This window comes from Massilia sp. Root335 (assembly GCF_001425685.1).
GTDB lineage: Bacteria > Pseudomonadota > Gammaproteobacteria > Burkholderiales > Burkholderiaceae_D > Telluria > Telluria luteola.
Genome location: NZ_LMCY01000008.1, coordinates 235271 through 292156, shown reverse-complemented (window position 1 = coordinate 292156; position 56886 = coordinate 235271). Strand labels below are relative to the sequence as shown.

Sequence of the window (56886 nt, the reverse complement as noted above, 5' to 3'; positions counted from 1 at the left end):
CACTGCCCACCGTCCTTTCGTCGCGATGGCTCCTGTCGGTTCGATTTTGGTAAAAGCCAATTGCAAGCTCCTATGTTCGATGTCGCCATTAAACCGTCAGGGCGTCTCATCGAAGGCTCATTCGTGAGACAGTTGCAGCGCATGGCTGATGATTCGGTAGGCCTGAGGACGTGAGATCCCGTACAGGGCAATCAACCTATCTCGCACCTCAGGCCGGCTGACGCGCATGCGCAGCAGTCCTCTTGCGAAGTCGATCCGACTAGCCCGCTCGATCCAGTCGTAGCCGTGCGTATTGGCCACGGCGCCCACCAGTTGGCGGAACTTGTCCTTCGCGCCTTCGTCGACGTCGATGGCCTCAACGCCTTCCAGGATCTCAACGAGCGCAGCACGAGTCGTACTCATGTCAGGCTCTCGCGAAGGGATGCGTTAAAGCGCGCATCGGTCCTGTCATAGGTGCTCCGCCAGGCCGCGGCGCGCCCGACGCTCTACGGGCTTTGCTGGTATCCATCCATGTTCCAGGCTCTCGAACCGTACCTGCTCGCCGATGTAAGCCAGCGCCGTGCGCCCTGGCCGCCCCTGACGGCACAGCGCTACATCGACCTCGCACATACCCGCATCCGGACTATCCGGGTTGTAGACCTCGTCGCGATACAGGAAGACCACGGCATCCGCATCCTGCTCGATCGCTCCGGAGTCTCGCAGGTCGGCCGGTATCGGCCGTTTGTTCGGCCGCTCCTCCAACTTGCGATTCAGCTGCGACAGCAGAATGATCCCAATGCCAAGCTCCTTGGCTAACGTCTTGAGGCCGCGGGTGATGCTCTCGATCTGCGCGTTGCGGTTATCGCCGTCGCCGTCCATCAGCTGCAGGTAGTCGATGACAAGCAGGTCGAGCCCGCTCTTGCGCTTCACGGCCTTTGCCTTGAGGCGGACGTCGAGCAGGCGCAGGCCCGCTTGGTCGTCCTGATGCAGCTTCATGTCGCGGATCTTGATCGTTGCATGGGTAAGCCGGTCCCAGTCGCCGGGCGTCATCATCAGAGGCTTGAGCAGGTGCTCGAGCGGGATCTGTCCCTGGCTCGCCAGATTCCGGTCGTGCAGTTGGGACTTCGGCATCTCCATCGACAGCACCAACACAGAATGATCGAGGGCGGCGTTACAGGCCACGTTCAGCGCGAACGCAGTCTTGCCCATCTTGGGACGTGCCGCCAGTACGATCAGTTCGCCGCGGCGGATGCCACCGTTCAGCGTGTTGTCGACGTCCGGATAGCCCGTCGAGATCACCTTCACGACACCATCCATTCGGCGCTGCAGCTCCTCGACGTGCGCGGCTAACTCGTCGGCCGCGAGTACAGGCTCGACGTGCGTACGTGCCACCGCCAGTTTTTCCAGCATGCTCGAGGCTTGATCGACCAGCGCGGTAGACTCCTCTGGCGAGCCGGCGGCAGCCTCCGCCACCTCGCGTCCGAACTTGATCAGTCCGCGCTTTATCGCCTTGTCTCGCACGATCGCGGCATGGCGACCGATGTGGGCCGACGACGGAGACGACTGCGCAAGCTGGTTCAGGTACTGCGCGCAGTCAGGCACCTTGCCTTGCAGTGCGTCACCTAGCGAGATCACGTCGCAGCTGCGGCCGGCCGTCAGATGCCGCAACAGCTCGCGAAAAATCGTCACGTGGTCGCTCAGGTAGAAATGCTCGGTGCGAAGGTCTCCGATGCGGTCGATCGCATCGTTGTCTCGCAGCAGAGCGCCAATGACGCCTTGCTCTGCTTCCGCGCTGTACGGCGGCGGTTTGATCTCGTTGCTCATGCTGCCTCCCTCGAATCGTAGAATTTTTGGGCCTGTTTGCCCTGCGTGGTCAGGTAGTACCGGCTTTCGCCATCAAGCGCCCAGAGCTTCAGGTAGTTGCCCTCGACGTACTTGCGGAACGCTTTGCGCCAATCGGTGTACCGCTTCGCCTCACCGGTACCGCCAGGCAGAAACCGTCGACAGAACTCGTACCAAGCGAGAGCAATGAAGTCCTTGGGTAGTCCAACACCCTCGGTGTATCGCCACAGTGGTTCGTAGTCGCGGACCGGACGCTCTCCGCGTTCCTGGCATCCATCTATGAACGTTCGCAGCGTTATGGTTTTTTCCTTGGCAGGCGTGATGGCCCTCTCTGGGGGTTTGGGGGTACTTTTTCTTTTGAGGTTTTCTTTTGGAAGGTTTTCTTTTGTGTGTCCCGATTTAGGACTATCGACCTGTCCCGATTCGGGACTAGCACTAGTCCTGTTTTGGGACGTGTCCTGTTTTGGGACTAGTCCTGTTTTGGGACTATCTGCAAGTCCAGAATCGAGGCCAGCCTGCGACTTCAACTGGTTGGCCGAGATCCACCGTCGATGATCCTTTTGGACGCCGACGATCATGCCGTACGTGCCCTGGCGTTTCGTGATGACATTGCGTGCCGCCAGCGCATTGAGTGTCGACGTCACGTGCTGGCGAGCGAGCCCACACATCGCGCCGATCTGCGCGGCTGACATGTCGTCTTCTTTCTTGCCGTAGCCGTAGGTCTTCCGGATGATCGTGAAGATGACCGACTGCTCGCGATGGGAGAAGCTTCCGCCCAGAACGGCCTCCAAGAGTTCATTCGCGATCATGGTGAAGCCGTCTTCGAGCTGGGGAGTACTCATGCGCTCGTGGCTCCCTTCCTGGCCGCCTTCGCGCACGCGTTCCGCAGCCGGCGGCGCGCGGCATACACCTTGCGCTTAGCCGCCGTAAGCGCCAGCCTCGCGTCCATGGTGTACGAGACGATGGCGACGTGTTCGTGATTGCGCGGGTTGATCCGGCCACCGATGTCTCCGTAGCGCTCCTCGTACTCCTGGATCTTGCGGATGTAGATGCGGTGCAGCTCGGTGACAGCCAGCTCCGTGCGCCACAGTTCCAGCGCCAGGCCGCCGACATCTACCAGCGCCACCAGTTGCGGAATTTGGGCGTGCAAAGTCCCTGCGCCTACCGGGCTAGGGGAGGCGTTGCTGAGAGGCTTCATTTCTTTACTCCGGCTGCGGCGTTGTCGTGATTTGCGACATGAACAGATCGGGCCTGATGGCCTGGATGTACATCAGTCGTGGCTGAGGTATGCCCGCTCGCCGCCACTGCGACACAGCGGCGTCACTTACCCTGCAGAGTTTCGCTACTTCAGACGTCCCGCCCAAGGCGTCAATGATTTCGTCGGGCGTATTGTTCTGGCTCATGAGCCAATTTTAGCGCACTTAAAAATTAAGCGCATTAAAATTGTTGCACCGAAACGTCGCCGGTGTTAAGCTGGCTTAATGGACTGGCACAAGCGCTTAACACAGGCTCGCACTGTGAAGAACCTACGGAAGACCGAACTGGCTAAGCTAGTCGGCGTTTCGCCTGCTACGGTAACGATGTGGGAAAGCGGGAAGACAAAGAAAATCGAAGGCACCAATCTTGTTAGGGTTTGCGACCTCTTGGGCATAAGTCCGGCCTGGCTGCTCGGTGAGGACGACGACTCCAGCGATGCCTGGTTTTGGCAGAGCTACGCCCAGGAGGGCGTGGATGGGAAAGAGCTATGGCCAATCGAAGTTGTTCGTTATATCCCGGATGATACGCCTGAGGGTTATCGAGTTGAGCCCGAGCGCGAACTTGAGGCCCGAAGCCTTTTTGCTCTTCGGATGCAGTGGTTTCAGGTTAATGACCTATCTCCAGACGTTGTGTCTGTGATGAGAGTGCGGACGCTGGATATGGAGCCAGCTATCTCATTTGGCGACTTCCTTGTCCTAGATAGATGGCACCGCGACATTACAGATGGGGCCGTTTATCTCTTGATCTACGAGGGGACAATTTTACTGCGCCGACTCCAGCGAGACAGCGGGGAGTGGTGGCTTACGTCAGATCATCCGGATCAGCGTCGGCATGCGCGCAAGCTTTACCGGCCGGAGGACGTCAAGCTGATAGGCAAAGTAATTCTAAGACAAACCGAAAAAATCTGACACGCTTTTCTCTAACCCGCCTTGTGCGGGTATTTTTTCGCCCCGCTCAAAGAAATTTTTAAGCATACTGAAAATATCGCTTGCGGAACTTTTTAAGTGCACTTAATATTCTCTCATTGGTAACGCCTTACGCCCTAAGGAATCATGAGCGCACTACAGCAAGCAGCACCTACCCTATTCCTGTTTGAGACGCACCCGTTGCGTGTCATCACCAGCGAAAACGGCGAGCCACTGCTCGTCGGTAACGATGTCTGCAAGGCGATTGGCTACGCCGATCCGACGACGGCAATGCGCCACTGCACAGGTGAGATGCGATGCGTTCCTCTGCTGACTGCTGGCGGCGTGCAACAGACGCGCGTGCTGAGCGAGGCGGATGTGATGCGGCTCATCGTCAAAACAAAGTTACCGGCCGCGCAGGCGTTTGAGCGCTTCGTGTTCGACGAGATCCTGCCAGTGATGCGTAAAAACGCGCATTACGTGGTAACACAATCTGTGGACACCCCGGCGGCGGGCAACTCTGTTCCACCAACGGTGGAGCATCGTCCCGAGCCGCCAATGGTGGATGGACTGCCGAACTTTGCCGATCGCGTCGCCGCAGCGCGTGCCTGGGCAGACGCCGAGGAGGGCCGTCTTCAACTGGCGGTGAAGGTCCAGCAGCTCGAGCGCCAGGTCAGCGAACAAGCGCCAGCTGTAGAGGCTTTGAATATCATTTCGAACACGGACGGCTCGATGTGCCTACGAGATGCCGCAAAGGTTCTGCACGTGCACTACAACGAACTCGCCGACCTCCTCTTCAAGCAAGGATGGGTGTATCGGCGCCCTGGTCGAGCGGGCTACCTCGCCCGTCACGACAAGCTGCAGGCCGGCTACCTCGCTCACAAGATCGGCAGCTATGACGATCCGCGCAGCGGCGAGAAGCGCACCAAGGAACAGGTGCACATCACGCAGCGCGGGCTGACAAAGCTGGCCTGCATGGTGTCGATGAAGTCAGCGGCCCCGCCGCATTGACGATACCGATCTGATTTAACCAACCCTAGAAACAACAAAGCCACCTGGTGTTCCAGCACCGGATGGCCCCTTACGCCCTAAAACTTTGGAGAAAGACTATGGCGAATCATGAGAGTAGCACAAATGCAACGTCCAGCGCAACGTCCTCGGCCGCGCCCCTGCCGCTTTACCTGCAGCAGTCGTGGCTCCATGGCGGCGCAGAGCACGACGCGAACGCCATCTTCGCGGCCGAGGTGATGGACATCGCCCGTGGCACGCGGACTATCGCAGGCATCGTGCAAGCCCATCTGGCTGACCTTGGTGCCATGGACTCTGGCTCCGGGGATGTCCGTCCGCTGCTGTCCGATAACGATATCGAGTCCCTCGCGCGCTTGGCGTTGGTTTCGCTCGACAAACTGGCTGAGGATGCATCCAGGGCGGTCGATCGCTTCAACTCGAATGCGCGCAAAGGAGCTCCAGCATGAGCACGGCAGAGCAGCGTAAGCGCGGCCGCGGCGACCTGCGCACGATCGACAGCGCCGGCTTCCAGCTCAGCGACGAAGAGCGTCAAATCATCGCCAACTTTCGGGCGATGGATCGTTGCGCCCAGCAGATGATCGTTGACCTAGCCGCGCAGTACAGCTACACGCTTCCGGCCGCTCGAGTGCAACTGACCATCGTGCCGCGCTGATTCCAATCGCCCCATCACAACAACCAACCTAAAGGATCGAACATGAATACGAAAAAAACCGTCAACGCGAATCGCAGCGCAGAACTGGATACACAGCGTGAGAGCAATGATGCGGTTGCGCGCTCGGGTTTTATGCGGTCGTCCACCACGCCCCCAAAGCTTCTCGGTACCGCTGACCATGAAGAGCTCATGCGCATGGTCGATTCGCTGCCGACCGCTACTCGGGCAGCCATAACACCGCCGCGTCCTGACTTCCCGTTCGACATGAGCTACCTGCAGACCGGTGAGCAGTACGTTGGCATCGTTCCAGACGCTGGGATTTACCGCCACCTGATCCTTTTGCCGGCTGAGGCCCAGTTCGTTACATGGAATCAGGCGCGCGTGTTCGCTGCGGCAGCCGGCGGCGTGCTCCCGGACTTTGACGACTTCGATCTCCTTGAGAAGAACTTCCCGGAGCGGCTGCATGATGAAGATTCATACTGGTCAAGCGAATTGCTCAATCAAAAGGAGGCCTTCTATGTGTGCTTTGGTGACTATGGTCACCGGGACGTTGATTCGGTCGACAGCCTGACTCGGGCTTGCGTCGTGCGCCACGAGTTTGCCGGCTTTGAACACTCGGTATCGATGACCTGGCACACTCACATCAAAGTCGCACGCGAAGCGGCTGGGATGTCGGTTGAAAGGTTGGCTGAGCTGGTCGGCGTGATGCCGAGTACCGTGGCGCGATGGGAGAGCGGTGAGACTCGCACGATCTCGGGCCCGCACTTGGCCAACGTGTGCACCGTGCTGAACGTTGACGGAGCGTGGCTGCTGGGGGCCGATGATGAGTAACCACAACATGAACGCACCAAAACGCTTCCTGCGCCTGCCAGCCGTAATCGATCTCGTCGGCATCAAGCGTACGGTCATCTACGATGGAATCAAGAAGGGGACCTTCCCTGCGCCAGTCCAGATCAGTGTGCGGGCGGTTGCTTGGGACGAGGAAGAGCTTGTAATCTGGCAGCGAAATCTGAGCCGCGGCGTCAAAAAACAGGCTGTTTAGCAATGTGGGTAGAAATGGGGGTAGGCGGAAACAAAAAAGCCCCTTCATAGGGGCTTTTTGGCATTTTTGGCGGAGAGAGGGGGATTCGAACCCCCGATAGGCTATGAACCTATACACGCTTTCCAGGCGTGCGACTTAAACCACTCATCCATCTCTCCTGATGGGTTCACGAGCCAGCTGCTCGCGAAGCCGCCTATTATAACAAGGATTCTCGGCAGTACAAGAGTGACATGCAACCGGCATCGCCCCGCCGCGCCGTCGTACAACCGGCCGGGCTCTCTTTGCGTCACCACAAAGGTTAAGTTTTCGTTGGCAAAAGTCACGGCGATAGTGCTATTGTTGCCACGATAAAACTTTTTCAACACTGCCGTGAAACGTAAAGCCCTCTATCTCGTCATCTTCGCCGTCGCTGCGGCCGGTGCCGCCAGTGGCACCTATCTGGCCAACCGCAAGCCGACGCCCCAGGCGCAACTGCCGCAACCGCCGCAAGGACAATCCAAGGAAGCGGCCGCCATCGCCGCCGACTTCAAGCAGGTGCTGGCCGCCTACCGCAAGATGGTCGTGCTGACGCAGGATGAAGCCGGCCTCTCGAAAGCCGGCCAGGAAGACGTCAACCGCGTCGGCCAGCAGCTGTTCCACGAAAACCAGGAGCGCATCGCGAAGGTCGACGATGCGCTGGCAAGCCTCGTCGGCTCGCAGAATCCGCGCCGTTTCGAGGCGGTCGGCGGCCTGCTCGATTACGTCGAGTCGAACGAAGGGCTGTACGATGCGGACCGTCTTGCCTTCCGCGAGCTGATGCAGTCGCTGCTCGACCATGTGGCACAGGACTCGTCGCTGCCGGCGATCAAGCTGCACAAGCGGATCTCGGAAGACCTCGACGCGCTGGCCGAGATCGAGCGCACCTACGAAAAGGAGATCAGCGCCGTGTTCGGGCGCTTCGAGTCGCGCTCCATCGTCCTGAAGCGCGAGAAGTGGGACAGCTACGTCGGCTACCTCAAGACGATCTACCAGCGCGACCGCATCCTCAAGGATTACGGCGTCGTGCTGCCCTACCCTGCCAAACCGGAGCCGCCGAACGCGGACAACGAACCGGCCGCGCACAAGGACGAGGACGAGATCTTCGGCAATGGCCTGCCGAAGAAGACGATCGTGCTGACCTTCGACGACGGTCCGCACCGCCGCTACAGCGAAGAAATCGCCGCGATCCTCAAGCAGTACGATGCGCCCGCCGTGTTCTTCAGCGTCGGACGCAACCTCGGCACGCTCGATGCGCACGGCGTCGCGCGCCTGAACGCGGGCGCGGAAGTCAGCCGCAAGCTCAAGGCCGCCGGCTATGTGCTGGCCAACCACAGCTTCTCGCACGCGCAGTTGTCGAAGGAGAGCGGGGACAGCCTCAAGGCCGAGATCTTCGATACGGACACGCTGCTGAAGGCCGTCGATCCGCAACGCTCCGCGCTGTTCCGCTTTCCCTACGGCGCGCGCAACAAGGAAGGCATGCACCTGCTGGCCGATGCGCACCTGAAGTCCGTCATGTGGAACATCGACTCGCTGGACTGGGCCGATCCGGTGCCCGCCTCCATCGCCGAGCGCGTGCTGCGCGCGGTCGACAAGGAAGGCCGCGGCATCATCCTGTTCCACGACATCCACGAGCGCACCGTGAAGGCGCTGCCGGCGATCCTCGACCGCCTCGTCGCCGAGGGCTACCAGTTCGCCGGCTGGGACGGCACGGCCTTCCGCGTGGCCGGGGGCGCCAATGCCGCGCCGGCGCCCGTCGCGCGCGCGGCCGCGACGGGGTATGCGAGTTCGTGGGCGATCGTCGTCGGCGTCGACGGCTATCCGAAATGGCCGCACCTGCAATACGCCGTGCGCGACGCGGAAGGCGTGGGCCAGACGCTCGTGCAGAAGTTCGGCTTCGCATCCGACCACGTGATCACGCTGAAGAACGAACAGGCCACGCGCCGCGGCATCCTCGCGGCATTCCACGACCTCGCCGGCCATGGCGGGACCGGCGGCCTGCAGCCCAACGACCGCGTGTTCGTGTTCTTCGCGGGCCACGGCGCGACGCGCAAGCTGAGTTCCGGCCGCGATCTCGGCTACATCGTGCCTTACGACGCCGATCCGGAGAACCTCGCCAGCGACGCCATCCCGATGACCGAAATCCAGAACATCGCCGAGAGCCTGCCCGCGAAGCACGTGCTGTTCGTGATGGACGCGTGCTACAGCGGCCTCGGTTTGACGCGCGGCGGCGCCAATGCCGCCTTCTTGCGCGATAACGCCAGGCGACTCGGGCGCCAGATGCTGACGGCGGGCGGCACCGACCAGATGGTGTCCGACGGCGGTCCGAACGGCCATTCCGTGTTCACGTGGACGCTGCTGCAGGGCCTCGGCGGCAAGGCCGATCTGAACGGCGACGGCCTGATCACCGCGACGGAACTGGCGGCGTACGTGGCGCCGGCGGTGGCCAGCGTGTCGCAGCAGACGCCTGCCTTCGGCAGCCTGCCGGGTTCCGAGGGCGGCGACTTCGTGTTCGAACTGCCCGAGGAAAGCGAGTTCCTGAATACGAACACGGCGCAGTTGTCGAACGATGCCATCGCCCTCAACACGAAGCTCGAAGCGAAGGCATCGGCGCCATCCGCCCCCGTCGTCGTGAAGGATTTGCAGGGCGGCGAGCAGACGATCAAGGCGCCGGCCGCGGTCCCGGTATCGAGCCGCCAGCAGGCGCAGCGCGCCAACGACCACGGCCTGCAGCTGTACAAGGAAAAGCAGTACGCGCAGGCCGAGACGCAGTTCACCGAAGCGCTGAAACTGCGGCCGAACTTCGCGCTCGCGGCCAACAACCTCGGCTTCGTGTTCTACAAGCAGGACAAGTTCGCGGAAGCGGCGCGCTGGTTCGAGAACGCGATCAGGATGGACCCGTCGCGCGCGATCGCGTACATGAACCTGGGCGACGCGTACGCGCGCGCGGGCAACGGCGACAAGGCGAAGGCGGCGTACAAGACCTACCTCGAGCTGGCGCCGAGCGGATCGGGCGCCGGGTACGCGAAGCAGCAGGTGGAAAAATTGTAGGGTGGGCACACCGTGCCCACGCGGCGATACGCACCGTCAAATACGTCGCGTTCGCGCCGGCGTCGGTTGAACGCGTGGGCACGTGCTGCCCATCCTACGGTCATTCATATGCGGCCAGCCGCCGCTGCTCGTCCACGCTGAACATGCGGCTGCGCAGCGCCGCCACCGCGGCCTCGCCTTGCAGCCCGCGGCGCGCGGCGAGATACGTGTCGATCCGGCGCTTCCACTCGGCCTCTTCGCGATCCACGGCGGCGAGACGTCCGGCCGCATCCGCACCGAAGGCATCGGCGCGCAGGCGGAAGACGTCGTCGTCGCCGGCACCGCTTGCGCGCAGCCGTTCGGCTTCTTCCTGCACGCGCACGATCTTCAACGGCGCCTCGCGCGCGGCGCGCACGGCGGCCGGCAGGCTCGCGTCCAGCGCCGCCAGGCGTTCGCGTTTCTGCTGCGCCGTCAGCGTGTGGTCGTCGCGGATTTCCATGCGCGCCAGCGCATCGGCATTGGCGGCGTCCTCGCGGCCGAAGATCGCGGCGATCTCGCGCTGGCTGAAATACTGCGCGCGCAGCCCGTGCAGCGCCGCCAGCCGGCGCTTCAGCGCGGCGGCGTCCGGGCCGGACAACTTCGCGTCGGTTTCCAGCGCCGCCAGCGCTTGCCGGTACGCGATGTAGCGCGCCAGCACGCGCTTGGCGGCTGCCGCCGCGGGCGGCCGCAGGGTGCGGTCCAGTTCACGCTCGATTTCCGCGCGCACGGCGGCGGGCGATTTCTCGCCCACGGTGCTCAGGTAGTAGTCGAACAGTTCGATCAGCTGGGCGTCGGCGACGACGCTGTCGTCCGGCGCCACGCGCACGGCGCCGTCCGGCCGCGTGCCTTGCAGCGACGGCGCGAACGGCTGCGCGGCCGGCGCCACGGTCACGACCTGCGCGGAAGGCGCCGGCGGCGCAGACCGCCCCGCCAGCGCGGCCAGCCACAACATGCCGGCCGCGCCCAGCGCGATGACGATGGTCGGATTCCGGTTCACAGACCCATCTCGCGCAGGCGGTTGGCGTGCTGGCGGTACAGCGTGACGGGATTGGTCTCGAACAGGTTGACGAGGCCCGCCACCTGGTTCACTTCGTCCAGGTGGTTCATGCGGTAGTCGTCACGGATCACGCGTCCGAGGTGGCTGGAGCAGCTGCCGACGAGGCCATCGTTTTTCTGGCCGAGGAAGGCCAGCGACACGAGGCTGAGCGGCGCGTCGAGCGGGTCGATGAGATTCGTGAACGGCTGCGCGCCGCTCCACGAAAAATAGTAGACGCCGCGGGCCTGGTACGCGCCCTCACCGCATGCGGTGGCCGGCACGCCCTCGGGATGCGCGGCGTTGAACCTGGCGGCGCCGGCCGTCGTCATCGAGTCGAGCGCCGCCGTCGACACCTGGGTGCTGCTGTCGCCGGACAGGAAGGCGATGGTGCCGGCGACGCCGTTCACGATCGATCCCAGCACGCTTTCCGAAAACGATCCCGGTGCGGCCACGCCGCGCAGGATGTCGGCCACCGGCGTGCCCTTGTTGACGCCGCCGACGCTCGTCACCGATGCGACCAGCCCGGGCGCTACCGACGCGACGTAGCGCACCGTCGGCCCGCCGTGGCTGTGGCCGATCAGGTTGACTTTCTGGGCGCCCGTCGCGGCCAGCACCTGCTTGACGTAGGTGAGCAGCTGTTCGCCGCGCACCTCGGTGCTGTTGGCGGCGCTCACCTGGGCGACGTAGACCTGGGCGCCGTCGCGGCGCAGGGCGTCGGCGATGCCGAACCAGTAATCGTACGGGCCGATGCTGTCCCAGCCGAGGAAGCCGTGCACGAGCACGATCGGATATCGGGTCTGGGTATAGCCGGCGGCGGATGCGGACAGCGGCAGGAACGACAGGGCAAACAAGAGCGCGGCCAGCATGTTGGCGAAGCGTTTCATCGGTTGGTCTCCTTTATGATGGGGTCGATACGGCTGAGCCAGAGTACGTACAAGCGGAGAACGCAACAAGGCATGCACGGCCGCGCAACGCCTCGTGGCTTGCCGAATCAGGCGAATGTCCCAATAATCCATGCATCGTTAGGGAGAAAAACCACACCATGGACATGAAACGCATCAACGCGGGCAAGCTGCGCGCCATCGGTTACGACGCGCGCGAGCGCATCCTGCGCGTGGAATTCGACGACGGCAGCGCGATCGATTACGCAGGCGTCGGCAGCGAGGTCTGGCGCCGGTTCTCGACGTCGGGCGCGGCCTGGAGTTTTTATCGCGACAATATCGAGGAAGAGTTCGCGGGCACGCGCGGGCGCGCGGCGGTGGCCAGCAAACGGGCGGAATTGGATGCGTTATTCAAGCGGCCCGACGAAACGTAGGATGGGCACCCCGTGCCCATCATGCGGACTGCCCAAGCAACCTGGCGCAGAATAAGACGCGAAACCTCGTAGGGTGGGCACCACGTGCCCACGCGTTCAACGGATGCCGGCACGGACACGGCAGATCGCAGATCGCGTATCACCGCGTGGGCACGGTGTGCCCACCCTACCGCCCATGTCAACGGTGACAAAAGAATACCGTTCGCACCGTAGCGCCCTTTTCAACGGTAACAAAAGAATACCGTTTCGCGCGGCTATAAAAAAACGCCGCCCCGGTTTCCCGGCGCGGCGTCAACTCTGCTTTGATCAGTGTAACCGATCAGGCGCCCGAACGGTCAGGCAGATTCCTTCAACTGCTCGAGAATCGCCGGATTTTCCAGCGTCGAGATATCCTGGGTGATGCTCTCGCCCTTGGCCAGCACGCGCAGCAGGCGGCGCATGATCTTGCCGGAGCGCGTCTTGGGCAGGTTGTCGCCGAAGCGGATCTCCTTCGGCTTGGCGATCGGACCGATCTCCTTGCCGACCCAGTTGCGCAGCTCGGCGGCCAGCTTCTTCGCCTCCTCGCCGGTCGGACGCGCCTGTTTCAGCACGACGAACGCGCAGATCGCCTCGCCGGTCGTGTCGTCCGGCTTGCCGACGACGGCCGCTTCCGCGACGATCGGGTGCGCCACGAGCGCGGACTCGATTTCCATCGTGCCCATGCGGTGGCCCGACACGTTCAGCACGTCGTCGATGCGGCCCGTGATGGTGAAGTAGCCCGTGTCCTTGTTGCGGATGGCGCCGTCGCCGGCCAGGTAGTACCTTCCTCCCAGCTCGTCCGGGTAATAGGCGCTGCGGAAGCGGTCCGGGTTGTTCCAGATGGTGCGGATCATCGACGGCCACGGACGCTTCACCACGAGGATGCCGCCCTGCCCGTTCGGCACGTCGTGGCCGGCTTCGTCGACGATGGCGGCCATGATGCCCGGCAGCGGCAAGGTGCAGGAACCCGGCACCATCGGCGTCGCGCCCGGCAGCGGCGTGATCATGTGGCCGCCCGTCTCCGTCTGCCAGAACGTATCGACGACCGGGCAGCGCTCGCCGCCGATCTGCGTGTAGTACCACATCCACGCTTCCGGATTGATCGGCTCGCCCACGGTGCCCAGCAGGCGCAGGCTGGACAGGTCGTAGTTCTTCGGATGCACCTTCTCGTCCGTGTTCGAGGCCTTGATCAGCGAACGGATCGCGGTCGGCGCCGTGTAGAAGATGCTGACCTTGTGCTTGGCGATCGTGTCCCAGAAGCGGCCCGCGTTCGGGAACGTCGGCACGCCCTCGAACACGATCTGCGTGGCGCCGACGGCCGTCGGGCCGTAGCAGATGTACGTGTGGCCCGTGACCCAGCCGATATCGGCCGTGCACCAGTAGACGTCGTCCGGCTTGATGTCGAAGGTCCACTTCATCGTCAGCGCGGCCCACAGCAGGTAGCCGCCGGTCGAGTGCTGCACGCCCTTCGGCGTGCCCGTCGAGCCGGACGTGTAGAGGATGAACAGCGGGTGCTCGGCATCGACCCACTCCGGCTCGCACTGGCCGCTCTGGCCGTCGACGAGGTCGTGCAGCCACAGGTCGCGGCCCTGCTGGAAGTTGATGTTGCCGCCGGTGCGCTTGTAGACGATGACGTCGCGGATCGTATCGCAGCCACCCAGCGCCAGCGCCTCGTCGACGATGGCTTTCAGCGGCAGCGGCTTACCGCCGCGCAGCTGCTCGTCGGCCGTGATGACGGCGACGGCGCCCGCGTCGATGATGCGCTCCTGCAGCGACTTCGCCGAGAAGCCGCCGAACACGACCGAGTGCGTCGCGCCGATGCGCGCGCAGGCCTGCATGGCGGCCACGCCTTCGATCGACATCGACATGTAGATGATGACGCGGTCGCCCTTCCTGATGCCGCGCGACTTCAGGCCGTTGGCGAATTTGCACACGCGCTCGTGGAGTTCGCGGTAGGTGGCGCGGGTGACCTGGCCGTCGTCGGCTTCGAAGATGATCGCGGTCTTGTCGCCGTTGCCGTTCTCGATGTTGCGGTCGAGGCAGTTGTACGATGCGTTCAGCTGGCCGTCCGCGAACCATTTATAAAACGGCGCATTCGATTCGTCGAGGGTCTGGGTGAAGGACTTGTGCCAGGCGATGTTCTCGCGCGCCAGGCGGGCCCAGAAGCCTTCGTAGTCGCTGGCGGCTTCGTCGCACAGCTTGTTGTACGCATCCATGCCGGAGATGGCGGCATCGGCTGCGAATTGTGCGGGCGGCTGGAACACACGATGTTCCTGCAGTCCCTGATGTTGGGTCTCGTTCTCGGCCATACTAGTCTCCATTAGTAGTAATTTTGCCTCATACCTTAGGCGCGCTCGCTTACTGAGCCCTTACAGGCCATCGGCCCGCGCGCCGACCAGCATCCCTCGTGGCATTCTACCAACCTTACGCCGGCGATGAAGCCAAGCCAGCAACGCGGGACGGGTGTAGAATGTTGAGCTGTCTTGACCGCCGCCGCTTTGGAAAGCCCGCCTCGATGCTCGATTCGCAACCCTCGTCCAGCGCAAAGAAACGCAGCGCCATCGCCAGTTTCATGTTCGCCAGCCGCTGGCTGCAACTGCCCCTTTACCTGGGCCTGATCCTCGCGCAGTGCGTGTACGTGTTCCATTTCTGGGTCGAACTAAAAGACCTCGTGCTCGCCGCGCTCGGCAACGAGGCCGCGCTGCAGCACATCTTCCAGGCCGTGGCCGTACCGGGCGCACCGCTGCCGGACAAGCTGAACGAGACGACGATCATGCTCGTCGTGCTCGGCCTGATCGACGTCGTCATGATCTCGAATCTGCTGATCATGGTGATCGTCGGCGGCTACGAGACGTTCGTCTCGCGCATGTATCTGGAAGACCATCCGGACCAGCCGGAATGGCTGTCGCACGTGAACGCGTCCGTGCTGAAGACCAAGCTGGCGATGGCCATCATCGGCATCTCGTCGATCCACCTGCTCAAGACGTTCATCAACGCCAAGTCCTACGATGCGCAGACGATCATCGCGCAGACCTGCATCCACGTCGTGTTCCTGCTGTCGGCGATGGCGATCGCCTACACCGACCGGATCATGATGAACACCCAGCACCAAGCACACAACTAGCACCACGTAATCCCAGACCCCCACAGCGAGAATCACATGACTGTCATTAAACAGGACGACCTGATCGAATCGGTCGCCGCCGCGCTCCAGTACATCAGCTACTACCACCCCGCCGACTACATCCAGCACCTCGCGCGCGCCTACGAGGCCGAGCAGAGCCCCGCCGCCAAGGATGCCATCGCGCAGATCCTGACCAACTCGCGCATGTGCGCGGAAGGCAAGCGCCCGATCTGCCAGGACACCGGCATCGTCAACGTGTTCCTCAAGATCGGCATGAACGTGCGCTTCGAAGGCTTCGGCAGCGGCTCGATCACGGACGCCGTCAACGAAGGCGTCCGCCGTGCCTACAACTTCGCCGACAACAAGCTGCGCGCCTCGATCGTCGCCGACCCGCACTTCGAGCGCAAGAACACGAAGGACAACACCCCGGCCGTCGTCCACATGGAACTGGTCCCGGGCGACACGGTCGACGTGATGGTCGCGGCAAAAGGCGGCGGCTCGGAAAACAAGACCAAGTTCGTCATGCTGAACCCGTCCGACTCGCTGGTCGACTGGGTGCTCAAGACCGTCCCGCTGATGGGCGCCGGCTGGTGCCCGCCGGGCATGCTGGGCATCGGCATCGGCGGCTCCGCCGAGAAGGCCATGCTGATGGCCAAGGAGTCGCTGATGGAAGACATCGACATGTATGAACTCAAGGCACGCGGCCCGCAGAACAAGCTGGAAGAGCTGCGCATCGAACTGTGCGACAAGATCAACGCACTGGGCATCGGCGCGCAAGGCCTGGGCGGCCTCACGACCGTGCTGGACGTGAAGATCAATATGTACCCGACCCACGCGGCGAGCAAGCCGGTCGCGATGATCCCGAACTGCGCCGCCACCCGCCACGCGCACTTCGTGCTGGACGGCTCGGGCCCCGCGTACATCGAACCGCCGGCGCTGTCGACCTGGCCGGACGTGAACTGGACGCCGGACACGCAGAAGAGCAAGAGCGTCAACCTCGACACGCTGACGAAGGAAGAAGTCGCATCGTGGCAGCCGGGCCAGACCCTGCTCCTGAACGGCAAGATGCTGACCGGCCGCGACGCCGCGCACAAGCGCATCCAGGACATGCTGGCGAAAGGCGAACCACTGCCGGTGGACTTCACGAACCGCGTGATCTACTACGTCGGACCGGTCGATCCGGTGCGCGACGAAGTCGTGGGCCCGGCCGGCCCGACGACGGCGACCCGCATGGACAAGTTCACCGACATGATGCTCGAGAAGACGGGCCTGATCGCGATGATCGGCAAGGCCGAACGCGGCCCGGTGGCGATCGAATCGATCAAGAACCACAAGTCGGCGTACCTGATGGCCGTCGGCGGTTCGGCCTACCTCGTGTCGAAGGCGATCAAGTCGGCGAAGGTCGTCGGCTTCGAAGACCTGGGCATGGAAGCGATCTACGAGTTCGAGGTCAAGGACATGCCGGTGACCGTGGCCGTCGACTCGACGGGTACGTCGGTGCACGAGACCGGTCCGAAGGAATGGGCCGCGAAGATCGAATCGCTGAAGGGCATTCCGGTCGCAACGGTTTAACGTCGTTTGAAATTGGGGCCCCTGCCTGCGCAGGGCGACGTGCGAACTTGGACTGCTCCGTTCACACGTCGTCCCCGCGCAGGCGGGGACCCAAGTTTTGTCCGCGTAACCACAACGCCTCCTGCCGGGTTACCATCTCCCCATGAACACCCAAGCACACCCCGAAGATGCCCCCGTCGGCATCTTCGATTCCGGCCTCGGCGGCCTCTCGATCCTGCGCCACATCCGTGCGCAACTCCCGCACGAACACCTGCTCTACGTGGCCGACACGGGCTTCGCCCCGTACGGCGACAAGTCCGAACACGTCGTCGCCGAACGCTCGCTGGCGGTGGCCCGCTTCCTCGTCGAACGCGGCGCCAAGGCCATCGTCGTCGCCTGCAACACGGCGACCATCTCCGCCGTGAAGCTGATGCGCGCGAGTTTTCCCGACCTGCCCATCGTCGGCGTGGAACCGGGCCTGAAACCGGCCGCCGCCGCCACGCGCACGGGCAAGGTCGGCGTGCTGGCGACCGAGCGCACGCTGGCCGGCGCCAAGTTCCTGCAACTGCGCGACCAGGTCACGGAAGCCACGGGCACGCAATTCCTGCTGCAGCCGTGCCGCGGCCTCGTCGACAAGATCGAACTGGGCGACACGGAAGGCACGCTGCAACTGCTGCACCGCTACGTGACGCCGCTGCTCGACGCCGGCGCCGACACGCTTGTCCTGGGCTGCACGCACTACCCGCTCGTGCAAGCGGCAATCGAAGACGTGATCGCATCCACGGGCGCACGCGAGATCGCGCTCGTCGACACGGGCGAAGCGGTGGCGCGCCAGCTGGTGCGGCTGCTGGATGCCGGCCATCTGGTGCGTCCCGCACAGTCGGACGCGCCCGCGCGGCTGGAGGCGTACACGAGCGCCAGCGCCACCGCGCTGTCGGCCGCGTTCAACGGGCTGATCGGCATCGACCCGCCCGTGCAGGAAGCGACGTTCGGGGCGGCGTAGGCGCGCCTTGCACTGCTGGGTCAATTCGATTTGCCAGATTGCGAATGACGCTATATAATCTCGTTCTGTCTCGGCAACAACGAGACAGCAAGTAAGACAGTGGTGGCTGTAGCTCAGTTGGTAGAGTCCAGGATTGTGATTCCTGTTGTCGTGGGTTCGAGTCCCATCAGCCACCCCAAGAATTCAAAAAGCCGCGAGTGCAAGCTTCGCGGCTTTTTTCGTTTACATTCCCTGTCCAGGCCGTGCCCGCCCTCGAACGCGGTCCGCGGGACTCAACTCAACCGTACGCCACCCCAGCCGCACATAGCCTAAAATACATGTCGAAAATGTACTTACGTCAATCATATTTGAGCAAATGAATTATTTGCCCTATACTTGATCCCGATACACACTCAAAAAACGAGCGGCAGGCATTGCGTTGACCTGGCCGCCATGCGGCCCCGCCGCAGCGCGGATGCGCCCCGCAGCATCCACTCTTTCAACGGGTCCAGACGCCGGCCGACCCCGCCGCACTGCGACCGCCCGCCTCCGCGCACCGGGACGGATCTGCTTTCCCCGCCGGCCGCGCCGAGGTCTCTCTCCGAGGGCCGATCACTTATGACCCCAGTAACACCGTCGCACCGCCACCGCTTCGACAAGGTCCGCCTGCTCGCGAGCGCATTCGCGCTGTGCGTGTTGCTTGCACCGCCGTCGCAGGCCGCCAGGCGCAAGCCTGCGCCGCCCACGACGCCCGCCATCGCCGACTTCACGCGGTTGAGCGGTTCTTATCCGAGCGACTGCGCAGCGCCGATCGACCCGGCCTTGTCGGGCATGGGCGAACCGACCGCGCGGCGCTGCGCCTGGAGCCAGCGCGTGCAGATGCTGTACTGGCGCGCCATCCCGACGCCGGCGGCCACCTGCCTGCCGCCGGCCGCCATCGCGTGGCATCGCCTCACGCAGGCCATCCATGCGGACGCGCCGCCATGGAGCAGCGTCTGGTCCGGCCGGACCGTGACGTCCGGCACGGCCGATACGCAGCAGTTGGCGGCCATCTGGCGCGGCGACGACGGACAATGGTCGGCGGCACTGTGGCGCTGGCAGCCGTCCGACAAACCCGATACGCGCGACTGGCAGGCCGGCCATTGGAGCGACGTGACCAAGGCGGCGCATGCCATCGATGCGGGCAATCCGCTGCCGGCCGCGTCGCCGCTGTTCGTCGCCTGGCGCGATGCGTCGAAGGGCAAGCCGCGCGTGCTCGACGGCGATACGTGGCGCTGGGTGTCCGAGAAGACCTGCCTGCGCCTGGAAACGGCGGGCATCACGCAGACGCGCATCCACCTGCCGTATTCGCGCGACGACGCGCGGCTGGAGCAGCGCAGCGGCATGCAGGTGCAGCTGGCGCGCCGCTTCCCCGACGCCGAATGGCTGCAGCCGTTTTCCCTGCTCGACCCGGCCCAACCCGGCGCGCGCACGGGCGCCAAATTCATCGCGGTCTGGAAGGAAGGCCGCAGCGTCAAGGGACAGCTGTGGATTCCGCTGCGCGACGATGCGGGCATCGTGCGCGCGCGCATTGTCAGCGACCTGGCGCCGGCGTCGCCCGAGCGCCAGAAGGAACTGGCGAAGCAACGGGCGGACGTGATCGAACGCGAGCTGACCGCGCTCGCCCATGCGTGGGAGGTGCGCCATGAGTGATGAACTGTCCACACCACTGTGGCTGCTGTCGCCGCTGGCCGTGCTGGGCGCGGGCTTGATGCTCGCGCTCGTGATCGGCCTGACGCTGCAACGTTTCAAGATCCCCAAATTGTATGGCGCCGTGATCGCGGGCCTGCTGCTCGGTGCGACCGGCGGCGGCTTCATCGACAGCGCGCTGCTGACCCAGTTCCAGGAACTGCTCAACGGCGCCGCCGCGCTGGTGCTGTTCGAAGTCGGCCGCAAGATGGACCTCGCGTGGCTGATGCGCAGCGGACGCCAGGGCGCGAGCCTGCTGCTGGCGACGCTGGTGCGCGGCGCGGCGGCCGCCGTGACGCTCGGGTTGCTCGGCCTGCCGTGGGGCGCCGCGATCTTCATCGGGTCGATCCTCATCGCCGTCAATCCCGTCATCCACAGTTCGATGGTGGCGGACGAAAACGCCAGCGGCACCAGCACCTTCGCCACGTCCAACATGGTCGGACTCTCCAACCTCGTCGCCCTGCTCGCGCTCGGGATCACCCTGGCCTGGACGCGCAGCCACGGCGTGGATGCGGGCGGCGATTTCGCCAAGGAGCTGATGCGCCAGGGCGGCAAGCTCGCGGTGGGCGCCGGGATCGCCGTCCTGTCCTACGGCGTGTACGCGCTCGCCACGCGGCTGTGCAAGGTGCCGGCGACGCTGCGTCCCGGCATGCTGCTGGCGGCGCTGCTGATCGACCTGGGCCTGTGCTCCGTGACGGCGGCGAGCGCCCTGCTGTCGCTGTTGCTGATGGGCGTCCTGCTGCGCAACGTCGAGAAGCGCGACAACGTGTTCCAGGCCCAGTTGAAGACCGCGCAGGACATCGGCTATGTGCTGCTGTTCCTGATGTCGGCCGCGCTCGTCGACCTGCAGCAGCTGCTGCACGGCTGGGCGATCCTGGCGGCCGTGACGGTGTTCGTGGTCCGCATCGCGGCGACCCGCCTGGCCCTGTGGCCCGGTACGGCGTGGGACACGCGCAAGCAGCATGCGATGTCCTTGTCGATGTGCTCCCTGGTGAGTTACGGCGGTCTCGTCGTCGACAACACGCTGAATGCCTACACCGGGCTCGATGCGACGTCCACCGCCGTGATGGGCGCGCTGCTGGCCCTGAACGTCCTGCTCGCGCCCGGCCTGACCTGGGTCGGCCTGCGCCTGGCGGGCGAAACTTATCGAGGAGGTTCGCAATGAGCGAGTTGATGAACGACGAAGCGCTGGTCAAGTTGAAACAGGACGCCCAGGCGCAAGCCGTGTCCGGCCAGGGCCCCGCCTACCTGCCGGACTTCAAGGCGTCGACGGTCGGCACGATGGGCATCGAACTGGAACTGATGGTGCTCGACCGCCTCACGTTCGACCTGTTCCCGGCCGCGCCGGACATCCTGCGCCTGCTGGACAAGCACGACAAGCCGTGGGTGCACACGCCGGAAATCACGACGTCGATGCTGGAAGTGGCGACCGCGATCCTGACGTCGTTCGACGAGGCGGCCGAGCAGCTGGAGCACATCCGCACGACGGTGCAGCGCGCCGCGTTCGACGTCGGCGCATCGATCTCCGGCGGCGGCGCGCACCCGTTCCAGAAGTGGAACGAGCAGCGCATCTACCCGAAGGAGCGCTATTTCGAATCCGAGCGCAAGTTCGGCTATCTGGCTAAACTGTTTACCGTGTTTGGCATGCACGTGCACATCGGCGCGGGCTCGCCGGACGAGGCGATGCGCCTGTGTTCGTGGCTCACGCAGCGCGCGCCGCTGTTCATCGCCCTGTCGGCCAACTCGCCCTGCTGGCAAGGCGAAGTGTCCGGCTTCTGCAGCTCGCGCAGCAACGTCGTGGGCGCGTTCCCGATGAGCGGCATCCTGCCGTACGGGATCCGGACGTGGAACGACTTCCGCGCCCACTTCGACGAACTGGCCGGCCACGGCATCGTCAACAGCATCAAGGATTTTTATTGGGACGTGCGGCCCAAACCCGAATATGGGACGATCGAACTGCGCGTGCTCGATACGCCCCTGAAGCCCGTCTACGCGGCCGCGCTGGCCTGTTACGCGCGCGAGCTGTGCCTGGAATGGGCCGCCCAGCCGGGCCGCTGGCCGGGAAGCAGCAGTCGCGAACTGTACATCTGGAACCGCTTCAACGCGGCGCGCGACGGCGTCGAGGCCAGCTGGATCGATCCGGAAACGGGAGTCTCGATGCCCATCGGCGAAGCGATCCGCGCCGACCTCGAACGGCTGCGGGGCCGCTCGAGCGACCCCGGCTTCGGCAAGGCGTGCGAGGTCATCGAGCACCTCATGAAGGACGGCGGACAGGCGCGCTGGCTGCGCGCCCATCTCGCGTCCGGCGGCGGCATGAACGACCTGGCGCGGATGGCCAGCGAAATGTTCGAGGACGGCGCGCCGCTGGCTTGAATCAGGAGCGGTTCGGATTGGCGGGATGGCGGTCGACGCGGTTCGGTACGCCGTCGCCGTCGCGGTCGCCGTGGCGCCAGCCGCCGCGATCCAGTTCCCAGCCGCGGTCACCCTGGCGCCATTCCGGGCGGTGCCAGACATAGCCCGGACGCACCCGCTCCCAGTGGCCGCGCATCCACACGTAGCGGTGGCCGTTCCAGTTCCAGTAACCCGGCGCCCATTCATAGCCGTGGCGCGCGGCCGGCACGACTTCGCTGCGCGGCGGCGGCGGCGCCGTGCGGACGACGACGACCTCCCGCGCGAACGCCTGCGCGGGCAGGACGGCGGCGGTGCTGACGAGGGCAAGAGCGGCGGCACAGAGAATGCGTTTCATGGTGGTTCTCCTTTCGGTTCGTTGTGAGACCACTATAGCGATTCGCCGGGCGCGTCAGCGGGATTGATGCAAGCGCTTACAACCGAAACATGCCGCCACATCCCGGTAACAAAAAGGGCGCCCCCGCAGGGACGCCCTTTTCAGGCTTGTGGATGCCGCCGGGCCGCAGGTCTCGTGCGCACCCGGCAAAGATGCCGGGGACGCAATGCCTCACCTGGGGCGCCGAGCCGGACCGGCCGGCATCCGCAGGCGATCAGTCCAGTCTCCAGGCGTAGTCGACCTTGGTCCAGGTCTGGGCCGGTGCGCCGTCCTTGGTGCCCGGCTTGAACTTGCAGGCCGACAGGCCCTTGAGCGCAGCCTTGTCCAGACCCTTGAACCCGCTCGACTTTTCCAGCTTCGAATCGGCCACCGAGCCGTCGGCATTGACGAGGAAGGACACGACGGTCACGCCCTGCTCTTCGTTCATCAGCGACGCTTTCGGATACTCGACCTTGCACTTGTTCGGATCGAACGTTGCCGGCGTTTCGCCTGCGAACGCCGAACCGGCGACACCCGATACCAGCAGAGCCATCAGGCTCATAACAAATTTCTTATTGGACATTTTTATTACCCCCGAAAAACAAAGTTTTTTTTGATGCCGGCGCGATCACCGGCGCTGGACGAGCCGTCCTGGCTCAGAATTCTTCCCAGTCGTCGCTGGCGGCAGCCGCCGCGACCTTCTTCGCGGTCGATCCCGGCGCATCGGCCGGTCGCTCGCTCGGCGCCGGTGCGGCGGCCTTCGCCTTCGCCTTCGCCCTGGCCGGACCCTGGGCCGGCTTCTTCAGCTGCGGCTTGGCCGGACGGACGACGACGGCACGGGTGGCGACTGCGGCCGGTGCCGGAGCTTCCGCGACGACCGGCTCCTCGCCTTCGGCCAGTTTGAAGATGCTGACGACGCGCTGCAGTTCCGAGGCCTGGTCTTGCAGGCTCTGGAAGGCGGCGGCGGCTTCTTCCACCAGCGCGGCGTTCTGCTGGGTCATGCCGTCCATCTCGATGATCGACACGTTGACCTGCTCGATGCCGGCGCTCTGTTCGGCGCTGGCGTTGGCGATGTCGCTCATGATGTCGGTCACGCGCTTGACGCTCGCGACGACCTCGTCCATCGTCTCGCCGGCCTGGCCGACGAGCTTGCTGCCGCGGCCGATCTTCTCGACGGAGTCGCCGATCAGCTGCTTGATCTCTTTCGCTGCCGCAGCGGAACGCTGGGCCAGGTTGCGCACTTCCGAGGCGACGACGGCGAAGCCGCGGCCCTGCTCACCGGCACGTGCCGCCTCGACGGCCGCGTTCAGCGCGAGGATGTTCGTCTGGAAGGCGATGCCGTCGATGACGCCGATGATGTCGGCGATCTTGCTTGCCGAGCTATTGATCTCGCCCATCGTGCCGACGACCTGCGATACCACTTCGCCGCCCTTGCGTGCCACGTCCGACGCGGTGGCGGCCAGGTGGTTCGCTTCGCGGGCATTGTCGGCATTCTGCTTCACGGTCGACGTCAGTTCTTCCATCGCCGACGCGGTCTTTTCCAGCGAGCTGGCCTGCAATTCGGTACGCGACGACAGGTCGGTGTTACCGGCCGCGATTTCACGCGATGCCGTGGTGATGGTGTGCGTGCCGCGACGCACCTGGCTGACGATGTCGACCAGGCTGTTGCGCATCTGGTTCATTTCGACCAACAGGCTGCCGCGATCCGACGATTTGGTGTCGATGGCGATCGACAGGTCGCCTTCGGCGATGCTGCCGGCGATCCGGGCGGTATAGCCCGGCTCGGCGCCCAGTTGCTTCAGCAGGCCGCGGGTGATGACAGTGGCGGCGAGGATGCCGAGCGTAACGGCCAGGCCCAGCAGCATGAGCATGAAGTTGCGGGCGCTGGCGAAGGCGGCCTCGGCATCCACCTGGCTCTGCGCATTCTGCTTGTCTTCCAGGCTGCCCAGCTGGTCCAGTGCTTCCAGCCATTTCTTCTGGGCCGGACGGATTTCCTTGACCATCACGCGGGTGGCGTCCATCGCGTTGTTGGCCAGATACAATGCCGACGCCTTGGCGATGGCCGGCATGGCCGCGCCTTCGGCTTCTTTCACTTGGTTCAGCAGGGATTTTTCCTCAGCCGAAGCTTCTTCCGAGAATTTGGCCGCCAGCTTGCCCTGCAGGGCGTCGTACTTGGCGGTCTGTTCCTTGAATCGGTTCAGTTCCGGCTCCATGTCGGCCGGATCGGTCATCAGGGTCAGGGTACGCAGCGACGTGACACGCTCGCTCACGTTGTTGCGCATGTCGACTACCAGGCGGGTCACGATATTATTGACATTCACGACGTGGTCGAGCCGGTTCTGGATCTGCGCCATGCGCAGGATGCCGATGACAGTGACCATGACCAGCAGCACGAGTACGAGGGCAAAGCCCAAGCCCAGACGTGCGCCGACCTTCATGTTTGCGAGATTCATTCCTTATCTTCCCTGTTCCAAGTGATCAGATCCGCCCGGGTGCCTGCCGCCCCGATGCCGTCTCTTTTTTGTTACGGAAAGTCCATCTTCCCGGTGGACTTGCGTATTTCCGTCAGGATAAATCAAAACGGCGAATTGCAGACAGAAAACATGCACCGTTGTAATTATGTTTCACCACAACAACAGGATTAGATGTCGTGCAAGGAGAAGAGCCTAGATTATGGGTGTATTCTTGCTTTTCAGCAAGGAAGACGATGCAGGTGATTCCAAGACTGCATCGTTTTCTGTAGCGGATTTTGAACATCCCGACCACGCGATGCGGCCGGGGTAGGAAAATGACAAATTACGCCGCCAGGCGGAGACGGCCGGCGGCTTCGAGGAGGAGTTCGGGATTGCCTTCGGCGAGGCGGCGGGAGTCGGACAGCAACTGGCGGAATGCGCGCGCACCCGGCAGGCCGGCCATCAGCCCCAGCATGTGGCGCGTGATGCTGTTCAGGCGCAGGCCCAGCGGGCCGTAGCGGTCGAGTTCGGCGCGAATATACGGGATCATCGCTTCCAGCACCTGTTCGCGCGACTTCGGCGGCGTCGCGTCGCCATAGAACCGGGCATCCCAGCCGGCCATCACGTACGGATTGTGATAGGCCTCGCGCCCGATCATGACGCCATCCACATGCTGCAAATGGGTCGCGATCTCGTCGTCGGTCTTGATGCCGCCGTTGATGATGATCTCGAGATCGGGGAATTCGCGTTTCAGCTGGTACGCCACTTCGTAGCGCAGCGGCGGGATCTCGCGGTTTTCCTTCGGCGACAGCCCCTTCAGCACGGCATTGCGCGCGTGCACGATGAAGGTCTGGCAGCCGGCGTCGGCGATGGTGCCGATGAAATCGCGGACGAATCCATATTCCTCGTTATGGTCGATGCCGATGCGGTGCTTGACGGTGACGTCGATACTGACGGCGTCGCGCATCGCCTTCACGCAATCGGCCACGAGCTGCGGCTCCTGCATCAGGCAAGCGCCGAACGCGCCCTTCTGCACGCGCTCGGACGGGCAGCCGCAATTCAGGTTCACCTCGTCGTAACCCCACTGCTCGCCCAGCTTCGCGCTCTTCGCGAGGTCGGCCGGATCGCTGCCGCCCAGTTGCAGCGCGACCGGATGCTCGATGTCGTCAAAGCGCAGGTGGCGCTCGACGTCGCCGTAGACCAGGGCGCCCGTCGTCACCATCTCTGTATACAACCACGTGTGCCGGGTGATCTGGCGGTGGAAGACGCGGCAATGGCGGTCGGTCCAGTCCATCATCGGTGCAATGGACAAACAGCGTCCTTGATAAATATTTTTTTTCACTGGCTTCTCATAGGGGAAAACAGGTTTTTCTTGCTTCTCATCATTCATTTTGCTTCGCTATTTTTCACTACATTTCACTGTACCAGTGCCACAAATACTGCCACAATTTGCCACATGAGTTTGGTCAGGGGATGACCGAACAGATCACTTACAGCATGGAGAACACGTGGCAACAATCCTTCAAATCGGCAGCAAGTGGCAAGCTCGCATTCGTATAAAGGGCTTTCCATCTACCTCAGCAAACTTCCCTACCCAAAAAGAAGCCAAGGATTGGGCTATCAAGACCCAGGCTCAGATGCTTCTAAAGCAGCACAAGGACCAGCGTGCGCTCAAGGACATCAACCTTGGGACGCTAGTTGACCACTACCTAACGAAAGAAAAGCCCACCAAGCCCTACGGCAAAACGAAGGTGGCGAACCTCAAACGCATCAAGAGGATGCTCGGCAACGTTGTTCTCCCTGCCCTCACCTTCGAGCGCCTTGTTACTTTCGTCGAGGACCGCGAAGTCGCGGGAGCAGGCGGCGTTACGATTTACATGGACATAGCTGAGATTGCTACTGTCCTTCGATCATGCAAGACGCACTACAAGTATGATTTCGAGCCGAAACTGTTCACTGAGATTCGCGGTTACATGTCTGACAACGGGCTCGATCCCAAGTCGAACCGTCGAGACAGGCGACCGACAGAGGAAGAACTCATGAAGCTCAGGAAGCACTTTGACGAGAAGCCTCGGCAGCAGATCCCAATGTCCACAATCATTGACTTTGCGGTGGCATCGGCTATGCGTGCTTCTGAGATCACTCGAATCAGGTGGTCAGACGTAGACTTCGTAAAGAAGACTGTCATTATACGAGATAGGAAGCATCCTCGAAAGAAGCGCAACCAGGTTGTGCCCCTGCTTGGAAAAGCTTGGGATATTGTGATGGCTCAGCCCCGCACCGATGATCGCATTTTTCCCTACGACGCCAAGACATTCAGCACTATCTTCCCTCGCGCAGTAAAGGCTTGCCGCATTATTGACCTTCGCTTTCACGACCTGAGGCATGAAGGAGCGTCCAGGCTGTTTGAGCGGGGCTACGACATCCCCCGAGTTGCGATGGTAACTGGGCATATGGACTGGAAGATGCTCGAACGGTATACCCAGCTGCGCCCCGAAGATCTGCATCCCGACGAGGAGGGTAACTTGTCTTGGCAGATGCCTAAGCGGAAGCCCGAGGCTGTGGCAGTTGAGGCATAAATTCGAAAATGTCGCCTCTGTAGGCGGCATTGCGTTACTTGCATGTCAATTTAGCATTCTTTACTTCTTTCTTACTTTCCCTGACCCTTAGGGTACAGCGGTCTATCTTGGGGTCTGGCTTCACCTCATCCCACTTCTGAGCCGCCCCATACTCGCACACAAGCCATGCTGTGTTCAGTGGTAGCTCGACGTCATACCCGCCCTTCACATCCCTTCTTGCGCCTTGTATTTCGGTCTGCTTATCGAAATACGCGCCCGCTCCGGTCAGCTTGGCTCCCTGCCACACTTTAGGGCACTCCACTGTTTGAGCACTGACACTGAATGTCAGAAAGATACCGATCAGTAGGATTTTCCTCATGGCACCATCACCACATAGTAGTCATCGGCGTTGTCGCACGGAAGAATGTGGAGTCGCTTGACCTGATCGGTAGGCCAGGCGTTCTTGTTCCTTCTCGCTACCGTCTTGCCATGCCATTGATCTAACACCCAAAAGTGCGTGTAGCCACCTCCAGGCTTTCGATTTCCAAAATCCAAGAAGATGGCGACGTGGTAGCCGTGCTGGTTCGGGAACCGTGCCTTGCCATTCTCGAATTTGAAGTTTGCGACTACCGTCCCAGGCGTGATGAACGTCTGATCCACGACTTTCACACCCGGTTGCCACCGGCTCGTGTGTCCGAGGTTTGTAACGGCCTGAGGAAAGGCGACGCATTCTTGGTTCCTGCCTGCGAAGTGTCCGAAGTATTTCGCGAGCAGCTCTCCAAGGTCGCCCTCGTAGATGACGGGGCGCATAAGCGCTCACGCCGCGATTTTGTTGGCAGCGGCATCCCAGCCGCCCGAGGTATTGCCGGAAGCTCCGCCAGCGATCTTCTGCTGCGTGTAGCTCCACTTGATCTTCGAGTAGGCCAACGAAACCCGCTCGGTCAACACACCGCCGTCGCCGCTTGATGGGCTCACCGAGGAGATCATCACGTTTTCGATCTCGACAGTGTAATACCTGATGGGCTCACCATTACCATCCGCACGCATGAACTCAAACTTAGCTTTCGGGATCGTCTTGCCAGTAGCACACGTCTGGCAGAGCAGCGGCGATGACAGGTCAGCCAGCTTCCTGAACGAGATCTCCGAAAGCTCGGCTTTGCCATTCGTGTGTCCTGAAGATGAGATCGAGAGTGCGCGCGGCTGGTGAACGTGCCAGACAACGTTGCTGACCTCAATCCATTCTTTATGCTTCGAGTCAGTCGATTCGCCCTTGATGCCGTCAATCTGTAGGTATGCGTCGTTAGCCATTTGAAGCCCCATGAATCAGTTAGTAGGGCCTCCAATCTTGCACTCTCGGCAGTCGCATGTATTACAAAGGGTCAACGAGCCTAGGTGACCAGACCCAAGATACAGTTGCTTATAGTTGCTTAAACTCCAACCCTCGGATCAGGCCCTTTGCCGATGAAAAAGCGCATCAGTTGGCGAAGGACCACTGCCTGAGATTCACCGGTAGCCGCAGCGGCTTCCTCGAAGGCCTGACGAAGGTCATCGTCGACTCGGATCGTGACAGTCGACTTCTTCTTCGTGGCTGCTGGCTTATGGGAGGTGTAATAGCAGAGAAACCCCTTGGCAGTTCGTACTATGTGCTCAATACAGCCGTGCCTATAGCCCGAGACGACCTCGGGCTCTTCCCCATCAACTTTCTCAGTCACACACAGCCTGAACAACTGTCCATCCGGCTGAAGAGGGTCATACGAGACCTCGGCATGCAGCCAACGACCGGCCAATCGGTTCGAAAAAGACAAAAATACCGTGCCCTGAGAGGAAACATGGTAGTTCATGTTCCTCGTCAGTAAGCCTGCGTCGACCAGGCGCGGCACTTCCATTGACGGATGCCAAGTCATAGAGCCCATCTGAAACCTTTTAGTGAGTGACGCGGCTATACACTCGACGGTAGATCTCATCTTCAATCCCGAGAGACTCTGTGGTATCGCACTGCCTCACGTATTCCGCCGCCAGAAGTGCTGCGAGGTCAGGGTCGGAATAAAATTGGTCGAGTAAGCGCCTTTTCTTCCTGCTTGAAACAGTATGCACGACACTCAAAATGTAGCTTCCATCAGTACAGGGATAGACAGTCGCCTTGATTGTGGCACCTTGTACGTTGAAGTGAGGAGGCATGATGATTTCCACCTCTGCATGCTCGTCTTGATTGTCACAGTGATCGTGCTTGTCGCGTGACTCTTGATCAACTTCTAAGTCACGCTCAGCTTTTAAAAGCACTTCGCCTTCATCCAGTGCGCGTGGCATGACGACGAAAAAGCGGTACGCTGCTTCACCAATCTCGAAAGCATCAGTAATGTAATCGAAAATCTTGGTCCAGCGCTGTTCTTTCGCCACTACTTCGAGACAAAACTTATCATCTGCTGTAATTTTATAGCTGAATTCCGCATCTTCGACGTGACGCACATATGACTCGAACGTGCCAAGCAATACTTCATTCATCAGCAGCCTTCGGATATACATATAACGAACATTTTCATCGTAAGAATAGATATTCTTCGGTGGAAAATTGTCCGTTAACTCTTCAAGAAACTCTTCACGTGGCATCGCATCGCTCTCCTTACATTACACATATTTATTGTAATTGTCGGGCACGCTGACGAAAAGCGAATTCACTACTTTTTGCATTACTGTCCGTTCCGGACCCAGGAACGGAGCGAGTACCGTAAAGCTCGCGCGTCATGCAACGCGTGGTGTTCTACCTGCTTCGTGCGTACATGATATTCGTACTGCTCGATCTTATTGATATATGACGCGCCCAGCCGTTGAAAACTTACTCCATTCGGAAAATCATTTTCAAAAATAAATTCAAGCATTATGTAGTCGTACTGTGAGTCATAACACAGCACGACTGGCTCAGCCTTCCTGACCTCATCGATCCACATAGACAGCCTAACCTTTAGTTCTGCTAGCGAACATTTTTCAATATTCGAAAGGAGCGGTATTACAGTGCTTTTTACAAAGCCGCTGCATCGTTCCAGATCGTAGCCGACTTCTGCATAGAACTCTTCCTGACCTAACGTAACGAGCCCAATACTGATGAGTTCCGGCTTTTCGAAACTGGTAAACTCTGTATCAACAAATATATATTGCGCCAAAGCCCCCCCTTTAAAGTTAGACTAATACGCTTTTTCGACAAAAAGCAACCTGAACCACTCATAAATTATCTCAACATGTGAAGAATCTTGCACCAGAATTCAAAAATATTTTCAAATCCCCTTACCCTCCGGAATCTCTTATAAAATCCCGTCTAATATAGTTGTAGAAGTATGGAATTTACTCAAAAATAAAGCACGGAGGCGCACATGTTCACACCTAAAGACTTAGAAGATACTGTATTCTTTTATTACACACTTCAATCAATCTATCATCTCGAAGAAATTCCAATTGCCGACTTAGAAGAATTAGACATCGGTATGCTACAGCGAATTTCAAAAGCAGCCAATTTCGACGGCCTTATGCTTCTGCTCTCTGTCGACTTTTACGACAAGAATCTGATTGTTGGCACCTACTCTCCTGACCGAAAATCGATACCCATGCCAATTTTTACAGAGTCGCCCGACTCTGTAATTTACATAGATAACAAGGCTGATCCTTATGAGGTCTGCAAAAAACTGCAGGAAATTTCGGAGCGATACGATTTACTAGATGCTCCTCCATTTCAAAAATATGAACACGATGATGAAACTGAAAATTGCAACTGGACTGTTCCTATCGACGAGTTTATAGAAGAGAATGCAAAAGCAAAATATGCACATGAAGTCTTTATGCGGGATTATGGAATGCATCAGACTGTTATTCCTACAGACTACAAAAAACGGGCGAGTCATCTTCAATTAATCAAAAATAATTGATTTATTGTTCGCCTCCTTTTTTCGCAAAAATATTGTTGGAATTTTGCGAAAAACACAGCATTTTAATACCCATCGTCATCCTCAATTTTTCTGTGCTTCGGAGCAGGCTTCGGTAGGTCAAATAGCTTTTTCTTTTCTTCAGCTGTTGAGGCCGCCGATCGTCCACTATCTGCACCACTATCATTACCGCCTGTCCCATATTTTTTAAAAATATGTGAAAGCCCGAAAAACCCGAACGATTCTAGCTTTATAACCGCGTCTTTGAGCCAACTGTATGCCGAGTGAAATTTGTTTTTCCAAAATTCCATTTCTTGTTTAGCTATATGAAGCGCGCGATCAGTGAGACGCAAGTCTTCTTTAAGCTGAATATTCTCTTTAAATACCCGAACTGCCACATTTTCATCGCCCTTTAGTAATGCTTGAATGGTTCGTTCGTTTTCCTCAGCGGCTAGTTGAGCAATTTTCAAAATACGTTGACCTTCGACCTTTGCTCGTTCTTTTGCGTCTTCAATCACTTGCCTGCTCACTTTCACTGCTTCTTCCTGTGCTTCAGCCGCCTTTCGTACAATCTCTTCGTTAGCCAGGCGACGAGCTTCCATAGCAGCTCGCACCTCTTCAAAGGCTTTTTCTTTCATTTTTTCAGCTTCAAGACGCGCTTCTTCTGCTTTTTTTATATCTCTTTGACGAACCGCCTCAGTATGATTTAACTTCTTTTTCTGGGGGCCAAGCCGTGATAAATTGAAGTGCCGTGCTACATCATGATGAAATTTATCTTGATACTCTTTCATGGCGTCAACAAAAGCTTTTCCTGTCTTTGCTCCTTGCGAACTTCCAGATTTCTCGATGGCTCCTCGACGCGCTTTACGGCTCTCTCCGTAGCCTTCGTGCACTGTCGCGAACGGTTCAGAGAAAGGTTTTCCATCCTCGCTTATGCCGTGAAGTGGTATACAGTAGCTGTGGAAATGTTTATTTTCCTCGTCCTCATGCTCAATGACAAGCTTGAGCCGAGCACCGTATTTCTCCTTCATCCACTTTAAAGATGCGTCGCGAAAAGCAGGCCAGTCATCGTCCATCTCTTTTGGTAATGAAACGACCGTCGAAGCCATCACAGGCGAATTCCGTTGATGAGCACGGCCTGTGACTACTTTTCGAGAGTCAGCCCAAGCGTCTGCTAGGTCAGCGACTTTTAGCGGATCGTTTCGAATTTCGTCGCTACATGCATACAAGATCCCTGGTGACTTCGGAGCTGGCACGTGCGGTATATGTCCATCTTTGCGCAGTGCTTCCATGAGTAAATCTAAAGCCGACCAGGCAACTGGCGTGATTTCTCTACCACGTACGATTACCTTCTCTTTCTTATCAAGCTGCACGCGAGCTGCCCAAATCTTGTTTATGAACTGGGCTCTTTGCTGGTTTTGAGGTGTATCGTTCACGATTTTTCTCCATGTAATTATAATTATATTTATACAATTCATGAAGATATATTATCACGCCGAAAAGGTCATTTTTATAATCTGGGGTAGTGGCTATTAGCAGACTAGACACTTCCCCTAAAGGGAAAGTGTCGTCTGCCCCCTAAAGGGGGTTCCGCTCCATAAATGGAGCGTCCTTTCAAGGAGCCGCGCTCGCAGTGAGGCGAAAGACAGACGTCAAAATCCGCTCCGCAAGCGATATCTCATCTTCGCTAAGCGAGGTGTTAACTCGGTGTATTATCGGTGTGTTTTCCGCACTATGAACGCACTATCAGAATTCGTGCTTCGGGCTAAAGTGCGTTAGCGGTGTGTTGGCCGTGAAGATGCAGTGCGTTTTTCGCACTTGTGACAACTCACTTAGAGCGTTGGTATGCCGGAGGTGTAATGCAAGTGAGGGCGTGATGGTTTTCCGACCTCAAAATCTAGTCTCAACTCGACCGTCTAAGCCTGCTTAGAGCCATATCGTTATACACATCTTTTTCCGCTCCACACCATTTGAGTCTGGAGCCACGATTTTCATGAGGAATTGCCTAAAATTTAGGCGAGAAGTAGGTGTTTTATATCAAAAGCACAATTTTTCGTTGTTCCCCGTGTCGGCGGAGCCTTTGCGGAACTGGCTACAACCCATTGATTTTGTTGGTTAAAAAAGATGTGTATAACGCTATGACTTAGAGCAACATCAATTAACTTTCGCATCCTCGATTGACTTGCCCGAGGCAATCCATTCTTTAACCCATGCCGGCTTTCGTCCTCGACCGCTCCACTGTTCGGCAGAATTACTAGGATTACGATACTTAACCTTGACGGTGCTTTTTGTTGTAGTTACAGGGGTTTTGATGCGAAGAAGCTCTTTTTCGGAAATTCCAACACTTTGAGCGATGTGAAGGATCTGCTCACGAGCCATACTAATGCTGAGGAAATATCGAGTTTTTAATTCCTCGATTACTTTCGCATCCAGCGCCCGGAGTTGTGCGAGCGAATATTTCGATAGGTCGTGCATTGTTACCTGATTAGTTGCGTTGAAAGAAGCCACAACCTTACCTTGATCAAAACCTGGTGATCAGGCAGATTGTGGCGCAATGTCGAGATTAGGCAGTGCCCGTACGATTTTCATCGTCTCTATACTAACGGTAACTACGCGCTGGAACAGTTCTAACGGGTAGCGAGGATTGCCCGCAGTCTCGAATGCCCAATCGTTGGCGTCGTTAATGATGCCGCTATCCTTATCAGCCCTGATGCCCTGACGTTCCACTACCCAGTCGAGTGCCGGCTTACCGTTGACGACATAGTCGTAGGCTTCCAGCGGAATACCGGTCAACGTGACCTTGTCGTTGTAATGTAAAGTCGTCAAGTCCTTGTCCTTGCCATTCTTACCGTAGCGCATTTTTTCGACGCGATAGTCCGCATCGATGAGCTTCTTGCTTGCATTTTCGATCTTTAGCGGATAAGGCTCTACGCGTTCATAGTGCAAGTGCAGGTCAGCCAGCTTGCGGCCAGCTTTGGAAAACGCCCAGAAGTCAGCCGCTGTTTTTACACGGGGAATACGTGGCAGCTCTTTGCCTAAGTTGTCGACGAAGCGATTACGGTAGTCGAGCGAATGTAACATGCCGTAGACATAGTAGAAGATGTCTTCCTTCTCAATTTTCTCGCCGGCATAGGCAGACTGGAAGTGAATTAGCCCTTCTAATGTAATGGCGTCACGACGCTTAGTCGGCGGAGACAACGCAGGCTGACTTACTTCGTCGAATAAGGCGAACTGCTCGGTACTTATTTCTGCACATTCCGGTTCCGGGTCGTCGTAGAGATAGAGCGGAAAGTATTGCGAGCCTACCATGTCCACGGCATGTAGGCTCGCAACGTGGTCGCTGATGAAGACAGAGTATGCGCTGCGAGAAGCCGAGGCAGAGACACCGATAACGATGTTCTCCGAGTTGGCATTCGGGAATATGCGCGGCATCTTCAAAACTCTTTCATTGAAACTGCGATTGAAGTACAGCCACTGCTTGTTGAACGGGCGATACAGTCCAGGAACAATGCAGGCTGGCTCCATAGCGAAACGCCGATCACGAACGAGTTCCTGCTTGAGATTAACAGTCCAAGCTATTTTTGAGGCGTCGGCGCTTACGAAGCCATCGACCAGCGCCTCCCTTTGCTTTTTGTTCAAGCCATGATGAGTATGGTTGAAGCGGTCAGCCTCTGCGTTATAGAAGTCGATCATCCGCGTCATATTAGCTGCCAATGCGGTCTTCGAGGCGTTGTAACACCAAGCATCACGGTTGGTAACGACACCTAAGGAGAAGGTTTCGAACAACGTCGGACCATCGCCTTTCTTGTCACCGAGTGCAATATGCTCTAGGAAGCTGTCGTCTCGCTGCTTCAACCAGTCGCCATGGTCATCCGGCGTAATGACATGCCATCCGTTCTCGGCTGTGATACCTTCAATGCTACGCAAAGACTCGATCTTGGCCAGCTTCTCCAACTGATTCAGATAGTTGCCTATGTCGCAGAACCGAACCTCGCCAGTGTTCTCGCTTTGTGGGTTTTTGACAAGTAACGAAATTGCTATCGGAGCTCGACTGCCAAGACCAAATACGTTACCGCCTTCTTTACGTCGTAGTTCTCCCGATGTGCGAGCGTTCCCTCGCAGATGGAAAACATAGATGCTGCTGAACTCGTCTGCCAAGCACCTGCGAAGCCCATCAAAAGTTCCGGTATCCAAGAAACTAGCATTGGTCACGAATCCGATGACGCCGCTAGTGCCAACTCGATTGCTCGCCCAGCGGATAGCGCGGATGTAGCTGTCGTAGAGTCCTTTCGACAGGGCTGCGTCCGACCGTGCCGCGTACGTGTCTTCGATCTGACTGTCCAGGTGCGGGTAGGCGACATTCTGGTTGTTATCGTTCTGGCTGCCTTGACCAATAGAGTAAGGTGGATTTCCAATGATGACGCGAATGTCCAACTTTTTCTGCCGCTTGCGCCGTGCACTGTTGTCCACCAGCAGCGTATCGACCAAGTCTTCTTTCTCGTACATCTGGAAAGTGTCGGTAAGGCAGATACCTTCGAACGGCTGATACTTGCCGCCTACGATGCCGTGATAGACCGCCTCGATGTTAATGGCGGCGATGTAATAGGCTAGCAGCACAAGCTCATTGGCATGGATTTCGTGCTTGTACTTGTGGGGCAGATCCTGAGGTGCGATCAGGCCACTTTGCAGCAGCCGAGTGATGAAGGTGCCGGTGCCGGTGAATGGGTCAATGATGTGCACGCCCTTACTACCCAAGGTCTGCCCAAACTCGGTCTTCAAGATGTGGGCCACGCTATGGATAATGAAGTCCACTACCTCCACCGGGGTATAAACGATGCCCAGCCGCTCGGTCATCTTTGGGAAGGCGTTGCGGAAGAACTTGTCGTAAAGCTCGACGACGATCTTCTGCTTGCCAGCGGCGTTGTCGATGCCTTGAGCGCGCATTTTGACGCTGTCGTAAAAGCGCTGGAGAGTATCAGCCTCTTTGTCCAGTCGGTGCTCTTGCAGCACGTCGAGCACGTCCTGCATGGCCAGTGAAATCGGGTTGTGCTTAGCAAAGCTGTAGTCTTCGAATAAGGCATCAAAAACTGGCTTGGTGATGAGATGCTGGGCCAACATCTCGATTACCTCGCCGTCACTGATGCTGCCGTTGAGGTCGTCACGCAGTTCATCGGCGAAAGCGTTGAAGGCTGCTCGCTCCTTCACGTGAGCCGGGTCTTCAACGATCGCAGTAATGCGGTCGATGTGAGTGCGGGCAATCTTGGCAATGTCGTTGGCCCAGTCTTCCCAGTGGTGACGGTTGCCCACCTTCTGCACCAGCTTCGCGTAGATAGCCTTCTCAATGTCGCCGATTTCGAACTGCAGGGATGCTTGATCTTGCTTGCTGTAGCGCGGGGCTGGCGACTCACCAATCACGAATTCCCCCTTGCCCGCCTCCTTGTTTTTCGGCCCTTTGGGCTTTCCTTGCTTCCGCTGAATCTTATCGGTGATGGCGACGACCTCCATCTTGCTTGCGTCTTTGCCGATCAAGTCTAACTTGTTGACCATCGCGTCGAAGCGGTCGTCATGCGAACGCAGTGCCTGTAGAACTTGCCAGACCACTGCATAGGTCTTGTTGTCGTTCAGAGCATCGTGTGGCTCCACGCCAGCCGGAATCACGACTGGCAGGACAACATAGCCACGCTTCTTTCCAGGCGCATTGCGCATGACCCGACCGACCGACTGCACAACGTCCACCTGGGAATTACGAGGGGTCAAGAACAGCACCGCATCCAGGGCAGGTACATCGACACCTTCAGACAGGCAACGTACATTGCTTAGGATACGGCACGTGTTGTCGTCGGCATCGGCCTTGAGCCAAGCGAGCTTAGACTCCTTCTCGCTGGCGTTCATGCTGCCGTCAACGTGCTCCGCTTCGCAGGCCAACGTCGAGGCTGCATCGTCTTCCTCAGACTCTTGGTAGGCTTCGACCACAGCCTGAAACATCCCTGCGATGTTCTTAGAGCTGACCTTATGGGTCTTTGCCCCCTTGCTTACTTCGATGACTTGGCAGAAGGCCACGGCACGCTTCATGGACTCGTGATCGCCATTCAGGTCCTCGGTAAGCCCCTGCTTCGCCAAGGCCTTCCAGCACCCAATAATCTTAGCTGCGTCGTCAACCTTGAGCTGGTTGTTCTCATCCTTGAGCAGTGACTGGATGCGGCGGTTAACATGGCTCTCTTCGACCGACAATACGATGACCTTATAGTCCACCAGTAGGCCGCGCCGAACGGCCTCGGAGAAGGTGATGACATGGAGCTCTGGCCCGTATAGGGTTGGGTCGTCCATTGAGCATAATGCCACGCTGTCCAGTTCGGCCTTGGCCTTAGCGCTATCACCATAAATGCGCGGTGTCGCCGTCATGTATAGACGCTTGGCCGATCGGATGAAGGCCGAGTCGTGCACCTTCACGAAATTGCTCTCGTCATCATCGCCGAAGGTAGCGCCCGTAGTGCGATGCGCCTCGTCGCAAACGATGAGGTCGAACTCAGCCAAGCCGTGTTCGTGCTGCGCACGGCTGATAACGTCAATAGAGTGATAGGTGCTGAAGACCACGCTCATGTGCGCCGCGTCGTGCCGCTTGGCCATCTCGGAGGCCAAGCGAGCTGGGTGGGTCGTGGCCGGGTAGCGCAACTCATGAGTGAAGGTCTGGACGCTGTCGTCGTCCTTTTGGCGTTTCTTGCCAACGTCGCTGTCCGAGCAGACTGCGAAGCTATGCAGCGGCGTAGCACTCTCCTGAGTCCACTCGGTCAACGTCTGCGAGAGCAGGGACAGGCTCGGCACCAAGAACAGTACGCGCTTGCCCCTCCCGGCGAGGGCCTCCGCGATTTTCAGGCTGGTGAACGTCTTACCCGTGCCGCAGGCCATGATGAGCTTGCCCCGGTCGGCGGTCTGCAATCCAGACAGCGCAGCATCCAGGGCCTGCTGCTGGTGGAGCCGGAGCTGCTTCTTGACCTTGAGTACCGGGACAGCCTTCGGCTGGTATTTGCCCCAATCGATCTGACTGTTCTCCAAATCGTTCAGGTCGATCTTGCTAACGGGCGGCTGCTGGTCGCGCAGTGCCTCTTCGGCATGAGTGCTCCAGTGGTTTGTGGTACTTACGATGATGCGGTGGGCGAAAGGCTTCTTCCCTGAGGCGGTGAAAAAACTGTCGATATCGCTCTTCTGCAGCCGGTAGTCCTCGGCATATAGCTTGCACTGGATCGCATGAATCTCGCCTGTACCGTGGGTCTTCGCCACCAAGTCGATCCCGGCGTCGCGCTTGTCTAGCCCCTGTAACTCAGCCCAATCACTGTAGGTCCAGACATCGCTGTAGAGGTCACGGTAAGTCGCCTCGTTGCGCAGATAGCAGAGCATTAGCTCTTCGAAGTAAGTGCCCTTTTCACGTTCAGACTGAGAGGACTGGCGGTAGTGATCGAGCAGCGAGGAAAGTGCGGTCATGAAAGTTGTCAATTACCTATATTTCTTTGGGGGCAACCAGCGAAACACTCTGCGTTGCTCCCAGGCCTGATGAGCGTTGCTCGCGAGGCAACCAAATGCTGTACCTTGCTGTAACTCAAACCCTAAACTGTACCATGAATAAATGAAAATTTTCCCCATGGCCACTGAGCTGCGGCGAACGTCGGCAACGACCGGAAGCAGTGGATCAACAGCGTTTGCCATCGAACCTTAATACAGTTGCCGCCGTCGCAAATCGTACGATTCCATTCGGCGTGAAATCAGTCGATTGATATAGAATCTGAAAATCAATAGTTAGGGGTACTAAGTGGCGGAAATTACGCGCAGACGAACGGGCGAGCTCCTGCAGAAGCTCTTCTCAATTTTGCTAGCTAGTTCAACGGGCCTTCCTGCGCGCGACGCTCTGCATCAGCTTGCTGCAGAGGTAACGCTGACGGCTTATGAGGCTGGTGACTACGAGTCAGGTGGTCGGCGCTTCGAAAAAGTGGTCAGGTTTGCGACTGTCGATTGTGTCAAGGCAGGGTGGCTCATCAAAGAGAAGGGGACATGGTCCGTCACAGACGAAGGACGACAGGCTTTGGAGGACTTTTCGGACCCAGAAGCTTTTTATCGACGGGCAGTCAAGCTATATGCGGAATGGAAAGCATCCCAGCCAAATGCGGATGCCAGCGATACCGCGACAAATGCGCTCAAACCTACGGATGAAATCTCTGAGACGCTGGACACATCGGCCAAGGCCGTGAGCGTTACGTTCGATGAGGCCGAAGAACAGGCTTGGTCCGAGATCTCGACGTATTTAAGAGCGATGAATCCGTACGAATTTCAGGACCTGGTAGCCGACCTACTTCGAGCGATGTCGTACCACGTTAGCTGGGTCTCGCCTCCCGGAAAAGATGGTGGGGTTGATATTCTTGCTTGGCCAGATCCGCTCGGCACGCGACCGCCGCGAATAAAGGTGCAGGTCAAACGGCAGCAACAGGCGGTCTCTGTCGATGGCTTGCGTTCCTTCATGGCGGTCTTAGGCGACGATGACGTTGGGCTGTTCGTTTGTACCGGAGGTTTCACAAAAGACGCGGAGTTCGAAGCGAGAACACAAGAAAAGCGGCGCATTACCCTAATCAGCCTCGATAAACTGTTTGATCTCTGGGTCGAACACTACGAAAAATTGACTGACCAAGCACGTAGGCGACTTCCTTTGCGTCCCATTCGTTTCCTATCACCGTTAAGTTAGGAGCAGCCATGCCAGACTATGCCGACGTTGCAATACGAGCTGCTCTAAAACTTCGTAGTGGTCGTCCGATTTCGGCGCGCGAGGCCTGGGACGCTGCAGCAGTTGAAGTGTTTCCCGAGAGTGTTGCCATGCAGTCCAAGGGCTGTCCTCGGACGACTTTTCTGACTCTCTGCACTAGCGGTGCGGTCAAGGATGTGCCTGCCACAGGCATGGTTGGAACCAGTGAGAATGCTCGCCACGCGAAAGATTGCTTAGCACTTCTTGCCGAACATCCTAGTTATGCGGCGATGGTTCCGAGACAGCTCTGGAACCTAGTTACACATGCGTCCGGCAAGACCTATAACCAGCAGATGCATGTCATTCTAGGCCTAGCTAAAGCCGGATTGCTTCGATACGGGGAATACGTTCAAGCTTGAGGCAAGTGCTACATGCGCATGTATCCAAAGCTCGTTATCGATCTCGGCGACTTAGCCCGGTCAAGAGTGGCCGGAACGGTTAGACCAATGTAAGCGAAGAGATGACAACTCGCATTCCCATCGAAGCGCGCCCCAAGAAGTATTGCAGCAAGTGCAATGCGACAACGCCTTGGAACAGCCATAGCCGTTGCATGACGTGTCAAAAGCAAAGGAGCAAAGAGTACGCGGCACGCTTAAAGGCTTCCGGAGGCGCTTTCTCTGCCGCGACAAAAGCCAAGCTGTTAGCCGCGCATCCGAACTCTTGCCCGTTGTGTTCCGTTCCTTGGAGTCTAATTCCACGGCACAGCCAACATCCGGATACACCTTGGCACTTTGATCACATTGTTTCACCCCAACTGGGCGGCACAAACGATCCTAGCAATGCACAAATCTTGTGTTGGCCGTGCAATCTTAAGAAGCTCAACAAACGTGCAGTCACCTGACAAGTCGCCTATGCCGACGCTGCGTCGTAGGGTGGCTTTGCTACACAGGCCAAATTTGCCACGATCTGTAGGATTTCTACCCGTATGCCCGTCACCGGCAGGCGCCGGTACACTGGCGACATCAACGCAGCCCGATTCCGCGTGATTTGGTCGTGCTCGCGGAGCCGTCGAAGAACCGCCTCGTGGACAGACTGCCAGACACCGACATGCATCCATTCATGAAGCCGACGCCAGCATGATATGCCACTCCCGCAACCGAGTTCGCGCGGCAGGTATTCCAGCTGTATTCCGGTCTTGAGGACAAACGGGATTCCGAGCAGGGCCGCGCGATCATCTATACGTGGCCGTCCGCCTTTTGGCGATCGGTGGTGGACAGGAAGATGAGTTGATATAAGCGACCACAGGTCTTCGAGAAGAAGTGCTCGGGCCATGGCATCAGTCCGTCTACGAACATGGCCGCCATCTTAATGGTCAGACTTAGCTTGTGTATTTCCGCGATCGCCCCAGAGCGGACATCGTCAGCGACAACTACCGCTACCACAGGACTTACTTTGGTCGAAATGCGCAGCACTAGTCGCCCGTTAAAGACTTGATAACGGTGTGCGATACTAGTTGTTCATATAACGCAAGGGCGGAGTTGATTTCTTCCGGAGAGCATTTGGAGTCCTTAATTGCACTCCCTATTTCGTTCAAACAGCTATTTAGTTCTTCTACCCTATTGAAAATCTGCCAAAGGTCTTCGTCCTGCTCATCGATGCAAACATTGTGAAAACAAGTGAAGCAAAAACCCTTTATATTGACCATCTCCTCTGTACGAATCTCGGCATACTTTCGGCTCTTTGGCGCCGGAAGCGAGAAGTCACAGAGCGTCTTGTCGCCTGATTCGTCTTTAACGAAGTGCCATTTAACAGAACCTGCGGAGCTGGCATCTGTCCCAGAATTAGAATCAGTCCAACTTACGATAAGCATTTGGGGCATGTATTACTCTTTCGCTCTGGTTGCTGAGTGCTCACAGTATGGCATCACCAGTCGAATTCAAGGCCGCTTGCAGACGTCTGCAGCGACCGACTGTAAGCTCTCGCTGCATGGATGGCAAGAAAGGGCGCAAGCTCTGTCATTTGCCTTGTCGACGATCTAGGATTGCCTGGCGAATCTCATGGTCGGAACTACCCTGATGGCGATCGCAAATATAATCCAACTCGCGTGTCGTTAGGTCAGGAATGCCAAGAGCTTCTTGCCACTGCTGGCCTGCTCTTCTATCCACAGGGTCCTTCAAATCATCAACTTTTTTGACCGGCACTTTTGAACTCCTTAAATCTTAAATTGAGCTTGAAAATTTATTTTCGCAAGCTTTTGGCTTATGCCAATTTTACGATACGCTGATGTCGCGCTGGAAAAGCGCAGCTTTATTTCTTTAACTTTTCTTTTTCCCTCTCGACCGCTTCTGATATTGCTGTAGTAACTCGACCGGAAAATATTTCCTTGCCGGCAAAAATAATGCCATTAATTGCGGCAATGCCGACGACTTTGGCTGCGGCAGTAGTGGTGGCAGCGAAGCCATCAGCACGCCTAACCTCCTCGACACTATCATCTATATCTAAAAAATCCATAAAACATCCTCATGGTTTTAATTCTCTGATTGTGATAAGCAGCCTATCATTATGCCCGTTTCCCGGCGTTTCTCGCTTAAGAAAATTCAAATGGCCGGTAAGATGTCAGCGGTCAGACCACGACGACGATTGGCCCTACTGTGGTGACCGTTTGCTCCTGGCCGAGGCGTTGTAAAAACGCAGACCCGGCGAGACGTCCGCGAAGCTCGGCCATCTAAAACGCTCGCTACGGCGTTTTCATGAGGTTAGAAATGTTAAAGAGACCCCCGAAAACGTCGTGATTTGGCGTTTTTACACAGCTAGGGCCAATTGCGGACGGTCGGCACGGCTCAGTGTACCCGGCTGTTGCCTGCAGAGCAACTGGAGGGTTTTATTAGGTGTACTTAGCTAACGCACTCGACCGTAAATGCGCGAACGCGGTCGGCGGCATGCAATCGCAAGATTGTTTATCGACGCTACGGCCTCATCGTGTAACAGGTGAACATTGGGGCGGCCTTCACTTCTCACCTCAGCAAAGGCACGCCTGAGACCGACTCATCCATCAAGCTTCAACTTCCGATTGGTCGATTTCGGTAGAAGCCGCAGCTTGCTCGTTAAGGTCGAAGCCCGCTTGCGACGGCGTCTGCATGACGCGTGACATCAGGTCGGCGCCAGAAACGTGCTCATACCGTGCAGGGATCTTCTCCCTGAGCTTAAAGAGCCGCTGGCTTGCACTCCGGGTCAGCTGGCCATACGTCGTGGCCACGACCTTGCCACGAACGACGCCCTCATCCACGATGAGCTTCTCCTTTGTGGTCTTCGATGAGATCCGGTGGCCGACCACAAACGCTCGGATCAACGGAGTGCCATCCATGGCGCCACTTTGGAGAAAGTCTTGGACATAGCCATCCGCTTGGGTCATTTCGGGGCGTCCGATGGACGATTCGCCCTTCTTGAGTTCGATGATCAACACGTTTTGGATGCGGGTCAACATGGTGTCGAAGCTGTCGTAGCCTTCGGTACCAACGATCGAAAACGTAGCGTCGGCGAGGGCGACGATGTCAGGACGCTGCGTCGGATTCAAGAAAGCGCTTGGCTCGACGCTTTGACCGAAGATCTTGTCAGCGACGGTCCTCAGGGTCACGTTCGAGGTGTATTCGTGGCTGTCAAACTCCGGTCCAAAGAGCCAGCGGGCCTGAGTCACCAAAGGGTGCAGGGTGTGGAGCTCGTCGGTGGCCGAGTCACCCGCCAGCTTGTCGATCGCTTCGATGACGCTAAGCCTCATGTCGATCTCGTCCAGTACCGAAAGCGCGTCTCGCACCGACCACTGTCCTAACATGCGGTCGAGGGCTTCAACGTCTGCTTCCTCCAGTTTAGTGAGCTTTTCGAGCAGCGCGACGCCGCTACGCGACTTTTCCAAATTGATCACCGCTTCGACCGCAATGGCCAGCGTCTCGGTATTAATGCCAGGATTGCGCTTGACCAGCTCTCGGGTGAAGCTCGCCACCTCGATTCGCGCTAAGGTGGACAGGTCTTTGAATGACTCACGGTTGCGCACTAAGGCGTCTTGAGAGCTGTCGTCGACGAACTCCTCTGAGAGCTTCGCGAATACTTGCGCCGCGTAAGTCGCCACTGCCGAGTTCATCGCGCGGACAGCATTGGTTGGCCTAAACCTAGTCCAATCGGGCTCAATATCGACGATCCACTCGGGGCCGCACTGCACCACGATTGTGTATCGCTTCGCGAACCGGCTGCGTCCATCCAACACGACAGCGTTGCCGACGACCCAGCTCGGCGTGCCAACAAGGCGCCCGTTAACCCAAAATGCCACACCTTGGTACAAGGTCGACTTCGCACTGCGTGTCGTGTCGACCACGAAGGCCTCGATCGATCTGCCTGCCCCGATCTCCAAAGTAGCCTTCTCCACCAACCCAGTATGCTCAGGCAGCGCGATGGATGCACCATTCACTCGAACGACGAACTGTGGATCATGCAAGAAGCGCGCGGAGAGGATGTCACGGATACGATCTGGGTCAGGCAGATGTCGCCCGACCTTCGTGATGAGCTTCGTGCCGTGACCTGTACGCTCGAACGGCATCTCGCTATCCACCTTGAACGGCGTCGCCTGACTATGAGTGCTCACAACGAAGGAGGCGCCCTTCCCCTCTCGCCAAGTTTGAACCTCGTAGACGTCTGCAAAGCACAGCATGCCGTGACGTCCCACCCCGTTGTGACCATAAGCGCGCCGAACCCATCCTGTGCGCTCTGGCGGGAACTCCACATCTTGGCTTTGGTGCTTGACGCGATCATAGGAGAGCTTCATCCAACGCGCCTTGAACTGCGCGGAGCTCATGCCATGACCGTCATCTTCTACGATGAGGTTGCCGTTGAGCTCGTCCGGGATGGCGATATCGACTGAGGACGCGCCGGCATCCCAGGCGTTGGCTACGAGCTCGGTAAGAGCGACCTCGGGGTCGTGCGCTATCTGGCCCAGATTTCGGATCAGGTAGTCCTCTTCGAAGAGCGAGCCAAAGCTTTGGTCAGTCTTGTTCGTACCGTGCACCATGACCGTCCCTTAACTTTTAGTTATTTTAGTTGATACCATGTCAAGCGCTTAAGAGCTAGGGTGCAGCGCTACTACTACGCACTGCGGCTCGATCCATGATCGTATCGGCAGCATCACTTTCCAATCGTAAATGATCTTTCAGGCCAAATGCAACGTCTCAACACCTTGGTCACTAAGTTCAATCACGACAAAACGGGTAGCCCGCATGCTGGTAGTCCACCAGCTCGCGCACGCGGTTAAAAACAGCTTGAGTTTTTATTGTAAACCTTTAAGACTGTTTACGCCCCATATAAGTCATTGATTACAATAGGAAAATCGACTCCAATTGTGCCATCGTTAGAGAGGTCCGGTGCCGTCATTAGAGAGGTCCTGTGCCGTCGTTAGAGAGGTAATGTGCCATCGCTAGTGAAATGTGCCACCGTTAGAGATTTCAGTGCCATTCTTAGAGAATTTCTGTGGATAACTTTTATTCGTCTTATTAATTCCAAAACTCTTTATAAATCATTGGCCTATCATGATGCATTTGAGTTATCCACATTTTCAGCCTCTCTAATGACGGCACACTTCGCTCTATCGATGGCACTGAAATCTCTAACGATGGCACGCAAATTTGCTGTCCTGCACCATTTTTATTGCAAAGAAAGCAATAAAACGCCACAATAATGCTATATTTACGACACAATTGAATTCACAATTAGGTTTAAAAGCGAGAGTTTTACTTGAAAAACTAGAATTTTCTTGTTGTTGGCGAGCAACATAATGCTAAAAACCGCGCCCCCCATCTGTCATGTCAATAACGTCTTTACAAGCATATTACCGACGCTAAATGCAAATGTTGCCGATAGACACCACAGCCCTTGTTTAGAGGACCGTCTCACAAGCGGCCTATCCGTTAGGATACAAAGATGAAAGGGGAGCTTGATTCCCCGCTGTACAAACGCTATCCGAAAATCTTCGCCGATCGTCAACGTACGATGTGCCGCGAGGGTTGGTTCGACCTCATTGATGTGTTATGCGACCGCTTGCAGACTTGGACCAACCTGAACGGCGCTCCACAGGTTGTCGTATCCGAAGTGAAAGAGAAGTGGGGTGAACTTTCGTTCAACATCAAAGGCGGAAGTCGCGAACAAGAGGGAATGATCATCATGGCTGAGGAAATGTCAGCCAGAATCTGCGAGCTGTGTGGAAACGCTGGCAGGTTGCTGGTAGCCGGAGAAACATACCTCACCCGCTGTCATCTACATGCCCCGCCTGGAGCAACAACGGCACCTATGTTCTAGGCCTTGCTCAGCTGTGAGGAGAGTCGTCAAGCGTGCAAAGCCAAGCCTGACAGTAGTCTACAGACTCTCTCGCCCCGTTCTGCTGCCGCTCGAAACCGTTGAGTGTCATACGACCTTCATTGAGCCAAACAATATGGACGTCGTTTAGCTCGGCCTGAACCTTGCCTTCGTGCATTAGTCGCGCAACTTTAACTGGACGGCGCAGGCCTTGATCTGAGACGTCCATCACTACCAGCTCGCCAGGACATCCGAAGGCCTCTCGAAGAGCACGACGGTCGATTTCAACACCGTTGACCCGCATTTTTACCAGTCGGACGCGCATCCTCCCCCCCAACAATACTGTACAAACGTACAGCATATCAGGAAGAGCTTATCCGATAAATGGCTGCGACGGCTCAGCCGTTGTTGAAATCCTACTTATAACGACGACTTCTAACTTTCGCCCGGAGCGCCGCTACCGACCTTCATGTCGGACATCAGGTCTCCACTCTGCCTCTCGAATTCGAACAACACTCTGACATCAACTTTTAGTGTGTCAGCGATCCGAAAAATGTTGACCAACGTCGGGTTACGCACGCCGCGCTCAATGTCACCGATATACGAGCGTGCAAGCCCCGATTCGAGCGAAAGCTTTAGTTGCGAGAAGTTCTGCGCCTGCCTGATTTTGGCTAAATGCTCGCCAAATTGTCTGCAGATCGGGGCCTGTTCCGTTTTCTTCATCGCGCCTTCCTAAGATAGACGCGATCTTAGAGCCGCAGAGAGCAACAAACGACCCTGTATCAGAGGACCCTGTATCAGGGGACCCTGTATAAGTGACAAAAGACATCGATAGTTGTTATACTGCCTATGCTCCAGCGGTTTGAGAGCTCCTATGCCTTCTCGGATCAAGCCACTTTCCTATTTCGTGGGAGCCTCACAAGAAGGAACTGCCCGCGTACCCACGAGATGCGATCTCGCCCACTCTTCAGCACCCATATAAATAAGGACATCAATGCGCGCATCAACCTTTTCTAGCGCCCTTGTGCTAATTACGCTAACCGCCTGCGGCGGCGGTGGCGGCAGTTCGTCGACCCCGGTTGCCTCCAATCCGGCTGTCCCGACTAACCCGACCACCCCGGTTTCGACCGTGCAAGCTGCTAGCCTGCAGGATGCTGTCGCTCAGACCTACGCGGCTGGCTCGTCCGCCGAACTCGCGTTCAAGAAGATCAACGCATTCCGCGCTGTTCAGGGCTTGGGGCCGCTGAACCAAAATGCGAACGCCGACATCGCAGCCAAGAACCACCAAGCGTATGTAGCACTGAACAATAGCGGTGCCAACGGCCACGTCGAAGTCGCTGGTACGCCAGGCTTCACGGGCGCTACCGTTACGGATCGCCTGGTCGCCGCTGGCTACCCGGCTGTGATTGCAGGCGAGGTGATCGCTTTTAGTCTGGAATTCCCGAACCCCGATACCTCGGCGGTCGATAACCTGATCAACTCGGTGTATCACCGTGCAAGCATGATGTATCAGGGCTTCACCACTGTCGGCGTGGCTGGCGAAGATGCGACCAACCCGCTGTACATGGACTTCGGCGCAACCAAGTCCCAACTGAACGCTGGTGATTATGTCGGCGTGTACCCGACAAACGGTCAGACCGGCGTGTGGCTGACCCATGGTGTCGAGGTTCCAAATCCGTTCTATCAGGAAATGGAGATGACCCAGGACAACATGTGCACCAAGACCAGTTCGCCGATCAGCCTGACCACGGAAGCATCGACCACCCTGAGCGTGACCAGCTTCACCGTCACGGAAGCAGGCCAGACCACGCCGCTGGACGTACGCCTGATCACCAAGGCTACCAGCACCCAGGATACGACCTATCTGGGCACCAACGTGGCGTTCGTCGTGGGTAAGGCTCCGTTCAAGGCCAACACTACCTACAACGTGCATTTCGTCGGCAAGGCAACTGGTGCTGCAACCGGCTCGGCTAACGGCCTGTCGATCGACAAGTCGTGGAGCTTCACCACCGGCAGCTACAAACGCGGTTGCCAGTAATACCTTTGATTTAGAAAAGAAAGATTCGCTGGAGAATATATGAAGATCATCGCACTTGGTTTAGCAGCATGCGCTTCGCTTGTCTGCACGTCTGTAGCGGCGGCTGAATTCAAAGATTTCGCTGGAACGAAATGTAAAAAGTCGGAGCTTGTAACGATCACCGAAGTAGCCAAAGCCGGCTTTCCGAGCGGACCAATGAAAGGCTATATTAATATCACTGCCATTCTCCAAAATGGAGAACAAGTTGCCACACCAATTCCAACAGACTTGGCAAAAAAAATTAAGGTTGGCGATCGAGCTTGCAAAGCGACATTTTTAGATGAGGGTTAATATAAAGAAAAAATCCCATTCAAAAAAATCACCCTGCCGCATTGAACGATATCAAAAATTACAATATTCCCCTAAATATTTCCACCATTAAGCGTTAGGAAAACAATGTTTAAGTCCGCTGTATATTCTGGAAACCTAGAGAAAATTTCGGCTAGCACGAAAACTGCTCACAACACCTGGCAGTATGAATACATAAAATTTGCTGGACAGCGGTGGGATAATATCCACGTATCGAATTACATTAATGACGACTTTCGAGAAGCTGTTGGCAGTGAAATTTCCATTTCTACGTTCGCATTGGACGCAAAAAAACCGCCCACCATTCTCGCGTTACGCGTCGGCGAAAAAACAGAGCGCGTTCCTCCGCTTTCAAGTGGACAGGCCTTAAGCATGACGATACGTCAACTCCTCGTAATGGGGCCAGTTCTTATCATCTGGTATTTTGTGCTTGTTTTTGCTCTGTTAATATTTGGATTCTTTCTTAGCACATTATTGGGCGGGTTGCAAAGCCCTATATGGCAATTCCTTTTGTATGCTGTGCCGTTCTGCTATTTATTTCATAAATTCTTACTTTCAAAGACTTCGAACCTAGGAATGAGGACAGCTTTTAACGCGGCGGCGGGGGCTCTTGATAATTAATAATAGCCAATGTTGATTGTTCGGATTTTAGCCATTCTCCGACATTTTATTGGCACTATTAATAGCGCTTAAGACAAGGGCAAGCTTCAGGACAGAATCTTTTCCCAAGCCGTTTGTACAAACTTGGAGAACTAGGAAAAGTTTTCCGGAAGCAAAATTTTTCTTCAGAAAAATTGTCACTATCTCTAATGCTTTTATAATAATTAAATCTTTAATTTGGAGAAAAATAAAATAAAAAAGTAGCGATCCTCGCGAAAATTCGGAGAATAAGAAATATTTTATCAACGGGTCCTACGAGCTCGCGCAAACACGACTAGAAAATACAACGACAAATAGCCGGCTTCGCCGGCTCTATTTCATTTTCCACTTTATTTAAAGTTGCTAAGCGGTCGAAAAACCTGCTGCGGTCGATTTTTTATCCAAATTAAATAAATTTGACCTCTTTTTCTCAAATTTCCATTTCTCAACTTTCGTTGCAATACTTACGACAACCTCGGTAAAAATTTTCCATCCGTACCGCACCGCCTTGCCTTTACTGTCGACCTTTTTCACCTTCTTACGCTCTTTTTCCAATAAGCGAATCCCAGTCGTCCTTTTTATTACATCTCCATATCGATTACGCACTTCCTCAACTAGACGCGCGACGACCAAACGCTTGCCATTCCGCTTTCCGTTTCTTGCAGCGTCAAGTCCACCTAAAGCCTCTAGAAATGCATGCGCGTCACCTTTCTGTTCAGAGCATTTTTCGACGCGGCCTACCGCCTCCCCTCCACGCGCTTTTTTCCACAAATCCTTCATTAGAGGATGTTCCGGCGCGTTTTGGATTCGTCTGAGTTCATCCCAGATAGTCAAGCACTTCGCAATACCGAAGAGTTGTCCCTGATTTATGCCCCACACGGAACGAAAAGCATCAACACGGGAAATTTCAACTTCGTCAGATGATTTGCCAGTACCCGCTCCATCTCTTGATTTATTCGACGGCTTTCTGACATTCGCGGGAAGGGTTTTCATAAGGTACTTCATCACATACGACGCGCTGCTACAAGCACGGCGTTCACCGTTAGCATCCAGTTTACGAACAATCCGCGAGAACTCAACCTGAAATTTGTCTTTTATGCCGCGCCATGTGCGAGGAGCGCCTGCTGCGAGGTCTAATCTATTCTCATAGATCTCATCTTTGTCAGATAATTGGCCGGCGCCTGGCGTACGCACTTTTAGCCCGAGTGGAAAGTAACGCATAATTGCAAGCAAAATCTTCGTTTCATGCTCGGGGCGATATAGTAGCCAGATATGATAATGCGGGCATGCATCACGGTGAGGTTCCACGACGCGTAGCCCGCTGAGCTTAATGCCATGTCGATCAAGATCACGCATAACCGCCTGCCAACCCTTGCAGAAAGATTTATGTGCTTCCCGTGGTGATTTTCCGTTCCATTTTTTCTTGCCGTGTAATGGATTTGGATGCCATCTTGGATCAAGGGTTATGGTAACCATAGCAGAAGCCAACTTTTGCTGATCGCCTAGCGACTCCATACCCTTAACGAAAGTATACAGCTTCGCGAACTTATGTTCGGGTCGTTTTACGACGTCGGATAAGCTAATCTCTCGCCGCGTGCGAGTAACGTCATTGTTGTCATTATCGACCTTCCCTGGCACTAGTACGGTCTCACGCATCCATTTTTCTTGCGCATAAAGTTGCTGCTCGCGTGCGTCTACGCTAAGACTGGAAGAATATCTTTCCTTGTTTCTTCCGATCAAACCAAGTCTAAGAAAAAACTGCTCTCTTGCTCGGCTTACGCGCACAGTCAAAGCTCTTCGCCAGAACATGGCAGTGCATGTGCGTTCGTGTTGCGATTCCAGCGACGCACCTGGTATAGGAGCGCCCAGCAGTGCTTCGGCGAATCTTATTTTGTCAGCTGGGTCACGATACTCATGCTCAGCAAGGCGGACAGCAAGCTGCCTGATGTCGGATCGATCAAAATCAATGTAATTCGCTATCTTCCCTTCTGTCTCGATAATTGCTGCTACGCGTTTGTCAACTTCGAGACGAATCCTATCTAACGCCTCCGCATCTTCTCTACGAACGTACGCCGGAATTTCATCTTCTGTTTGGACATTACGGCCATAGCGTTGTTTCAACAGTATGCTGAGTTGCTCTTCCCTGTATGAAGCAAGTAGCTTAACGACGCCCCTACGCGAGCTAAAAACAAATTTTCCGCTAGCCTTTTTGATTGCAGCTTCATCGCCAGTACACTGTTCGCCTACGTGAGACGGGTGCAAATTGAATTTCCAGTTCATTTTTTTCTTTCGAACTGGAATCTCACGCTTCGGCAAATGGAAGCTGCAACTGCCGAGGGTCGATCACAAGATTCTGCCTATGCGGCATCGATGATTTTCTTTTTGTCTTTGGCTTCGCATTTCGAGAAAGAGATGTTTTTAAGCCATCAGCTGGGCAAAGACCCGGAATCTCCAACTGTATTTCCACTTTGGCAATACAATTCTGCAATCTCATTACATCTATAAAAGGCATTGCCCAAGCTGGCGAAGAATTCTTCTCCACGCCCGAATTCATTTCTACTCTATCTCTTTTTGCCATAATTCCTCCTACCCCGGAGCAATTACGATACCAATTTTTCAGATTAAATTTGGTTAAAAATGACGATTGAGTAGATTTTTTTCAAAAATCCGACAAGAAACTTAACGAATCATTTCAATAAATTTTTTATCGAAATTAATTTCAAACAAAAAACGAAACATCTTTCGTTTTAGCGATGCATTCAAAAATTCCGCTGACTGCATAAATGGCAACTGTGTTGGAAATTTGCGAAAATACGATGAAATCCAAAAAATTTCGGAATTCCATCTTGTTTCCTTATTCGCTTTCTTTATAGAATTCATTTCATAAATTAAGCAAACACGTTTTCAGAAAAAGCTTAAAACCTAATAGTCCGAAATACACACAATCTACTTTTCACTAAAATGATGACTTTTCAAAACATGAACCTACAGATCACGGATCCGCTGCGTCATATCGATAGTCTTGTGCAATTCTTTTTCGGAGGTACTAAATGAATTCACACGTTTATTATGGCTTGAAGTTTGGCAAGCTTATCATCACGCTAACCGAAGCTGCGGCAGAACTTGGGTTGGAAGTCGGTACTGCGCACAATCAGATAGGAGCAGGAATTTTCCCACTTCCAACGAGAAAAATGGGCAAAAACCGTGTGGTCGATGTCCGAGACCTCGCGGATTATGTTGACCAGCAGCGCTCCTTGGCGAAGCAAATCTTTGCTAGGTAAAAATTTTAACGATCGACACACCATCAAAAGTAAATCTGGAGTTCATAATGAAACAAAGTGCGAATAAAATTAAATATGTAGCAATGCAGCTATATAGGTCGTCGGATGATTTGTCACTCGAATTTGATGAAGGTTGGATGTCCAGCGTGCACGACATTGCACGATATCTCAACGAGCATACGTATAATGAGGTAGACTTGGATGACAGACGGTCTGGATTGATGGCAGCGGGTCGCCTTAGCTGGCTGCTTTACGAATCACGCTCCACACTCAACGGAGTGTTTAGCGAGAAGGATATTTTTACTTTGATAAACTGCTATCAAGGTATAGTATTTAGCCCGCACCAAATTAGCACCATTGCATCAGACGTATGCAACGACTTAGGTATCGAGCTTGACAATTACGAAGTCTCAAGCGCCGCGCCGCTTATTAGCAAACTTCTCAACCTCGAACCATTGCAGCTGCTAATACTAGCTGACATTCTTGAACGAATTTGGTATCAACCTCCGGGAATGAAGACGATGCAGATACCGGAAGTGTTCGGGTCACTTGGAATACAGTTGAAGTAACGTCACAATAAAAATTTATTATTGTGACCGTCTAAAACGGCTTTCTTTATACAGCGTGCCTATTGGTACGCTGACGCGTCATGTCGCGCCGCCTTTGCAAAGCTTATGGCGGGGCGACTCTGGACCTCCCCCGATTTCGTTAGCTTTTCGATCTGCCAGTCGATCGCCACCCGTGCCCGCTCGTTGCGCTCGGCTGAACGCTCCCGCAGCATGTTGCGGCGGGAGGCCTGTTGCTAGCAGGAGTGGATTTACCACTTGGGTCACTCAGCAATCGTTAGGAACCTCTGCCCTTCACTTCAATCGGATACCAATGGCAATCAATCAAGGCGGTATTTGAACTGCCGATTCCTGAAGGCCGGTTCCGTCCCTTCGAGGATCTCGACCACCTTGGCCCGTATCTCGGGGTGCTCAATCGCTCCGGCAGCGTACTCGAAACGGCTTGCCGTCTTGTCACACGAAGCGTAGATGATCTGCTCAGCATCGCACACCACTGCCAAGTTGGGGTTATGGGTAACCATGATCACCTGACGGCGCTCCTTGGCTCGTTTAATACACCGGACCAGCACCTTGTAAATCGTTTGGTTGTCCAGGTTCTCCTCGGGTTGGTCAATGACGATGGGAATGTCATCCTCGTCGACCAGGAGATAGAAGACCAGCAGAAGCAGCCCACGTTCTCCAGGCGACAACTGTCCAATCTCCTGGCCGTCGTAAGTAAGTGAGTACCTCGGCAACAGATACTCAAAAGAGTAAACGTAGTTCAGTATGTCTTGCGCTGTGGTGCCACGAGCGAGTTGGTCATCGAGACGGGTGGGTTTGCCGTTTGGTCCGTCCCGCCGATCGAAGCGGAGCATGTCGTCGATACTATCGGCAAAGGCCACCGCATCTTCGGATGTCGTGAAATTCGCAGCTTGCAACATCGTACGGAGCATCTGGGAGCTTTCATCGACACCCATGAACGTTCCGCGCACACGCTGGTTGAGTCGCTTCAAGAGTTGCGTTCCAAAGCCTGTCTCTTCGATTCGTACTTGGAAATCTAGCGGAAGGTTCATCTCGCGCTGTTCTTCGGAGGTCACAAAGCGTTGCACCGGTAGGTAGAGCCGGCTGAACTCGTCGACCATAGCCTGTATTTGTCCATGAATTTCCCGAGCTTTCGCCGCTCGCTTATTACGAAGCTCGACAAGCGAGGTAGGCAGGGCGGACAGCGATTCGATTTCAGCTTGCACCTGGACGATTGTGCCTGGCTTACCCGCTGCACCGACGATCTCGGCTTTCGCTAGTGCCCATTTGGCCAACTCTTCCTTGTACAGCATGAAGAGCCGCTGGGGCTCGCCTAGTTTTCCTTTGGCTTCAGCCAGAATGGCAGCGGCTTGAGCCCTACGATGGAAAATGCTCCCCTCGTCTTGACGGGCCAAGCTCGAATCAATGGCGGCAACCTCGGCGAGTGCCGCCTGTGCGATGGCATCTACCGGGCCGGTGTCAATCTTCAATTGCACTAAGGCTTCTAGCGGGACGCCCGGATTGAGATCAACCATAAGGGCCGCCAACTCGGCCAAGAAGCTCGTGTGCTGCTTCTGATGGTTCGCCAAGGCAAAAGCGATTCGCTTGGCTACTGCTTCGCGCTTGATTGCCACGGCCCTAGCAGCTTTCAGACCGTCCGCTTCCTCCTCGATCTTCTTGCCCTGGTCCTCCAGAATCTGCACCCGATCAGCAGCTTGCTTTGATTCTGTCAGCGCCTCTGGCGACGCGTTCGGGTCTTGGACTTCCTTAGGCCTGGATTCATCCAACGCAGAGAGTTCTGCCACTCGAGCGGCCAGGAGCTGTTCAAGTGACTTACGGAACTCGGGAGTTAAGCGTCGCTCGGCTTCCACGATCTCAGCGTTGATCTTCCCGATGTCCTCGCTCAGGGCCTTCCGTGCCTGCTCGATTTCGGCGACCTTGAAGTCTAGCAACTCATCCATCGACGCTTTGCCCAAACGCTCAGCCTCCGGAACGTGCGAATAAATGATCTTGCGGAGCTCGGCATCGAAAGTTTCAGATCCTCCTTCGCCTAGTTCGTTGCACAGGTCCTCTAAGTAACTCTGCGGTAAATACTTGATCCGTTCAACACCGCTGAGTTCAGGATCCTCGTCGAGATGCCGCTCAAGTGACGTTCCATCGAGCCACGAAATCTCACCTGTGAAATGGGAGGCGAATTTTCGCTTAGGACTGCGAAAGCGCGTGCTCTTCAAGAACGAAAACTTTGAGTGGTGCCGTGTGTTGCCTACGAGGGCAATGATGTCGGACAGTGCGCTTTTGCCGCTGCCCTTGTTACCAATGATTGCGACCAAGTCTGGATTGAGTGGAATTTCAGAATCAAACCAAGGCTCTGGCAGCGACGAATTGTCGTTTTTTGCCACCTTGACCGACCGAATGAACTTCGTCTTGTTCTGTTCAACTTTTTTGTGCTTGGGTGGAACGTCGCCTACATAGACACGATCATCGAACTCTTGTATGGCTTGTAGCAGCCCTTGGAAGGTCGAGTCCGCCTTTATCCAAGTGAAGCAGTTGCCTATCCGGTCCTTATGGTCGGTGCTGCTTAACCGATGAGCATCTGAGCAATCGAGCAGGCGGTCCTGGACTGCGGCATCCTTCAATGCTTTTCGCGACTTGGCGTACGCTTCTGGATTTGCAGCAGCAGTAAACACGAGGTGTGCGTCGTTGATGACCGTTTTTTTATCCGCAATATTGTTGTCGTTCCATCGCATACTCTCCCATTCACCTTTGCCAATGGCGACCAAAAATTTCCCCTTCAGCCAGGGATTGTTCAACGCATCCATCAAGCCGTCATAGGTGATATTGAGGTTGTTGAAGCCCAACTTCATCGGCGATGGCGCTTTAGCACGCATCTCTACGGGCATCGACTCGACGATCGCCTTTCCCAGGTTGATGAGGTTTTCTTTGTCGATGAGACCTCCCCAGCCATGCTTGTCCCCGTCAACCAGCGAAAAACGGCGGTCGAGCCCGGTAAGAAATTGTCTTCGGATCAGTTCTGGATCGAGTTGGTCGAAGATGATGTGAACGTTGATCCGGCTCCATGATGAAGCCAAATATTGGCCGTCTGGCCCTCGCTCCACCACACCGCCAAACTTGTCAAGGCGGAGCTCGACAACAGGCAGAACCAAGTCAATGTTGGCTAGTCTCCCCTTGCGCCGCTCCTCCAAGACACGTTCGTAGCCATCCACAAAAAGGTAGTCGTTGATCCCCAGCACCTTAAACTCTGGGGGGAGCTTCTCCAAATCGTCGAGGAAGACCTGCCATGCTGCCTCCTTCTCACCAGGGTATTCTTGAACCAGCGATTCAGGTGTATGGACGTGTAGGTCCCATTTCTTCCATGTAGATCCAGGCAGTTTAACCGGCACTTTATTTTCTCCTCGAAGTTCCTTTCGATGTCACAAGTATAATTGTAAGTTAGCAAGTCGGAGTTGGGTCATTGTTTTACCGCAAGTCGCTCCTCATACAACAGAATCTGCCCGTTACTGGACAGAAAATGTGCTGATGGGAACCGTGCCGCGAGATCGTAGAGGGCGAATGTTTTTGCCGCAAAAAAACCTGAGCGGCTAGCTTGGAGTTGGGCAGATGCCAACGTCCCCGGCGGAGGGTCTTACCTTGCGGCCTGCAGTAGAGACCTTCAGGAGGAGGCGTCACGTCGCCTATGCACTGCAAAGGATACGATGGAAAACATAG

55 protein-coding genes, 2 tRNA genes and 1 pseudogene (1 of these 58 running past the window's edge) are annotated in these 56886 nt (G+C 56.7%); 26 read left to right on the top strand and 32 right to left on the bottom strand.

The window, feature by feature from the left end; genetic code table 11:
* The 6 genes in view from ASC93_RS07205 to ASC93_RS07180 are tightly spaced (at most 57 nt apart) and all read right to left on the bottom strand, a layout consistent with a single transcriptional unit that may run on beyond the window.
* Nucleotides 1–60: the 5' end (the start) of a hypothetical protein gene (locus ASC93_RS07205; RefSeq protein WP_157201786.1), read on the bottom strand. 234 nt of this gene lie to the left of the window's left edge; 60 of the gene's 294 nt are visible here — the first part of the coding sequence; it begins with the start codon at nt 58–60; its stop codon lies off the left edge, out of view.
* 57 nt (nt 61–117) lie between these two features.
* Nucleotides 118–402: a hypothetical protein gene (locus tag ASC93_RS07200; protein WP_056439320.1), complete on the bottom strand. Its 285-nt coding sequence runs from the start codon at nt 400–402 to the stop codon at nt 118–120.
* A gap of 45 nt (nt 403–447) precedes the next feature.
* The gene (gene dnaB / locus ASC93_RS07195; RefSeq protein WP_056439317.1) at nt 448–1803 is read right to left on the bottom strand and encodes a replicative DNA helicase; all 1356 of its coding nucleotides are present in this window, start codon (nt 1801–1803) and stop codon (nt 448–450) included.
* Complete coding sequence (locus ASC93_RS07190; protein ID WP_056439314.1) at nt 1800–2663, bottom strand: replication protein; 864 nt, start codon at nt 2661–2663, stop codon at nt 1800–1802. Before ASC93_RS07190 ends, dnaB begins: the two co-directional genes overlap by 4 nt.
* The gene (locus tag ASC93_RS07185) at nt 2660–3019 is read right to left on the bottom strand and encodes a hypothetical protein (RefSeq protein WP_056439311.1); all 360 of its coding nucleotides are present in this window, start codon (nt 3017–3019) and stop codon (nt 2660–2662) included. The genes ASC93_RS07190 and ASC93_RS07185 overlap by 4 nt, the downstream gene beginning before the upstream one ends.
* A 4-nt stretch (nt 3020–3023) precedes the next feature.
* Entirely contained in the window at nt 3024–3224 is a 201-nt protein-coding gene (locus ASC93_RS07180) for a Cro/CI family transcriptional regulator (RefSeq protein ID WP_056439308.1), read from the bottom strand.
* Nucleotides 3225–3302: 78 nt separating this feature from the next.
* Here ASC93_RS07180 and ASC93_RS07175 point away from each other — a divergent pair, with 78 nt between their 5' ends.
* The 6 genes from ASC93_RS07175 (at nt 3303) to ASC93_RS07150 (ending at nt 6706) form a co-directional block, all read left to right on the top strand.
* Nucleotides 3303–3986, top strand: coding sequence for an XRE family transcriptional regulator (locus ASC93_RS07175; protein ID WP_056439306.1), 684 nt, complete (start codon nt 3303–3305; stop codon nt 3984–3986).
* A gap of 144 nt (nt 3987–4130) precedes the next feature.
* Complete coding sequence (locus tag ASC93_RS07170; RefSeq protein ID WP_056439304.1) at nt 4131–4994, top strand: phage antirepressor KilAC domain-containing protein; 864 nt, start codon at nt 4131–4133, stop codon at nt 4992–4994.
* Between the two features lie 98 nt (nt 4995–5092).
* Nucleotides 5093–5458, top strand: coding sequence for a hypothetical protein (locus ASC93_RS07165; RefSeq protein WP_056439301.1), 366 nt, complete (start codon nt 5093–5095; stop codon nt 5456–5458).
* Nucleotides 5455–5664 carry a hypothetical protein gene (locus ASC93_RS07160; RefSeq protein WP_056439298.1) on the top strand — a complete coding sequence of 70 codons (210 nt, stop codon included), beginning with the start codon at nt 5455–5457 and terminating at the stop codon, nt 5662–5664. Before ASC93_RS07165 ends, ASC93_RS07160 begins: the two co-directional genes overlap by 4 nt.
* A 42-nt stretch (nt 5665–5706) precedes the next feature.
* On the top strand, nt 5707–6495 hold the full coding sequence (locus ASC93_RS07155; RefSeq protein WP_056439295.1) for a helix-turn-helix domain-containing protein: 789 nt from the start codon (nt 5707–5709) through the stop codon (nt 6493–6495).
* Nucleotides 6496–6502: 7 nt separating this feature from the next.
* Complete coding sequence (locus ASC93_RS07150; protein WP_157201785.1) at nt 6503–6706, top strand: AlpA family transcriptional regulator; 204 nt, start codon at nt 6503–6505, stop codon at nt 6704–6706.
* 67 nt (nt 6707–6773) lie between these two features.
* On the opposite strand, the gene ASC93_RS07145 is transcribed toward ASC93_RS07150, so the two are convergent.
* A tRNA-Ser gene (locus tag ASC93_RS07145) sits at nt 6774–6864 on the bottom strand.
* A gap of 211 nt (nt 6865–7075) precedes the next feature.
* Here ASC93_RS07145 and ASC93_RS07140 point away from each other — a divergent pair.
* Nucleotides 7076–9772, top strand: a complete 2697-nt coding sequence (locus ASC93_RS07140; RefSeq protein WP_056439289.1) for a polysaccharide deacetylase family protein — start codon at nt 7076–7078, stop codon at nt 9770–9772.
* 100 nt (nt 9773–9872) lie between these two features.
* Here the strand turns inward: ASC93_RS07140 and ASC93_RS07135 are convergent, their stop codons facing one another.
* Both ASC93_RS07135 and ASC93_RS07130 read right to left on the bottom strand, forming a co-directional pair.
* A complete protein-coding gene (locus tag ASC93_RS07135) occupies nt 9873–10787 on the bottom strand; it encodes a lipase secretion chaperone (protein WP_056439286.1) in 915 nt (304 codons plus the stop codon).
* Nucleotides 10784–11710 (bottom strand): triacylglycerol lipase, encoded by a 927-nt coding sequence (locus ASC93_RS07130; RefSeq protein ID WP_056439283.1) that lies wholly within the window; start codon nt 11708–11710, stop codon nt 10784–10786. Before ASC93_RS07130 ends, ASC93_RS07135 begins: the two co-directional genes overlap by 4 nt.
* Before the next feature lie 158 nt (nt 11711–11868).
* On the opposite strand from ASC93_RS07130, the gene ASC93_RS07125 reads away from it, so the two are divergent.
* Complete coding sequence (locus ASC93_RS07125; protein ID WP_056439280.1) at nt 11869–12141, top strand: KTSC domain-containing protein; 273 nt, start codon at nt 11869–11871, stop codon at nt 12139–12141.
* 335 nt (nt 12142–12476) lie between these two features.
* Here the strand turns inward: ASC93_RS07125 and acs are convergent, their stop codons facing one another.
* Nucleotides 12477–14468, bottom strand: a complete 1992-nt coding sequence (gene acs, locus ASC93_RS07120) for an acetate--CoA ligase (protein WP_056439277.1) — start codon at nt 14466–14468, stop codon at nt 12477–12479.
* 206 nt (nt 14469–14674) lie between these two features.
* Here acs and ASC93_RS07115 point away from each other — a divergent pair, with 206 nt between their 5' ends.
* From ASC93_RS07115 to ASC93_RS07085, 7 genes are all read left to right on the top strand, one after another.
* Complete coding sequence (locus ASC93_RS07115) at nt 14675–15283, top strand: TIGR00645 family protein (RefSeq protein WP_056439275.1); 609 nt, start codon at nt 14675–14677, stop codon at nt 15281–15283.
* 36 nt (nt 15284–15319) lie between these two features.
* Nucleotides 15320–16855 carry a fumarate hydratase gene (locus ASC93_RS07110; protein ID WP_056439272.1) on the top strand — a complete coding sequence of 512 codons (1536 nt, stop codon included), beginning with the start codon at nt 15320–15322 and terminating at the stop codon, nt 16853–16855.
* A gap of 142 nt (nt 16856–16997) precedes the next feature.
* Nucleotides 16998–17837 (top strand): glutamate racemase, encoded by an 840-nt coding sequence (murI, locus tag ASC93_RS07105; RefSeq protein ID WP_056439269.1) that lies wholly within the window; start codon nt 16998–17000, stop codon nt 17835–17837.
* 102 nt (nt 17838–17939) lie between these two features.
* Nucleotides 17940–18015 (top strand) — tRNA-His (locus ASC93_RS07100).
* 419 nt (nt 18016–18434) lie between these two features.
* Nucleotides 18435–19508, top strand: a complete 1074-nt coding sequence (locus tag ASC93_RS07095) for a hypothetical protein (RefSeq protein WP_056439266.1) — start codon at nt 18435–18437, stop codon at nt 19506–19508.
* Nucleotides 19501–20709, top strand: coding sequence for a cation:proton antiporter (locus ASC93_RS07090; protein WP_056439263.1), 1209 nt, complete (start codon nt 19501–19503; stop codon nt 20707–20709). The genes ASC93_RS07095 and ASC93_RS07090 overlap by 8 nt, the downstream gene beginning before the upstream one ends.
* Nucleotides 20706–21917: a YbdK family carboxylate-amine ligase gene (locus tag ASC93_RS07085; RefSeq protein WP_229412628.1), complete on the top strand. Its 1212-nt coding sequence runs from the start codon at nt 20706–20708 to the stop codon at nt 21915–21917. Before ASC93_RS07090 ends, ASC93_RS07085 begins: the two co-directional genes overlap by 4 nt.
* Nucleotide 21918: 1 nt before the next feature.
* Here the strand turns inward: ASC93_RS07085 and ASC93_RS07080 are convergent, their stop codons facing one another.
* The 4 genes from ASC93_RS07080 to dusA all read right to left on the bottom strand — a co-directional run bounded on the left by ASC93_RS07080 (nt 21919) and on the right by dusA (nt 26103).
* Nucleotides 21919–22290 carry a YXWGXW repeat-containing protein gene (locus tag ASC93_RS07080; protein WP_056439257.1) on the bottom strand — a complete coding sequence of 124 codons (372 nt, stop codon included), beginning with the start codon at nt 22288–22290 and terminating at the stop codon, nt 21919–21921.
* 253 nt (nt 22291–22543) lie between these two features.
* Nucleotides 22544–22861: an energy transducer TonB gene (locus ASC93_RS07075; RefSeq protein WP_229412637.1), complete on the bottom strand. Its 318-nt coding sequence runs from the start codon at nt 22859–22861 to the stop codon at nt 22544–22546.
* 103 nt (nt 22862–22964) lie between these two features.
* Nucleotides 22965–24761 carry a methyl-accepting chemotaxis protein gene (locus ASC93_RS07070; protein WP_229412627.1) on the bottom strand — a complete coding sequence of 599 codons (1797 nt, stop codon included), beginning with the start codon at nt 24759–24761 and terminating at the stop codon, nt 22965–22967.
* A gap of 343 nt (nt 24762–25104) precedes the next feature.
* Complete coding sequence (gene dusA, locus ASC93_RS07065; protein WP_056439247.1) at nt 25105–26103, bottom strand: tRNA dihydrouridine(20/20a) synthase DusA; 999 nt, start codon at nt 26101–26103, stop codon at nt 25105–25107.
* Between the two features lie 166 nt (nt 26104–26269).
* On the opposite strand from dusA, the gene ASC93_RS07060 reads away from it, so the two are divergent.
* Nucleotides 26270–27340 (top strand): site-specific integrase, encoded by a 1071-nt coding sequence (locus tag ASC93_RS07060; protein WP_157201784.1) that lies wholly within the window; start codon nt 26270–26272, stop codon nt 27338–27340.
* A 34-nt stretch (nt 27341–27374) separates the two neighbouring features.
* On the opposite strand, the gene ASC93_RS32720 is transcribed toward ASC93_RS07060, so the two are convergent.
* The 6 genes from ASC93_RS32720 to ASC93_RS32715 all read right to left on the bottom strand — a co-directional run bounded on the left by ASC93_RS32720 (nt 27375) and on the right by ASC93_RS32715 (nt 30477).
* Nucleotides 27375–27698 (bottom strand): STY0301 family protein, encoded by a 324-nt coding sequence (locus ASC93_RS32720; protein ID WP_056439241.1) that lies wholly within the window; start codon nt 27696–27698, stop codon nt 27375–27377.
* The gene (locus ASC93_RS07050; protein ID WP_056439236.1) at nt 27695–28129 is read right to left on the bottom strand and encodes a BPSL0067 family protein; all 435 of its coding nucleotides are present in this window, start codon (nt 28127–28129) and stop codon (nt 27695–27697) included. The genes ASC93_RS32720 and ASC93_RS07050 overlap by 4 nt, the downstream gene beginning before the upstream one ends.
* Nucleotides 28130–28135: 6 nt before the next feature.
* Entirely contained in the window at nt 28136–28627 is a 492-nt protein-coding gene (locus ASC93_RS07045) for a type VI secretion system tube protein Hcp (protein ID WP_056439697.1), read from the bottom strand.
* A 119-nt stretch (nt 28628–28746) separates the two neighbouring features.
* Nucleotides 28747–29160: a ribbon-helix-helix domain-containing protein gene (locus ASC93_RS07040; protein ID WP_157201783.1), complete on the bottom strand. Its 414-nt coding sequence runs from the start codon at nt 29158–29160 to the stop codon at nt 28747–28749.
* An 82-nt stretch (nt 29161–29242) separates the two neighbouring features.
* Complete coding sequence (locus ASC93_RS07035) at nt 29243–29926, bottom strand: hypothetical protein (protein WP_056439231.1); 684 nt, start codon at nt 29924–29926, stop codon at nt 29243–29245.
* Nucleotides 29927–30006: 80 nt separating this feature from the next.
* Complete coding sequence (locus tag ASC93_RS32715) at nt 30007–30477, bottom strand: 3'-5' exoribonuclease (RefSeq protein WP_056439229.1); 471 nt, start codon at nt 30475–30477, stop codon at nt 30007–30009.
* Nucleotides 30478–30684: 207 nt separating this feature from the next.
* Between ASC93_RS32715 and ASC93_RS30515 the strand changes: the two genes are divergently transcribed.
* The gene (locus ASC93_RS30515) at nt 30685–31233 is read left to right on the top strand and encodes a hypothetical protein (RefSeq protein ID WP_157201782.1); all 549 of its coding nucleotides are present in this window, start codon (nt 30685–30687) and stop codon (nt 31231–31233) included.
* A 62-nt stretch (nt 31234–31295) separates the two neighbouring features.
* Here the strand turns inward: ASC93_RS30515 and ASC93_RS30510 are convergent, their stop codons facing one another.
* The 3 genes from ASC93_RS30510 to ASC93_RS07015 form a co-directional block, all read right to left on the bottom strand.
* On the bottom strand, nt 31296–32666 hold the full coding sequence (locus ASC93_RS30510) for a hypothetical protein (RefSeq protein ID WP_157201781.1): 1371 nt from the start codon (nt 32664–32666) through the stop codon (nt 31296–31298).
* A 718-nt stretch (nt 32667–33384) separates the two neighbouring features.
* Nucleotides 33385–33738 carry an H-NS family nucleoid-associated regulatory protein gene (locus ASC93_RS29560; RefSeq protein ID WP_229412626.1) on the bottom strand — a complete coding sequence of 118 codons (354 nt, stop codon included), beginning with the start codon at nt 33736–33738 and terminating at the stop codon, nt 33385–33387.
* Between the two features lie 27 nt (nt 33739–33765).
* Complete coding sequence (locus ASC93_RS07015; protein ID WP_056439220.1) at nt 33766–38709, bottom strand: type ISP restriction/modification enzyme; 4944 nt, start codon at nt 38707–38709, stop codon at nt 33766–33768.
* A 325-nt stretch (nt 38710–39034) separates the two neighbouring features.
* On the opposite strand from ASC93_RS07015, the gene ASC93_RS07010 reads away from it, so the two are divergent.
* From ASC93_RS07010 to ASC93_RS32710, 3 genes are all read left to right on the top strand, one after another.
* Nucleotides 39035–39958: a restriction endonuclease gene (locus ASC93_RS07010; RefSeq protein ID WP_056439218.1), complete on the top strand. Its 924-nt coding sequence runs from the start codon at nt 39035–39037 to the stop codon at nt 39956–39958.
* A gap of 8 nt (nt 39959–39966) precedes the next feature.
* Nucleotides 39967–40374 (top strand): hypothetical protein, encoded by a 408-nt coding sequence (locus tag ASC93_RS30505; RefSeq protein WP_157201780.1) that lies wholly within the window; start codon nt 39967–39969, stop codon nt 40372–40374.
* 101 nt (nt 40375–40475) lie between these two features.
* Nucleotides 40476–40856, top strand: a complete 381-nt coding sequence (locus ASC93_RS32710; RefSeq protein WP_082547820.1) for an HNH endonuclease — start codon at nt 40476–40478, stop codon at nt 40854–40856.
* Between the two features lie 48 nt (nt 40857–40904).
* Here ASC93_RS32710 and ASC93_RS29550 read toward each other — a convergent pair.
* From ASC93_RS29550 to ASC93_RS29545, 4 genes and pseudogenes are all read right to left on the bottom strand, one after another.
* A pseudogene (locus ASC93_RS29550) lies at nt 40905–41287 on the bottom strand (transposase); the annotation flags it as partial.
* Nucleotides 41288–41426: 139 nt separating this feature from the next.
* Nucleotides 41427–41834 (bottom strand): hypothetical protein, encoded by a 408-nt coding sequence (locus ASC93_RS30500; protein WP_157201779.1) that lies wholly within the window; start codon nt 41832–41834, stop codon nt 41427–41429.
* Nucleotides 41835–42262: 428 nt separating this feature from the next.
* Nucleotides 42263–42466 carry a hypothetical protein gene (locus tag ASC93_RS30495; protein ID WP_157201778.1) on the bottom strand — a complete coding sequence of 68 codons (204 nt, stop codon included), beginning with the start codon at nt 42464–42466 and terminating at the stop codon, nt 42263–42265.
* A gap of 541 nt (nt 42467–43007) precedes the next feature.
* Nucleotides 43008–45011, bottom strand: coding sequence for an ATP-binding protein (locus ASC93_RS29545; protein ID WP_082547818.1), 2004 nt, complete (start codon nt 45009–45011; stop codon nt 43008–43010).
* Between the two features lie 905 nt (nt 45012–45916).
* Here ASC93_RS29545 and ASC93_RS30490 point away from each other — a divergent pair.
* Nucleotides 45917–46291: a hypothetical protein gene (locus ASC93_RS30490; RefSeq protein WP_157201777.1), complete on the top strand. Its 375-nt coding sequence runs from the start codon at nt 45917–45919 to the stop codon at nt 46289–46291.
* A 7-nt stretch (nt 46292–46298) separates the two neighbouring features.
* Here the strand turns inward: ASC93_RS30490 and ASC93_RS30485 are convergent, their stop codons facing one another.
* Nucleotides 46299–46613: a hypothetical protein gene (locus ASC93_RS30485; RefSeq protein ID WP_157201776.1), complete on the bottom strand. Its 315-nt coding sequence runs from the start codon at nt 46611–46613 to the stop codon at nt 46299–46301.
* 110 nt (nt 46614–46723) lie between these two features.
* Nucleotides 46724–47011: a helix-turn-helix domain-containing protein gene (locus tag ASC93_RS06995; protein ID WP_056439212.1), complete on the bottom strand. Its 288-nt coding sequence runs from the start codon at nt 47009–47011 to the stop codon at nt 46724–46726.
* Between the two features lie 271 nt (nt 47012–47282).
* Between ASC93_RS06995 and ASC93_RS06990 the strand changes: the two genes are divergently transcribed.
* The 3 genes from ASC93_RS06990 (at nt 47283) to ASC93_RS30475 (ending at nt 49295) form a co-directional block, all read left to right on the top strand.
* Nucleotides 47283–48326, top strand: a complete 1044-nt coding sequence (locus tag ASC93_RS06990; protein WP_056439209.1) for a CAP domain-containing protein — start codon at nt 47283–47285, stop codon at nt 48324–48326.
* Nucleotides 48327–48365: 39 nt separating this feature from the next.
* Nucleotides 48366–48656 carry a hypothetical protein gene (locus tag ASC93_RS30480; RefSeq protein WP_157201775.1) on the top strand — a complete coding sequence of 97 codons (291 nt, stop codon included), beginning with the start codon at nt 48366–48368 and terminating at the stop codon, nt 48654–48656.
* Between the two features lie 105 nt (nt 48657–48761).
* A complete protein-coding gene (locus tag ASC93_RS30475; protein WP_157201774.1) occupies nt 48762–49295 on the top strand; it encodes a hypothetical protein in 534 nt (177 codons plus the stop codon).
* Nucleotides 49296–49676: 381 nt separating this feature from the next.
* Here ASC93_RS30475 and ASC93_RS29540 read toward each other — a convergent pair whose 3' ends face one another.
* A complete protein-coding gene (locus ASC93_RS29540) occupies nt 49677–51593 on the bottom strand; it encodes a replication endonuclease (RefSeq protein WP_082547817.1) in 1917 nt (638 codons plus the stop codon).
* A gap of 22 nt (nt 51594–51615) precedes the next feature.
* Nucleotides 51616–51891, bottom strand: coding sequence for a hypothetical protein (locus ASC93_RS30470; protein ID WP_157201773.1), 276 nt, complete (start codon nt 51889–51891; stop codon nt 51616–51618).
* Between the two features lie 472 nt (nt 51892–52363).
* Here ASC93_RS30470 and ASC93_RS29535 point away from each other — a divergent pair, with 472 nt between their 5' ends.
* Nucleotides 52364–52594 (top strand): pyocin activator PrtN family protein, encoded by a 231-nt coding sequence (locus tag ASC93_RS29535; protein WP_082547816.1) that lies wholly within the window; start codon nt 52364–52366, stop codon nt 52592–52594.
* A 47-nt stretch (nt 52595–52641) separates the two neighbouring features.
* Nucleotides 52642–53163, top strand: a complete 522-nt coding sequence (locus tag ASC93_RS06980; RefSeq protein ID WP_157201772.1) for a hypothetical protein — start codon at nt 52642–52644, stop codon at nt 53161–53163.
* A gap of 317 nt (nt 53164–53480) precedes the next feature.
* Here the strand turns inward: ASC93_RS06980 and ASC93_RS06975 are convergent, their stop codons facing one another.
* Nucleotides 53481–56561, bottom strand: coding sequence for a TrlF family AAA-like ATPase (locus ASC93_RS06975; RefSeq protein WP_056439200.1), 3081 nt, complete (start codon nt 56559–56561; stop codon nt 53481–53483).
* Between the last annotated feature and the right edge of the window lie 325 nt (nt 56562–56886).

Coding starts and splice junctions, on each gene's coding strand:
- murI (WP_056439269.1), top strand. CDS start 16,998: ATGAACACCCAAGCACACCCCGAAGATGCCCCCGTCGGCATCTTCGAT.
- ASC93_RS07080 (WP_056439257.1), bottom strand. CDS start 22,290: ATGAAACGCATTCTCTGTGCCGCCGCTCTTGCCCTCGTCAGCACCGCC.
- ASC93_RS07185 (WP_056439311.1), bottom strand. CDS start 3,019: ATGAAGCCTCTCAGCAACGCCTCCCCTAGCCCGGTAGGCGCAGGGACT.
- ASC93_RS07175 (WP_056439306.1), top strand. CDS start 3,303: ATGGACTGGCACAAGCGCTTAACACAGGCTCGCACTGTGAAGAACCTA.
- ASC93_RS07090 (WP_056439263.1), top strand. CDS start 19,501: ATGAGTGATGAACTGTCCACACCACTGTGGCTGCTGTCGCCGCTGGCC.
- ASC93_RS29535 (WP_082547816.1), top strand. CDS start 52,364: ATGAATTCACACGTTTATTATGGCTTGAAGTTTGGCAAGCTTATCATC.
- ASC93_RS30485 (WP_157201776.1), bottom strand. CDS start 46,613: ATGCGCGTCCGACTGGTAAAAATGCGGGTCAACGGTGTTGAAATCGAC.
- ASC93_RS07035 (WP_056439231.1), bottom strand. CDS start 29,926: ATGCCACGTGAAGAGTTTCTTGAAGAGTTAACGGACAATTTTCCACCG.
- ASC93_RS07115 (WP_056439275.1), top strand. CDS start 14,675: ATGCTCGATTCGCAACCCTCGTCCAGCGCAAAGAAACGCAGCGCCATC.
- ASC93_RS07170 (WP_056439304.1), top strand. CDS start 4,131: ATGAGCGCACTACAGCAAGCAGCACCTACCCTATTCCTGTTTGAGACG.
- ASC93_RS07095 (WP_056439266.1), top strand. CDS start 18,435: ATGACCCCAGTAACACCGTCGCACCGCCACCGCTTCGACAAGGTCCGC.
- ASC93_RS29540 (WP_082547817.1), bottom strand. CDS start 51,593: ATGAACTGGAAATTCAATTTGCACCCGTCTCACGTAGGCGAACAGTGT.
- ASC93_RS07165 (WP_056439301.1), top strand. CDS start 5,093: ATGGCGAATCATGAGAGTAGCACAAATGCAACGTCCAGCGCAACGTCC.
- ASC93_RS07110 (WP_056439272.1), top strand. CDS start 15,320: ATGACTGTCATTAAACAGGACGACCTGATCGAATCGGTCGCCGCCGCG.
- ASC93_RS07180 (WP_056439308.1), bottom strand. CDS start 3,224: ATGAGCCAGAACAATACGCCCGACGAAATCATTGACGCCTTGGGCGGG.
- dnaB (WP_056439317.1), bottom strand. CDS start 1,803: ATGAGCAACGAGATCAAACCGCCGCCGTACAGCGCGGAAGCAGAGCAA.
- ASC93_RS32720 (WP_056439241.1), bottom strand. CDS start 27,698: ATGAGGAAAATCCTACTGATCGGTATCTTTCTGACATTCAGTGTCAGT.
- ASC93_RS30515 (WP_157201782.1), top strand. CDS start 30,685: ATGTTCACACCTAAAGACTTAGAAGATACTGTATTCTTTTATTACACA.
- ASC93_RS32710 (WP_082547820.1), top strand. CDS start 40,476: ATGACAACTCGCATTCCCATCGAAGCGCGCCCCAAGAAGTATTGCAGC.
- ASC93_RS30480 (WP_157201775.1), top strand. CDS start 48,366: ATGAAGATCATCGCACTTGGTTTAGCAGCATGCGCTTCGCTTGTCTGC.
- ASC93_RS07040 (WP_157201783.1), bottom strand. CDS start 29,160: ATGAACTACCATGTTTCCTCTCAGGGCACGGTATTTTTGTCTTTTTCG.
- ASC93_RS07150 (WP_157201785.1), top strand. CDS start 6,503: ATGAACGCACCAAAACGCTTCCTGCGCCTGCCAGCCGTAATCGATCTC.
- ASC93_RS07085 (WP_229412628.1), top strand. CDS start 20,706: ATGAGCGAGTTGATGAACGACGAAGCGCTGGTCAAGTTGAAACAGGAC.
- ASC93_RS06995 (WP_056439212.1), bottom strand. CDS start 47,011: ATGAAGAAAACGGAACAGGCCCCGATCTGCAGACAATTTGGCGAGCAT.
- ASC93_RS30505 (WP_157201780.1), top strand. CDS start 39,967: ATGCCAGACTATGCCGACGTTGCAATACGAGCTGCTCTAAAACTTCGT.
- ASC93_RS30500 (WP_157201779.1), bottom strand. CDS start 41,834: ATGCCCCAAATGCTTATCGTAAGTTGGACTGATTCTAATTCTGGGACA.
- ASC93_RS07015 (WP_056439220.1), bottom strand. CDS start 38,709: ATGACCGCACTTTCCTCGCTGCTCGATCACTACCGCCAGTCCTCTCAG.
- acs (WP_056439277.1), bottom strand. CDS start 14,468: ATGGCCGAGAACGAGACCCAACATCAGGGACTGCAGGAACATCGTGTG.
- ASC93_RS07155 (WP_056439295.1), top strand. CDS start 5,707: ATGAATACGAAAAAAACCGTCAACGCGAATCGCAGCGCAGAACTGGAT.
- ASC93_RS06980 (WP_157201772.1), top strand. CDS start 52,642: ATGAAACAAAGTGCGAATAAAATTAAATATGTAGCAATGCAGCTATAT.
- ASC93_RS29545 (WP_082547818.1), bottom strand. CDS start 45,011: ATGGTGCACGGTACGAACAAGACTGACCAAAGCTTTGGCTCGCTCTTC.
- ASC93_RS30495 (WP_157201778.1), bottom strand. CDS start 42,466: ATGGATTTTTTAGATATAGATGATAGTGTCGAGGAGGTTAGGCGTGCT.
- ASC93_RS07190 (WP_056439314.1), bottom strand. CDS start 2,663: ATGAGTACTCCCCAGCTCGAAGACGGCTTCACCATGATCGCGAATGAA.
- ASC93_RS07070 (WP_229412627.1), bottom strand. CDS start 24,761: ATGAATCTCGCAAACATGAAGGTCGGCGCACGTCTGGGCTTGGGCTTT.
- ASC93_RS07125 (WP_056439280.1), top strand. CDS start 11,869: ATGGACATGAAACGCATCAACGCGGGCAAGCTGCGCGCCATCGGTTAC.
- ASC93_RS07075 (WP_229412637.1), bottom strand. CDS start 22,861: ATGGCTCTGCTGGTATCGGGTGTCGCCGGTTCGGCGTTCGCAGGCGAA.
- ASC93_RS07200 (WP_056439320.1), bottom strand. CDS start 402: ATGAGTACGACTCGTGCTGCGCTCGTTGAGATCCTGGAAGGCGTTGAG.
- ASC93_RS30490 (WP_157201777.1), top strand. CDS start 45,917: ATGAAAGGGGAGCTTGATTCCCCGCTGTACAAACGCTATCCGAAAATC.
- ASC93_RS30475 (WP_157201774.1), top strand. CDS start 48,762: ATGTTTAAGTCCGCTGTATATTCTGGAAACCTAGAGAAAATTTCGGCT.
- ASC93_RS07045 (WP_056439697.1), bottom strand. CDS start 28,627: ATGGCTAACGACGCATACCTACAGATTGACGGCATCAAGGGCGAATCG.
- ASC93_RS30470 (WP_157201773.1), bottom strand. CDS start 51,891: ATGGCAAAAAGAGATAGAGTAGAAATGAATTCGGGCGTGGAGAAGAAT.
- ASC93_RS07130 (WP_056439283.1), bottom strand. CDS start 11,710: ATGAAACGCTTCGCCAACATGCTGGCCGCGCTCTTGTTTGCCCTGTCG.
- ASC93_RS07160 (WP_056439298.1), top strand. CDS start 5,455: ATGAGCACGGCAGAGCAGCGTAAGCGCGGCCGCGGCGACCTGCGCACG.
- ASC93_RS06990 (WP_056439209.1), top strand. CDS start 47,283: ATGCGCGCATCAACCTTTTCTAGCGCCCTTGTGCTAATTACGCTAACC.
- ASC93_RS07050 (WP_056439236.1), bottom strand. CDS start 28,129: ATGCGCCCCGTCATCTACGAGGGCGACCTTGGAGAGCTGCTCGCGAAA.